At 41.2% G+C, this 46,345-nt stretch carries 46 protein-coding genes; 13 read left to right on the top strand and 33 right to left on the bottom strand.

Annotated elements, in window-relative coordinates; translation table 11 throughout:
- Positions 1–125: 125 nt before the first annotated feature.
- From RMY63_RS31630 to typA, 9 genes are all read right to left on the bottom strand, one after another.
- Entirely contained in the window at positions 126–1,958 is a 1,833-nt protein-coding gene (locus tag RMY63_RS31630; protein ID WP_322732482.1) for a glycoside hydrolase family 15 protein, read from the bottom strand.
- A gap of 43 nt (positions 1,959–2,001) precedes the next feature.
- On the bottom strand, positions 2,002–2,304 hold the full coding sequence (locus tag RMY63_RS31625) for a DUF2281 domain-containing protein (RefSeq protein WP_322732481.1): 303 nt from the start codon (positions 2,302–2,304) through the stop codon (positions 2,002–2,004).
- A gap of 168 nt (positions 2,305–2,472) precedes the next feature.
- The gene (locus RMY63_RS31620; RefSeq protein ID WP_322732485.1) at positions 2,473–2,721 is read right to left on the bottom strand and encodes a YgiT-type zinc finger protein; all 249 of its coding nucleotides are present in this window, start codon (positions 2,719–2,721) and stop codon (positions 2,473–2,475) included.
- 54 nt (positions 2,722–2,775) lie between these two features.
- Entirely contained in the window at positions 2,776–3,123 is a 348-nt protein-coding gene (locus RMY63_RS31615; RefSeq protein WP_322732480.1) for a type II toxin-antitoxin system RelE family toxin, read from the bottom strand.
- A complete protein-coding gene (locus tag RMY63_RS31610) occupies positions 3,095–3,358 on the bottom strand; it encodes a type II toxin-antitoxin system Phd/YefM family antitoxin (RefSeq protein ID WP_322732479.1) in 264 nt (87 codons plus the stop codon). The genes RMY63_RS31615 and RMY63_RS31610 overlap by 29 nt, the downstream gene beginning before the upstream one ends.
- Before the next feature lie 413 nt (positions 3,359–3,771).
- On the bottom strand, positions 3,772–4,014 hold the full coding sequence (locus RMY63_RS31605; RefSeq protein ID WP_229493312.1) for a YgiT-type zinc finger protein: 243 nt from the start codon (positions 4,012–4,014) through the stop codon (positions 3,772–3,774).
- A 4-nt stretch (positions 4,015–4,018) separates the two neighbouring features.
- Positions 4,019–4,315, bottom strand: coding sequence for a DUF4258 domain-containing protein (locus RMY63_RS31600; protein WP_322732478.1), 297 nt, complete (start codon positions 4,313–4,315; stop codon positions 4,019–4,021).
- Positions 4,316–4,414: 99 nt separating this feature from the next.
- Positions 4,415–5,188 (bottom strand): DUF6585 family protein, encoded by a 774-nt coding sequence (locus RMY63_RS31595; RefSeq protein ID WP_322732477.1) that lies wholly within the window; start codon positions 5,186–5,188, stop codon positions 4,415–4,417.
- Positions 5,189–5,317: 129 nt separating this feature from the next.
- Positions 5,318–7,108: a translational GTPase TypA gene (gene typA / locus RMY63_RS31590; protein ID WP_322732476.1), complete on the bottom strand. Its 1,791-nt coding sequence runs from the start codon at positions 7,106–7,108 to the stop codon at positions 5,318–5,320.
- Between the two features lie 573 nt (positions 7,109–7,681).
- On the opposite strand from typA, the gene RMY63_RS31585 reads away from it, so the two are divergent.
- The 3 genes from RMY63_RS31585 (at position 7,682) to RMY63_RS31575 (ending at position 11,900) form a co-directional block, all read left to right on the top strand.
- The gene (locus tag RMY63_RS31585) at positions 7,682–9,052 is read left to right on the top strand and encodes a serine/threonine-protein kinase (protein ID WP_322732475.1); all 1,371 of its coding nucleotides are present in this window, start codon (positions 7,682–7,684) and stop codon (positions 9,050–9,052) included.
- 68 nt (positions 9,053–9,120) lie between these two features.
- Entirely contained in the window at positions 9,121–10,584 is a 1,464-nt protein-coding gene (locus RMY63_RS31580) for an ABC transporter substrate-binding protein (RefSeq protein WP_322732474.1), read from the top strand.
- 263 nt (positions 10,585–10,847) lie between these two features.
- Positions 10,848–11,900 (top strand): hemerythrin domain-containing protein, encoded by a 1,053-nt coding sequence (locus RMY63_RS31575; RefSeq protein WP_322732473.1) that lies wholly within the window; start codon positions 10,848–10,850, stop codon positions 11,898–11,900.
- Between the two features lie 81 nt (positions 11,901–11,981).
- On the opposite strand, the gene RMY63_RS31570 is transcribed toward RMY63_RS31575, so the two are convergent.
- From RMY63_RS31570 to RMY63_RS31540, 7 genes are all read right to left on the bottom strand, one after another.
- Positions 11,982–13,166: a M20 family metallopeptidase gene (locus tag RMY63_RS31570; RefSeq protein WP_322732484.1), complete on the bottom strand. Its 1,185-nt coding sequence runs from the start codon at positions 13,164–13,166 to the stop codon at positions 11,982–11,984.
- A gap of 166 nt (positions 13,167–13,332) precedes the next feature.
- Complete coding sequence (locus RMY63_RS31565; RefSeq protein WP_322732472.1) at positions 13,333–13,896, bottom strand: pentapeptide repeat-containing protein; 564 nt, start codon at positions 13,894–13,896, stop codon at positions 13,333–13,335.
- A 394-nt stretch (positions 13,897–14,290) separates the two neighbouring features.
- Entirely contained in the window at positions 14,291–16,051 is a 1,761-nt protein-coding gene (locus RMY63_RS31560) for a serine/threonine protein kinase (RefSeq protein ID WP_322732471.1), read from the bottom strand.
- A gap of 236 nt (positions 16,052–16,287) precedes the next feature.
- Positions 16,288–16,476 (bottom strand): 30S ribosomal protein S21, encoded by a 189-nt coding sequence (rpsU, locus tag RMY63_RS31555; RefSeq protein ID WP_012407716.1) that lies wholly within the window; start codon positions 16,474–16,476, stop codon positions 16,288–16,290.
- Between the two features lie 118 nt (positions 16,477–16,594).
- Positions 16,595–16,918, bottom strand: coding sequence for an RNA-binding protein (locus RMY63_RS31550; RefSeq protein WP_322732470.1), 324 nt, complete (start codon positions 16,916–16,918; stop codon positions 16,595–16,597).
- A 732-nt stretch (positions 16,919–17,650) separates the two neighbouring features.
- Complete coding sequence (locus tag RMY63_RS31545) at positions 17,651–19,330, bottom strand: hypothetical protein (protein WP_322732469.1); 1,680 nt, start codon at positions 19,328–19,330, stop codon at positions 17,651–17,653.
- A 2-nt stretch (positions 19,331–19,332) separates the two neighbouring features.
- Positions 19,333–19,566, bottom strand: a complete 234-nt coding sequence (locus tag RMY63_RS31540; protein ID WP_322732468.1) for a hypothetical protein — start codon at positions 19,564–19,566, stop codon at positions 19,333–19,335.
- Between the two features lie 645 nt (positions 19,567–20,211).
- Between RMY63_RS31540 and RMY63_RS31535 the strand changes: the two genes are divergently transcribed.
- On the top strand, positions 20,212–20,394 hold the full coding sequence (locus RMY63_RS31535) for a CsbD family protein (protein WP_289796540.1): 183 nt from the start codon (positions 20,212–20,214) through the stop codon (positions 20,392–20,394).
- Positions 20,395–20,613: 219 nt separating this feature from the next.
- Here RMY63_RS31535 and RMY63_RS31530 read toward each other — a convergent pair whose 3' ends face one another.
- Complete coding sequence (locus tag RMY63_RS31530; RefSeq protein ID WP_322732467.1) at positions 20,614–21,708, bottom strand: hybrid sensor histidine kinase/response regulator; 1,095 nt, start codon at positions 21,706–21,708, stop codon at positions 20,614–20,616.
- A gap of 936 nt (positions 21,709–22,644) precedes the next feature.
- On the opposite strand from RMY63_RS31530, the gene RMY63_RS31525 reads away from it, so the two are divergent.
- Entirely contained in the window at positions 22,645–23,364 is a 720-nt protein-coding gene (locus RMY63_RS31525) for a response regulator transcription factor (protein ID WP_322732466.1), read from the top strand.
- Positions 23,365–23,609: 245 nt separating this feature from the next.
- Here RMY63_RS31525 and RMY63_RS31520 read toward each other — a convergent pair whose 3' ends face one another.
- Together RMY63_RS31520 and RMY63_RS31515 are read right to left on the bottom strand one after the other, a co-directional pair.
- On the bottom strand, positions 23,610–23,849 hold the full coding sequence (locus RMY63_RS31520) for a hypothetical protein (protein ID WP_322732465.1): 240 nt from the start codon (positions 23,847–23,849) through the stop codon (positions 23,610–23,612).
- A 60-nt stretch (positions 23,850–23,909) separates the two neighbouring features.
- Positions 23,910–24,281 carry a hypothetical protein gene (locus tag RMY63_RS31515; protein WP_322732464.1) on the bottom strand — a complete coding sequence of 124 codons (372 nt, stop codon included), beginning with the start codon at positions 24,279–24,281 and terminating at the stop codon, positions 23,910–23,912.
- 206 nt (positions 24,282–24,487) lie between these two features.
- Between RMY63_RS31515 and thrB the strand changes: the two genes are divergently transcribed.
- From thrB to RMY63_RS31490, 5 genes are all read left to right on the top strand, one after another.
- Positions 24,488–25,399 carry a homoserine kinase gene (gene thrB / locus RMY63_RS31510; RefSeq protein ID WP_322732463.1) on the top strand — a complete coding sequence of 304 codons (912 nt, stop codon included), beginning with the start codon at positions 24,488–24,490 and terminating at the stop codon, positions 25,397–25,399.
- A 29-nt stretch (positions 25,400–25,428) separates the two neighbouring features.
- Positions 25,429–25,938 (top strand): hypothetical protein, encoded by a 510-nt coding sequence (locus tag RMY63_RS31505; protein ID WP_322732462.1) that lies wholly within the window; start codon positions 25,429–25,431, stop codon positions 25,936–25,938.
- Between the two features lie 478 nt (positions 25,939–26,416).
- Complete coding sequence (locus RMY63_RS31500; protein WP_322732483.1) at positions 26,417–26,953, top strand: universal stress protein; 537 nt, start codon at positions 26,417–26,419, stop codon at positions 26,951–26,953.
- 97 nt (positions 26,954–27,050) lie between these two features.
- Entirely contained in the window at positions 27,051–27,416 is a 366-nt protein-coding gene (locus RMY63_RS31495) for a DOPA 4,5-dioxygenase family protein (protein WP_322732461.1), read from the top strand.
- 73 nt (positions 27,417–27,489) lie between these two features.
- Positions 27,490–27,834: a hypothetical protein gene (locus tag RMY63_RS31490; RefSeq protein WP_322732460.1), complete on the top strand. Its 345-nt coding sequence runs from the start codon at positions 27,490–27,492 to the stop codon at positions 27,832–27,834.
- A gap of 9 nt (positions 27,835–27,843) precedes the next feature.
- Here the strand turns inward: RMY63_RS31490 and RMY63_RS31485 are convergent, their stop codons facing one another.
- The 9 genes from RMY63_RS31485 to RMY63_RS31445 form a co-directional block, all read right to left on the bottom strand.
- Positions 27,844–28,149 carry a hypothetical protein gene (locus RMY63_RS31485; RefSeq protein WP_322732459.1) on the bottom strand — a complete coding sequence of 102 codons (306 nt, stop codon included), beginning with the start codon at positions 28,147–28,149 and terminating at the stop codon, positions 27,844–27,846.
- A 407-nt stretch (positions 28,150–28,556) separates the two neighbouring features.
- Entirely contained in the window at positions 28,557–29,153 is a 597-nt protein-coding gene (coaE, locus tag RMY63_RS31480) for a dephospho-CoA kinase (protein ID WP_322732458.1), read from the bottom strand.
- A 72-nt stretch (positions 29,154–29,225) separates the two neighbouring features.
- On the bottom strand, positions 29,226–30,821 hold the full coding sequence (cobA, locus tag RMY63_RS31475; protein ID WP_322732457.1) for a uroporphyrinogen-III C-methyltransferase: 1,596 nt from the start codon (positions 30,819–30,821) through the stop codon (positions 29,226–29,228).
- Positions 30,822–30,935: 114 nt separating this feature from the next.
- A complete protein-coding gene (locus tag RMY63_RS31470; protein ID WP_322732456.1) occupies positions 30,936–32,162 on the bottom strand; it encodes a tetratricopeptide repeat protein in 1,227 nt (408 codons plus the stop codon).
- Positions 32,163–32,564: 402 nt separating this feature from the next.
- A complete protein-coding gene (locus RMY63_RS31465; RefSeq protein WP_322732455.1) occupies positions 32,565–34,718 on the bottom strand; it encodes an ATP-binding protein in 2,154 nt (717 codons plus the stop codon).
- Between the two features lie 438 nt (positions 34,719–35,156).
- Positions 35,157–35,630, bottom strand: a complete 474-nt coding sequence (locus RMY63_RS31460; RefSeq protein ID WP_322732454.1) for a tetratricopeptide repeat protein — start codon at positions 35,628–35,630, stop codon at positions 35,157–35,159.
- A 3-nt stretch (positions 35,631–35,633) separates the two neighbouring features.
- On the bottom strand, positions 35,634–36,695 hold the full coding sequence (locus RMY63_RS31455; RefSeq protein ID WP_322732453.1) for a homogentisate phytyltransferase: 1,062 nt from the start codon (positions 36,693–36,695) through the stop codon (positions 35,634–35,636).
- A gap of 453 nt (positions 36,696–37,148) precedes the next feature.
- On the bottom strand, positions 37,149–37,760 hold the full coding sequence (locus RMY63_RS31450) for a hypothetical protein (RefSeq protein WP_322732452.1): 612 nt from the start codon (positions 37,758–37,760) through the stop codon (positions 37,149–37,151).
- 58 nt (positions 37,761–37,818) lie between these two features.
- Positions 37,819–38,472: a hypothetical protein gene (locus RMY63_RS31445; protein ID WP_322732451.1), complete on the bottom strand. Its 654-nt coding sequence runs from the start codon at positions 38,470–38,472 to the stop codon at positions 37,819–37,821.
- Positions 38,473–38,670: 198 nt separating this feature from the next.
- Between RMY63_RS31445 and RMY63_RS31440 the strand changes: the two genes are divergently transcribed.
- The 3 genes from RMY63_RS31440 (at position 38,671) to RMY63_RS31430 (ending at position 42,357) form a co-directional block, all read left to right on the top strand.
- Positions 38,671–38,961, top strand: a complete 291-nt coding sequence (locus tag RMY63_RS31440; protein ID WP_322732450.1) for a glutaredoxin family protein — start codon at positions 38,671–38,673, stop codon at positions 38,959–38,961.
- Positions 38,962–39,014: 53 nt separating this feature from the next.
- The gene (locus RMY63_RS31435; RefSeq protein WP_322732449.1) at positions 39,015–40,517 is read left to right on the top strand and encodes a UDP-N-acetylmuramoyl-L-alanyl-D-glutamate--2,6-diaminopimelate ligase; all 1,503 of its coding nucleotides are present in this window, start codon (positions 39,015–39,017) and stop codon (positions 40,515–40,517) included.
- Between the two features lie 187 nt (positions 40,518–40,704).
- Complete coding sequence (locus RMY63_RS31430; RefSeq protein WP_322732448.1) at positions 40,705–42,357, top strand: DICT sensory domain-containing protein; 1,653 nt, start codon at positions 40,705–40,707, stop codon at positions 42,355–42,357.
- Positions 42,358–42,432: 75 nt separating this feature from the next.
- On the opposite strand, the gene RMY63_RS31425 is transcribed toward RMY63_RS31430, so the two are convergent.
- The 5 genes from RMY63_RS31425 to cutA all read right to left on the bottom strand — a co-directional run bounded on the left by RMY63_RS31425 (position 42,433) and on the right by cutA (position 45,577).
- A complete protein-coding gene (locus RMY63_RS31425) occupies positions 42,433–42,762 on the bottom strand; it encodes a XisI protein (RefSeq protein ID WP_322732447.1) in 330 nt (109 codons plus the stop codon).
- Positions 42,763–43,100: 338 nt separating this feature from the next.
- Positions 43,101–43,736 carry a methylthioribulose 1-phosphate dehydratase gene (gene mtnB, locus RMY63_RS31420; protein WP_322732446.1) on the bottom strand — a complete coding sequence of 212 codons (636 nt, stop codon included), beginning with the start codon at positions 43,734–43,736 and terminating at the stop codon, positions 43,101–43,103.
- Positions 43,727–44,356 carry an HAD-IB family phosphatase gene (locus tag RMY63_RS31415; protein ID WP_322732445.1) on the bottom strand — a complete coding sequence of 210 codons (630 nt, stop codon included), beginning with the start codon at positions 44,354–44,356 and terminating at the stop codon, positions 43,727–43,729. Before RMY63_RS31415 ends, mtnB begins: the two co-directional genes overlap by 10 nt.
- Before the next feature lie 37 nt (positions 44,357–44,393).
- Positions 44,394–44,948, bottom strand: coding sequence for an acireductone dioxygenase (locus tag RMY63_RS31410; RefSeq protein WP_322732444.1), 555 nt, complete (start codon positions 44,946–44,948; stop codon positions 44,394–44,396).
- A gap of 320 nt (positions 44,949–45,268) precedes the next feature.
- Positions 45,269–45,577, bottom strand: coding sequence for a divalent-cation tolerance protein CutA (cutA, locus tag RMY63_RS31405; protein ID WP_322732443.1), 309 nt, complete (start codon positions 45,575–45,577; stop codon positions 45,269–45,271).
- Positions 45,578–46,345: the final 768 nt, after the last annotated feature.

The following is a 46,345-nucleotide window of genomic DNA, read 5'->3' as shown; positions in this document are numbered from 1 at the left end:
GGCGATGGAGTATGTCCTGAGCTTAGTGTCCTAACCAACCTGGCGGTTGCTATAATTTCAGCCAAACCTAAGTAAACAAAGAGACACAAGAGACACTTCCTACTACACACAACACTATGTTGATTTCAGGAAGTTTCAAGAACCCTATTCAAATTCCATGCAGCGCTAATCAGTGCCAGATGGGTAAACGCTTGCGGAAAGTTTCCCATCGCCTCACCGCTGGCACCTATCTCTTCGGCGTATAACCCCAGATGAGTCGCATAACTGAGCATCTCTTCAAACTTCAGTCGTGCTTCGATCAAGCGAGCCGGATCAATCCGTCCAGCGCGAGTCAATGCTTCCACCAGCCAGAAGGTGCAGAGATTAAACGTGCCTTCATCCCCTGTTAAACCATCAATGGCATCCGCGACGTTATAGCGATAGACCAGGCTGTTCGACACCAATCCCCCGGCTTCGGGCGAGCGATTGATGGCATCAAGCGTTTTCAGCATCCGCGGATCATTGGGTGCCATAAACAGCACCAGGGGCATCATCAAGCTACTGGCATCCAGAGAATTGCTGCCATAGAACTGGATAAAAGCCTGCCGGTCTTCACTCCACCCCTTGCTAAGGATCTCTTCGTATATCTGATCCCGGACTCGCAGCCAGCGCTGGCGATCTGCCGGGAACGATCGCTTGTCTGCCAGACGCAAGCCGCGATCAATGGCGACCCAACACATCAGTTTGGAATAGACAAATTGTTTGCGTCCGCCGCGTACCTCCCAGATCCCTTCATCCTGACGCTGCCAGTTGTCACACACCCAATTGATCAAATGGCGCAAATATGTCCACAGATCGTAAGATATGGGAGAGCCATATTTGTTGAAAAGATAGACTGCATCCATCAACTCACCGTAAATGTCGAGCTGTAGCTGAGTGTAGGCACCATTGCCAATTCGCACAGGCGCTGAGTCTTTGTAGCCCGCCAGATGCTCCAATATTTCTTCTTTGAGGTCATGCCGTCCGTCAATGCCGTAGACGATTTGCAGCGGCGTATCCGGCTTTAGCTCCTGGCAGCGGGCTTCGAGCCAATCCATAAACTGCGCCGCTTCAGCGGTAAACCCAATTCTCAGCAGACCATACAGCGTAAAAGCAGCATCCCGAATCCAAGTGTAGCGATAGTCCCAGTTGCGTGTGCCACCCAGAGTTTCGGGCAAACTGCATGTGGGAGCGGCAACGATCGCCCCGGTAGGTTCATAGGTTAGCAACTTCAGCACCAGTGCTGATCGCTCCACCATTTCGCGCCAACGCCCTTTATAGTTGCACTGTGACAGCCAGCGCTGCCAGTATTTAACGGTGTGTACAAATAGATTGTGCGCCTCTTTTGGGTCAACGGGTGCGCCACAGTCGGCTGCTTTTTCGAGTTCTCGCAAAACAAAGGTAGCTTCTTCACCTTCGTCGAGCGTGAACTTGGCAAATACACCGCGATCGTTCTGCTCTAGGGGGACATCGGTTACGAGGGTTAACCGTAAGTCGGGTGACTCAAAGATCGCTCCATCTGAAGTGACAGTCGTTTTGTGGCGATCGCGGGCATAGTTAAATGCCGGGTAGCATTCCATCTCAAACGCCATAGAACAGCGAACCATTCTCACCCGTCGGACTAACCAACGGTAGCCGCGATCGTCCTCACTCAAGCCAACAGGCATGAAGTCAATCACCTCGCTGACTCCACAGGGCGACAAAAAGCGAGTCACCAGAATGTTCGTTTGCAGCCAATACATCTGCTTATGCGTCGTCACCTTAGTCAGCGGATAAATCTGGAAATGTCCTCCTTTATTCCGATCCAGTAGAGAAGCAAAGAGGCTGGGTGAATCGTGCCGGGGAAAGCAGAACCAATCGATCGAGCCATTTAACCCCACTAATGCGGTGGTATGCATATTGCCAATAATGCCGTAGTTACCGATCTGTTGATAGTCCATGTTGTGATTTAATATTACTCTCTTCAACAGCACGCCCCAAAGCTTACCCCTTTATGACTAAACCCCGACAAGAATTACGTAAACAATTGCAGACTATCCCTTGTTGCCGATACTTGTTGAGTAGGAGTTGCTGATAGTTGCTGACTGGTTCAAATGGAGATACATCTAGGCAATCCACAGCCTCAAACCATTGTGACCATTTTCCCACAAGCGTTTCATCAGGCTGACTCTCAGCAATTTTAACTTGATGTTTGTGGATAACAAAATCAATGAAGTCGGTCACTTCTTGCAAGAGTGGTTCGGAAAGTTGCTGCAATTTTGCAATGGTAGTTTCACGAATAGTCATGAGAATAATCCTTTTTCAGTCCTCTTCATTTTTACTCAAGGATTTGACTAAATGCACGGCAAGGGCGTAGGCGTAGCCCGTCGTAGACATCGCTTTCTGTAAGAATGCCTGCTGGCTAGCGATCTGTCTTTACCAACAACTTGAGCAGCTAACGTTACGCGGCGTTGATTATGCTGATTCTAGATGAGTGACCGGAATTTGTTCGGTTCTTTCAGGGGGTTTTGCTCCAGTTGCAATAGCATGAACCGCATGAAGAATATCGACAGAATAGTATCGATTGCCACAGGTATCACAAACACCTATCGTTACATCTTCGAGGATGACAAATCCATCTCTATGTTTAAATACCTCGCGCTTTACAATTCGAGGTTGAACAGTTCCTTGGCAATACTCACATCTATATCCATATCCATACATACGGCTACCCTTGAGCTTCAGTGACTTCACAAACAGTGATAATCAGATAAATTTTTATATTAATTTCTGCAATAGATTATAAATATCCCCTTTATCACCTTCTTTTCGTAAGCCTACACCAACAACTAATACTACCACTTGATCAATTTCTACTTTATAAAGTATACGATAGCGCTGACCAACAGCCCTAACACTACGATAATTGATAAGCTGTCCAGTTAAAGGTTTTCCCTGTTTTTCTGGATCTGTTTTTAACTTATCAATACGTAAACTTAAAACTTTTTGGTGACGTTTATCTTTAATATTTTCTAACATCTCTAATGCTAGAGGTGTTAACTGAATTTCAAATTCAATATTATCAGACTGTGGTATGTCAGAGTCCGAGTTTGAGTTTGGCATCATTCCAACTAATAGTTTCTCCCCTCTCTCCTTGAGCTATACTTTCTTGTAATTCTTGGGTAAATTCTTTATCAGATAAAATTGCCAGAGTTTCTAGTAAAGATTCGTATTTCTCAAAACTAATTGCAGCTATTACTGGTTTACCATGTTTGGTAATAATTATTGGATCTTCTTTTAAATCGTCTGGTAAATCTAGAAGTTGCTCTTGTGCTTCTGTAATTGTTAGGTATCTTAGCATATTTTCGTTGATAAATAATAGTAATTAACTATCATTATATCACTTCTTTGAAAAACCAACTTAAACCCAGTCCGATTCTCTATAAAAATGTCCTTACACTCTTTCACAATTATTAGATGATAATTATTTACTTTAATTTTAACTTGATGTTTGTGGATAACAAAATCAATGAAATCGGTCACTTCTTGCAGGAGTGGTTCAGAAAGTTGCTGCAATTTTGCGATCGCAGTTTCACGAATAGTCATAGGAATAATCCTTTTTCAGTCCTCTTCATTTTTACTCAAGGATTTGACTAAATGCACGGCAAGGGCGTAGGCGTAGCCCGTCGTAGACATCGCTTTCTGTAAGAATGCCTGCTGGCTAGCGATCTGTCTTTACCAACAACTTGAGCAGCTAACGTTACGCGGCGTTGATTATGCTGATTCTAGATGAGTGACCGGAATTTGTTCGGTTCTTTCAGGGGGTTTTGCTCCAGTTGCAACAGCATGAACCGCATGAAGGATATCGGCAGAATAGTACCGATTGCCACAGGTATCACAAACACCAATCGTCACATCTTCGAGAATGACAAATCCATCTCTATGTTTGAATGCCTCGCGCTTTACAATTCGAGGTTGAACAGTTCCTTCGCAATACTCGCATCTATATCCATACATAAGGCTAGCCTTGAGCTTCAGTGACTTCATAAACAGTGATAATCAAATAACGTCCGTTGCTTGCGAAACGCCCAACAATCCCAACAGGCGTTTCTTGAGCTAATGCAGTTCCTACTACTATATATTTTGTTCCTCTTGGGTCATCTTTTTCAACTCGGATGACTTGACCTCTCAGAACTGCCTCTTCCACATCTAAAATCGTCAGCATATCCTCAGCCATTTCTTCCATTGCATAGGCTGACATATCGTATTGGCGGAGTCTAATCTTTTCTCTTATGCGGTCAATATCACTGCGAGGCACTTGTTTGTTCAGATAACATTCAGCTAATGATACCAAGTCTTAAGTACAAAAAATTATACCTTGGTTAAGAGATAAACTAAATCAATTTGATAATAAAGATTAAGGGATTCCACTGTTAAGAATTGCATTGGTCATTTCTATAAAAATATATAAATTGTAGATTGTCGATACTTCCGTAACATACCAATTCTTGTCCAGCCAACCGCTATTTTTTTTCTTAATGTAAAGTTTTCCTGCTGAAATATCTATACTTTTAATGTCTAACCAAGGTAGAGTAGCATTTTTAACTTTAATTCCCTTTTTGCTAATTGTTATTTCTCCAAAAACAACCTCTTTTCCTAAAGCATAATTAAACTTTAGGCTAGGCATCAGGTGTTTAAAAAGTTCATAATTTAAATATTTACCTAATTCTTCGTTAGCAATTATTTCATCAATAACTATTTTTTTACCATCTTTAGTTTCAATAGTATACTCATAAGTTGTTCTACCATTAGGAATTATAAAGTATAGATAATATCTAGCACTATACTGCCACAGTGCCATAATATCACTAAAATTTATAACTCTTGTTTTATTGCTGGACTGATACACTAATCCCTTGTCATATATGAATAAACGGTCTTTTAATATATTTACAATTCTATATGCCAAAACACCAGAAACTATAAGACATCCTAATACTAAAATGAGGCTGAAACTTCCTTGCTGCAACCCAACTATAAATAATGGAAAGACACCGAATACAAAACCAAAGTAAATAAAAACTAAGGTAATATTAATAGTCGTTATAAGTTTTCTAGAAATTTTTGGTCTAAATTCTTTGACCAACTTTCCTAATATAGGATGATTTAAGTGCTGCTTACTCTGGCTCATGTATAATATACGTAAAATATTATTAGACTTGTATTTATTGTTATACCCATTTTAAAAATGATTGTTACACACCTAGTAAACAAAAAAAGCCCGCTCGTGCGGGCTTTCTAAATTAAATTACTGCTTTACTTACCGTTTTGCCAACTTCTTCGACATCTTCCGTAGACGAATAGATTGGGGTGTAACTTCCACCAATTCATCGGGGCCGATGTATTCCAAAGCACGCTCTAGGCTCATGTCTATTGGTGCTTGCAATTGCACTAGTTCATCACCACCAGCAGCGCGGTGGTTTGTCAACTGCTTGGTCTTACAGATATTCAATTCCAAATCTTGCGGACGATTGTGTTCGCCTACAATCATACCTCTGTAAACCTTTGTACCGGGAACAATAAAGAATGCTCCTCTATCTTCAGCGTTTCTCATGGCGTAGAAGGTAGAAACGCCTTCTTCAAAGGAGATTAAAACGCCTTTGTTACGGGCTTCAATGTCACCACTCAGTTGACGGTAGTCTAAAAAGCTGTGGTTCATGATGCCTTCTCCACGAGTCATCCGCATGAATTCACCCCGGAAACCAATCAAACCACGGGCGGGTATGACAAACTCTAGTTGGGTGCGATCGCCACTACTTGGTTGCATATCTTGCATTTCGCCTTTGCGTTGTCCCAGGCGCTCAATACAGCTACCCACAGCATCAACAGGAATGTCTAATACCAAGAGTTCGTAAGGTTCGCAAGGTTGACCGTTGACTTCGCGGTAAATTACCTGTGGCTGAGATACCTGAAACTCGAAGCCTTCCCGGCGCATGGTTTCAATTAAAATACCCAGATGGAGTTCTCCACGACCGGAAACGAGGAATTTATCGGGAGAATCGGTTTCTTCAACGCGTAAAGCCACGTTGGTTTCAAGTTCGCGGAAGAGGCGATCGCGCACTTGTCTTGATGTCACCAACTTACCTTCTTGACCTGCAAAGGGCGAATCATTCACCCAGAAGGTCATTTGCAAAGTTGGTTCATCCACTTTAATTAGTGGTAAAGCTTGAGGTTCATTGGGGTCAGTAATCGTTTCCCCAATGTAAGCATCAGCGAAACCAGCCACCGCCACAATATAACCTGCGGTGGCTTCTTCCAGGTCTACCCGTTTCAACCCTTCAAAGCCCATCAACTTACTGATTTTTGACTTGACAATTGTGCCGTTTTCTGTAATTAAAGCTGCTTGTTGTCCAGCACGGATAGTGCCGTTGTGAATTCTGCCAATTACAATCCGTCCCAGATATTCAGAATAATCTAGGGTTGTGACTTGCAATTGCAGAGGCTTATTGCTGTCACCTACTGGTGGTGGAACGTGTTTCAGAATTGCGTTAAACAAAGGTTGCATGTCTACCGATTCTGCTTCCAAGGTTTCCTTAGCAAAACCTCCCATCCCGGAGGCAAACAGATAAGGAAAATCACACTGATCTTCATCTGCCCCTAATTCCAAGAACAGATCCAAGACTTTATCAACAGCAACGTGGGGATCAGCTTGTCCACGATCGATTTTGTTGATGACAACGATGGGGCGCAGCCCTTTTTCCAAAGCTTTTTTCAGAACAAAGCGTGTTTGGGGCATGGGGCCTTCATTGGCATCGACAATCAGAAGACATCCGTCAACCATGCCGAGTACCCGTTCAACTTCGCCACCAAAGTCAGCGTGTCCCGGAGTATCAACAATATTAATTAATGTTTCTTTGTAGCGAACCGCCGTATTTTTGGACAGGATAGTAATACCCCGTTCCCGTTCTAGGGCGTTGGAGTCCATAACGCAATCCGGAACGTCTTCGCCTTCGCGGAAAATGCCGGATTGTTTGAGGAGTGCGTCAACCAGCGTGGTTTTGCCGTGGTCAACGTGGGCGATAATGGCGACGTTGCGAATTGGGAGCGTCATAGAAGCTTTTGGTGAACTCTAGAGGGTGTTTATAAGATTTACATTTGAATGCTAGGCTGTTTTAACAGAATTCGGGATGATCGGCAAATTCTGTAAAGAACCTTTAATAATTCTAGCGTAATCGTCACAATTGCAGTGAGTTTTGTAAACCCCACAATGGAGATGTGTGGTAATTACGGCGTTGGTGGGATAAAAAAAGCTGTCTGTGGCAAACAGGTGTTATCTGAAGGGCAGTATTGCTTTTGAGAATTGCGGTTGATTCGCATAGAGGAATTTAGTCATTGAAATGCTTTGGTGAAAAGTGCGATCTTTGGCGAATAGAGATGAAGTTGCTGGCTGCTAAAAGTCAGGTTATTTCGTGTTTGGGATCGATAGACAAGCGATCGCCAAGCCTGGTTTTTTTTGACTAGAATGGGGTGGGTATCTCTACACAAATATTCAACGTAGAGCTAGGTCAATTGTTTAGAACAGCAAGAAGCGATCGTCATTATCTGTGTAGAGACTTTACAATGTAACGGCTCTAGGAAATTTAAGGTATATTCTAAAAACTAATAAAATGACAGCGATAATTATATGGTCTGCTGCCTAAATCCTAATTGCGAGAATCCCAAAAATCCTGACGGGGCAAATTTCTGCCTCAGTTGTGGCACAGAGTTGGTATCGCTATTGAGAAATCGTTACCGAATCATCACACCATTAGGGAGAGGAGGTTTTTCACGCACATATATTGCAGAAGATATAGATAAGCTCAATGAACGATGTGTTGTTAAACAGCTGGTTCTAAGTCAATTTTATGCCAGTCAGGGTAGTCAGGCACATAAAAAAGCGACTGAGTTGTTTGAACGAGAAGCCAAACGTCTTAAAGAACTAGGAGAACATGTCCAAATTCCTAATTTGTATGCATATTTTAAGGAAGCTGAGTATTTGTATTTAGTGCAGCAGTTTATCGAAGGGCAAAATCTGTTACAAGAGTTAAAACAACAAGGAGTTTTTGATGAAGCCAAAATTCGAGATTTTTTAAGTGATTTATTATCTGTGCTGGTAGATATACATAAACAGCAAGTAATTCATCGAGATATTAAACCAGAAAATATTATTCGCCGTCAAAATGATGGAAAATTAGTACTAATTGATTTTGGGGTAGCAAAGCAAAAGACGGAACCTACAAACACTACGATAGGGACAATTATTGGTTCATTAGGTTATGCACCGATTGAGCAAATGCAAACGGGTAAAGTTTTTCTGTCTAGTGATATTTACAGTTTAGGAATAACTTGCTTTCAACTGCTGACCAATATTTCTCCTTCGAGTTTGTGGATGAAACAAGGCTATGGTTGGACTTCTAATTGGCGGCAGTATTTAAGGCAACCCATAAGTCAAGAATTAGAGGTAATTCTTAATAAGTCACTACAAGAAAATCACCAACAGCGTTATCAATCTGCACAGGCTGTCTTACAAGACTTGAGTAAGTTGCCACCCCTAAAGTCTACATTAACTCCTACAGTTATTCCACCTACTCTGCCATCAAGAGTGCAACCACAAAATCAACATCAGTCAACTCGATATCTACCGCAATTCTCTAACAGGAGATTATTGTCTGGAGTAATAATAGCTGGATCGGGTAGTTCATTTTTAGCGATCGCACTGATAAGTTTCCTCGGAACTACTTGGATTAGCTCTGGATTGTGGTTGCTAATTTTAGGAGGATTAGTCTTTATTCAATCGCGCCCACTTCTAGAAAAAGCTTATTTAATTGTTATTGCTATCATCGCCAACTTACTCGTTGTCTTGATTTTCAGAAATCTTCTAACTAATAATCTTCTCAAAGCTGGTTTTAATGGACTATTACTTGTAGGACTACTAGTTATTTTGGCAGGTTTATTGACAGTTATTATTTTAGGTGCATCTGAAATAATCAATAAAATTATTGCTAAATATTTTTAACTTTTTTGTTTTGCTCAATCGTTATAAATCTCTTTCAGATAAATTTTGTAAAATTTTGGTAATTATTCATGACAAATAAGAAAGAAAACTTGAGACTGCTTATTTCTCTTGGTCTGGCTGGGGTAATGGTAGCAGCTATTTTATGGTTAATTAGCAAAGTTTCTTCTACTATCGTAACAACACCATCAAACCCCACACAAACTTCATCTTCATTGACAAATAAGCCGTCACTAATGAATTTGGGTACAAGGATTTTGGTGAAAGTGCAAACATCCCCGGAAAAAACAGATGGAGTTAAAGCCTTTGCTGAGAAAGATTTCGGTACTGCCGTTAAAAAATTTACTGATTCTTTGAAAAATAATCCCAATGACCCAGAAACTTTAATTTATTTAAATAATGCCAAAATAGCAAGAGATAATTCGGAAGCTTTAAAAGTTGCGATCGTCGCACCAATTAACTTTGATCCTAGTTTAGCAGAAGAGATTTTACGCGGTGTAGCTCAAGCTCAAAATGAAGTTAATAACCAAGGAGGAATTAATGGTAAAAAATTGCAAATTGTAATTGCAAGTGCTGATAATAGAGAAGATTCTGCACGGCTAGATAATGAATTAGTTCAAGATAAAAGCCTTGTAGCTGCCGTGGGTGTTAGACGTAAAGCAGAAATTTATAAAGAGAAAGGTTTGGTTTTAGTCTTGCCCGTCGAGCTACCAAATCAAGCAGAAAATCCAGCAAAATTAGATAATAATACAGTAAATAGTCAGTCTAATAGTTCTAGAAGTAACTATTTGTTTCATGTAAATCCTTTATATACTAATTTAGTAGATACTCATTCTCGCTACATTGCTCGACAAGCAAGAAATGTTGCTATTTGTGGCGATGTTCGTAGTTCAAGAGATAATTCAACTTCTTCATCAAATCAGATACTTGTAGAACAGTACACTCAAGCTATCAAAAATTATGGCAGCAACGTTATTACTACGCCTTGCAATTTAGCAGATAAGAATTTTGACCCTAAAGCTTTTGTGGATAAAGCCATAGAAACAGAAAATGCAAGTGGCTTTTTACTAATGCCTTCAATCAGAAATATATACTTTGCCACCAAGGTAGCACAAGAGGTTAAAGGTAGAAAACCACTGTTTGCTTCTGAAACTATGTACAGTGCTACAACTTTACAAAATGGCAAGGATCTCGAAGGAATGGTTTTACCTGTGTATTGGCATCGTAATGCTAATAAAGATAACCCCTTTGCAAAAAATGCCTTTCAGCTTTGGAATGCCCAAGTAAATCAGAGAACGGCGGGAGCTTATGATGCGCTCCAAGCAATTATTGCTGGCTTAAAACAAGACAGTACCCGCGAAGGATTACAAAGGGTATTATCTAATCCAAATTTTTCAACATCTGGAGCAACCGGAATGATTCAGTTTTCGCCTTCCGGGGAGCGTCAAGGAGAAGCTTTACTTGTCAAAATCGAGCGTTGTGAGTCTTGTTCTAGTGGAACTGGTTACGATTTTGCCCTCTTGAATAAGAAGTAGTTTTTTTGATGTTAATTTTCATTCTCAAGATATAGGTTGCTTTTAAATAGGTAATCTATTCAATTTGAATGTCATCCTAAACTGCTTGATTTGATTGCAACTAAAATTGAAGCGATCGCTTCAATTTTTCTCTAACGAAAAGTTTTGTTTATCTACCCAGAGTTGTGAGAGCGATCGCTCAAAAGAAAGATGGAATCTTCCTAACCTCTGTGTCAAGGTTATATCAGTAAGAATTACGAACACTTTGCCGACGGAGAACACAGATGGTAGCTACATTAGATGATACCAAACGCAACGCTATTGCTGTAAAACTTGCAAGTATTAAGGCACTGCAACAGTTAGTCATCGAAAATGAACAATTGCTTTTGACGCAAGGGCTTGATGCCGAAATTGCCGATCGCATCCGAAATTTCATCAATGATGACGAAAAAAATCTTGGCATTTTAGAAACTGTAATTGGTCAGTATGGCATTCAGGCTGAACCCAAAAAAAATGTAACAGAATTCATTGAAAAAGCTCGCGAATTGTTCAAAGGTTCTGAGTTGAGCCTGTATGAAAAAGTATCTCAGCATGAGCTGCTGAAACATCAACTAGTAACAAGTGGCTTGATAGTTCACAAGGCTGCTCAAAAAGTAGGTGCTGACGTTTTGCTAGCGATCGGGCCTTTGAATACCATTAACTTTGAGAACCGCGCTCACCAAGAGCAACTTAAAGGCATTCTGGAGGTTCTGGGTGTCCGCGAACTCACTGGACAAGATGCAGATCAAGGAATTTGGGCACGTGTTCAAGACGCTGTGGCCGCAGTCAGTGGTGTAGTAGGTAGCGCTGTCACCCAAAACAGCGACAAAAAGGATCTAAATATCCAAGACGTTATCCGCCTCGATCACAACAAGGTAAATACCCTGTTCACCGAACTACTGCAAAGCAACGATCCACAAAAGATCCAAGAGTACTTCGGTCAAATTTACAAGGATTTAACTGCCCACGCTGAAGCTGAAGAGGAAGTAGTTTATCCAAGAGTACGTGCTTTCTACGGTCAAGATAATACCCAAGAATTGTTTGACGAGCAAGCTCATGCGAAGCAAGCATTAGAGGAAATTAAGGCTATTAGCCCATCTTCACCTCAATTCAAAGAGAAAGCTAAACAGCTATTGGATGAACTTGGCGATCATATTCGTCAAGAAGAAAGCACACTATTCACAGCTATTCGCAATAACTTAAGCACTGAGCAAACTGAGCAATGGGCTACTGAATTCAAAGCCGCTAAGACCCGAATTCAAGAGAAATTGGGTGTTGTTAGCGAATCCAATGTGTAGAATGCTTTTGAGCTTTCTATATCCGCTAAAAAAAGTTAGTTAAACAAAAACTCCCAGCGTTGATGTGCTGGGAGTTTTTGTTTACAAATTTTGTTGACAATATTTATAAGCTGTGTATGCCATAGTTACAACTCCGGTAATAATGGCAGATTCATCGACTTCAAATTGGGGATGGTGTAATGGGTGGTTAATGATTCTTTCTTTATAGCCGACACCCAAGCGAAACATGGAACCGGGGGCGTGTTCCAAATACATAGAAAAATCTTCAGCACCAAGGGAAGGTTCGGGTAAGACTTGAACGCGATCGCTACTCCAAGCTTCCTCTGCGGCTGATTGTAACAATTGCGTCAAGGTGTAATCATTTTGGACACTGGGTACACCTTGGTGATAATTGACTTGATACTTTGCTCCGTAGGTATGGCAAACATTAGCTACAATGTTTTCAATCCAGTTTGGGAGATGGGCACGGGTTTCGGGATGGAGCGATCGCACGGTTCCAAATAACTGCACTTTATCCGCAATTACATTCGGCGCTTTGCCACCATTAATTTTCCCGATGCTCAATACTACAGGACGCAAGGCATTTTGTGTCCGGCTGATAGCTTGTTGCAATGCAGTAATCACTTGGCAAGCAATCCAAATCGCATCAATCGCCTCATGGGGACGCGCCCCGTGCCCAGATTCTCCCATAATCAGAATCTCTAAATTATCAGAGGCGGCTGTCAATGCTCCGTAACGCACACCAATAGATCCTGCGGGTATAGAAGGGAAAACATGAACCCCTAATACAGCCGAGACGTTTTCCATCGCCCCATCTTTCACCATCCAGTTTGCACCTTGAGCAATTTCCTCGGCGGGCTGAAATAAAAACCGCACTTTCCCACCCAACTCCTCTGCCACTTGAGACAGCACCATCGCTGTTCCTAATCCCACGGTGGTATGGACATCATGACCACAAGCGTGCATAATGCCCTCTGCACGAGAGGCATATTCCAAATTTGTGCCCTCTTGAATTGGCAAGGCATCCATATCAGTGCGAATTGCCAATAAACGGTCATTTTGGCCAGTGCCTTGAAGTTCTCCAATGACACCCGTTTTGCCAACTCCCTCTTGTACGTGCAGCCCACTGGAAGACAAAACACCAGCTACGAAAGCTGCTGTTTGGTACTCCTGACCACTGAGTTCTGGGTGAGAGTGGATGTGGCGGCGAATTTCAATTAAGCGGGGCGCTAGTTTTGCTGCTAAGTCTTTTATATGGGTAAGCATCGATTCAATTAATCTATAGGCTTTTTTCCCATGATAAAGAACTGTTAACAAACAAAATGCTTTTGCTATACAAGGATAGTTGATTTCTGCAAGCCGCACACTCCTGACCTCTATAGCACAAATGCCCAATGCCCCATGCCCCATGCCCCATACCCAATACCCCAGTTTATTTTGAGTAGCAGGTTGTGGCTAAAGTATTTTCGGGTTTGTACTCGTTACATTCTCTGGAATTTGGACGCTCTAACGACCAGCCATAAGATTTGTCGGAGGTGACAACACCATTATTTAAAGTTGTTAGTCGGTAGTTAGCCCCCCGAAAATTAGTAAATTGCAATTTGGCATCTTTTAAGTTTGCTGCTTCTAAATTGGCACTGATAAAGCCGGCAAAAGATAAATCGGCGTTTTCCAGGGATGCTGATTTTAAATTTGCTCCTGTTAAAGAAGCGCCACTGAGATTCACCGAATTCAGAATCGCACCTTCTAAATTTGCACCGGTGAGATCGGCATTCGTGAGATTAGCTTGAGATAATGTAGCGCCGCTCAAGTCAGCCCCTCGCAAATTTGCTCCAGTTAGATTCAGCTTAGTTAGGTCAGCGCCACTCAAATTACACCGAGGACAGGCACTTGTTGCCTTTAACTGATCCAAGTCTAGCTGATTTAATGCAAGAGCCTGCTCTGCAAACCCTAAACAAGCTAACAGAGAGACGGTGGCAACAATCTTAAGTTTCATATTTTTTACTGATATTTACAAAAATGACAAGTTACGAACATCACGTACTGTCATCCTTACATATACCGCTTCTCTAAGGAAGTACAGGGATGAAGCATTGATTAAGAAGCTGTAAAAATACTATAAATTATAATAGCAAGACTACTCAAACACAAATATAGGCTATAGAATCAAATCGTAAGGAACTATACCGAACCAATTATAGACTACCAAATATGTGATCCCCCTAGCTCGATAAAACGACTAGGGGGATCTTGTTTTTAGGCATTGGGGATTGGGGATTGGGGATTGGGGATTGGGGATTGGGTACAAGAGGCAGAGGTGCACAGGGGCAGAGGGGAAAGACTTACTCAACTTCTCCCCTGCTCCCCTGCCCCCTGCCCCCCTGCCTTCTTTATCGCCATCCTAAAAGGCGCAGTCCAGGGACAATTAGGTAATAACTCACTCCTAACCAGAAGCTGGTAAAGAAGCCTACAGAGCTAAAAAAAGTCAGAGGCAAGTATAACTCTGACCAAGCTGGTTGACTGGTAAATTGGAAAATTGGAGGTGCTAACTTTAAAAGAATTAAAACTGCATAGGCGATCGCACTGCCAAAGGCTGCGAACACCGCGTACACTACATGATGGCTGCGAAGTCCTAAACTCAGGGTGAGTAGGCAAACTGCCACTAAAATCACTGCCACTAAGCCCTCGCCGCTATCTTTTGGGGTGATTAATTGCAAAATCAACCAGCCGAAGCCATAGCTAATCATGCCCATCAGGGAAGCCACTAAAAACCGCCGCCGTTGACCAAAACACCCGGATACTGTCAGCCCCCATGCGGTTCCCCAGCCTGCGGCGACGAATACCAAAATATCTGCCCCGAAGACGGGTTGAGTATTTGGCACTAATTGGTTGAGCTGACTTCCAATAAATTCCACAACCTGACGCCCCAAGCTGGTGCGATAGGCCAAAATAAAACCAGCGATCGCACCAAAACCAGCGCCGATACTACTCAGGATCATCGCCCAAATTGTCGCCAAACAAGCTCGGAAAATTTTGATGATTGTCTGAGCGATAAAAATAACGGTTTTGGTAACAGCTTGGCTAAAGTTAGCTAAAACTTGTTCGATAGCTTGTGTTATGAGTGTAAATCTCTGGGAAACTTGCGTTGAGGCTTGCTTAAATTTGTCTTGCAGTTGGGTAAATAACTTTCGTGGCGGTAATGGTTGAGAAATCTTCGCCAAACGTTTTTGAATTATAGCTGCATTTGCTGGACGCGATCGCACATCTTCTTGCACCATCTCATCTAGCAAATCTGCTAGTTGCGGATTGACATTCACCGCAGTTCGCCAGCGTAATTTACCCGTTTGCTGATCTTCCAACTCTAGCGGGTATTTGCCTGTTAGTAGTTCAATCACCGTTCGACCAAGGGCATAAAAATCGGCACTTGGCCCAACAATACCTCCAGTCACTTGTTCTGGTGGACTATAGCCAGAAGAAAATAATCGCGTGGAACTAGACTGAGAACGGAGCTTAGAGGCGCTAAATTGTTTCGCCCCGCCAAAATCAATTAACACCAGGCGATCGCCCTCTGTTTGTCCTTGAGGAGGCATTACAGACGGCGAAGAAGTGCCCAGCATTAAATTAGAAGGTTTAATATCCCGGTGAAGAATCTGACGTTTGTGTAATTCCTGTAAAATTTGTACAGCTTGGGCAAACCAGTTTAAAACCAAACTCTCTGGACACCCTTGGGGAAAATCTTTTAATATCTCCTCTAAAGTCCGCCCATTAATTTTTTCCATTACCAGACAAGGCAGTTGGTGCGGTTTAGGATTAAACAGGTTTACGTTAAAACATCCATCGGCATCGACTGTGGGGACACCAGGATGCTGCAAGCTAGATAAAACTGCTGCCTCTTGGGTAAATAATTCCAGTGCTTTTGGCGAATCTTCTACCAATACTTTCAGTACTTTCTCTGTTTGAGTTTTTTCATCCCAAACCGTGTATATTTGGGCAAATCCTCCCGATCCCAAAGGCTGAAGTGGAACATAGCGGTCTAACAACTCTAGCGGTGCGCCACAGCTGTTGCAAAATTTGTTTCCCCAAGGCTGAGGATAAGGACGTTGACAATCAGGATTTATACAGTGAACCGCCCTCTGAGTGATGTGGGACACAACCGCTACAATACAAAGGCTGACTTGATTTTAACGTTTCTTTAGGTTTCCTGATTTGAAAATAGACAAAAGGAAAACCCTCATAAATTTTATGAGGGCATTCGTTTATATTTACAACAGAATTCAAAGAAGGTGAAGTACACAACTATTCCTGTCAAAACAAGATATAAAGCCTGTTTTACTTCTGAATTCTGACTCCTGAATTCTGACTCCTGAATTCTGCTGTATGTCAGCCCTTAATTCCGAAAACTTCTCTTACTTTGTCTGTGCTTGGCAACTTCTTTGCGCTTGCGTTTTTCTAAGGGTGTTTCAAAATGACGATGCTTTCTCATGTCTGGAAAAATTCCCGCCTTGGAAACTTCTCGTTTAAATCGTCGTAAGGCTGACTCAATGTGTTCATTGTCACCTACAATTACTTGGGTCATTATTTCTCCTAACTAAGTTGACTTCATCAATGGCTATGCAGGCGGTAACATTACAAAAAAAAGACAGACTTTTGTTTGTCTGACCTTAAGACTCTTGGTAAGTTTTTTGTTTCCAAGATTAGTAGCGTCCGCCGCGTCCACCGCCGCCGCCGCCGTATCCTCTGTTACCACCACCAAAGGAACCTCTATCACCTCTGTCTTCCTTGGGTTTAGCCTTATTCACTTTCAAGTCACGACCCATCCACTCAGCACCGTCGAGAGCTTCAATGGCAGCAGTTTCTTCAGCTTCAGTTCCCATTTCCACAAAGGCAAAGCCCCGTGGACGACCTGTTTCACGATCAGTAGGTACTTGAACGCGCTTTACAGTACCATATTCTGCAAAAATACCACTTAAATCTTCTTGTGTAACGTCATAAGAGAGGTTACCTACATAAATTGACATCGATTATCTCCAAAATCATCACTGTGTAGAGATTTTAATTTCTCTCAGAAGTCTGTAAATACTAAAAGGAAAAAGCCTTTCAATACTAAAACCAAAGACATCACTGAATTAACTCTCATAAATCTAGGATGACATACAAGCCAACTCTTTGCATCCAGTAGATAGTTAACCAGTGATGCGATCGCTTAGATGCGATCGCCCGCCCCCATATACCCTAAGTACAATCCACCGCAAAAAGGGGTTGGAAATGGAAGAAGATAAATACTGTAGGGTGATATAGAAAATCAGACATGCAGGGGCGCATCTTTAATATCCGAATTGAACGTTTGACTGTATTAACCATGAAGCATTACTTCAAAATTTTAATACGAAAGGCAAAGTCAGGCAACAAATATAAAACTATTGTGACTTGTACTCTTTTGGAAAACCTGCTATGAAAGTAACTGCGATGCTTACGGCGGCAAGCTACGCGAGTCTTTTTCTTTGGCGCTAGCCTCTTTTTTTGGAAAAGGGGAGTAATATCATGTCCGGTTAAAGACTTATCATTAAGACCGCAGGGGGCTTCAGGGGCTTCAGGTGCAGAGGGGAGGGGTTTTTGGGCTTTCTGCATAGACATAGATTTGAAAATTATAGCAAAAGCCTTGGTGGTTAGGACATCAAGAGATGATAAAACTTAGACACCAAAAGACTTTTCACCCAGTCCCCAGTCCCTTGCTATAAAATCATGTTCGGCTAATTAACCCAAGTTGCAATGTTAAATTGCCGAATATCACCTTTCCAAGCTGTCTCCAATTCAGCTTTGACAACTTGAGCGGCCTCATCTTTGCCTAGTGCTTGCAAACTTGCCTGCAAGCCAAATAGAGAACGTCCATTGTGGGGATATTTTTTTAAATCGGCACGAAAGACTTTCTCAGCTTCTCTATAGTCACCCTTAGCTAAAAGCACAGCACCCAAAGATTCCCGCGTCGGAAAATACCAGTCTGGTGGTTCCACGTAATTGAGGGCATCTTCTGCTAGTACTGCTTTTTCTAGCAATAAAATGGCAGATTGATAATCATCCTTTTCTGTAGCAATTTTGGCGTTTAGAACTTTTGAGGCAATGTCTAAAATGCAACTAGCGGGACTGAATCCAATGGTTGCTTTGGTGGAAATTCCCTCTTTAGCAGCCAGTAATGCCCGACTTTCACTTGCGGCATCTTCAAGTTTGCCTGTGGCTGCGTTTGCCATACCGCGAGCAAAATGCCAAAGTGCTGTGGTAGTGGGCAATTTAACTTCGGGAGCAGGAGTTTTTAAGATGGCATCCCAATCACTAAAGCGTGTCTGAATCAGCATTTTACTACCGAGGAATCCCTCAAGCATTGGTGCATACGGGTCAATTGCAGTAGCATTTGCAACTAATTTATCTGCGGATTTAAGAGCATCTTCATATCTTCCTGCCATGCTGCTGGCCACCATGAGAAAATGTACGTTGTGGTTGTAGTACATCATGGGGTAAGTGCCGTGGACTTGATATTTTTTGATGTAAATATCATCTTGAGCGATCGCCTGCTGATTTGCCTCCATTGCCCCTTCATAATCTCCTACACGAAAATAAATATGAGAAGGCATGTGTACCAAGTGTCCCGCCGCTGGCGCTAGAGTTCCGAGTCGTTTAGCACTGACAAGGGCCCGTTCTGGAGAAGGTGAGGCTTCCACTGCATGGATATAGTAATGGTTAGCTCCTGCATGATTCGGGTTACGTTTGAGAACTGATTCTAAAATAGCCACAATTTCTTCTGTATCTGGCTGTGGCTTACCATCTTTAGTCCAGTGCTGCCAAGGATGCAGATCCATCAGGCTTTCAGCGTAAAGTGTCGCTGCATCCAAATCATCAGGATAGCGCTTGACTAGGTTTCCCATTGCTTTGGCGTAGTAAAGTGCTAGTTGATACAAATCAGCATCGGCATCTTGAGAGTAACGTTTTGCTAAGGCGGTAATGTAGTCTCGTTCTTGGGTGGAAGCTTGGGTAGAAAGTGCCAAAGCTTGCTGTACTGCTTGGTAAGCAGCTAATTCCCGATTGGGGTCTATTGCCGAGTTAATGTTGGGCCCCAAGGCTAAAGCAACACCCCAATATGCGATCGCTAAATGCGGATCGAGTTTGGCAGCATATTGAAAAGAACGCACTGCCTCATCATGATTGAAAGCGTAAATTAAATTTAATCCCTGATCGAAAAACTCTTGAGCTTGGGGATTAGAAGTAGAAACTGGATGGTGGATTTTGCCAAGTCCAGATATTAAGTTGTATGGCTGTTTTACTTCAGCGTAGACGTGTTGATGTAAATTCTCGTCGAGAAGCGGCTTGTTGTCAGATATCGCCGCACTAGGAGCGACTAAAGAGAATATAAGCACCCAAACTAGAAATAAGTACTTCATGATTATTTTTCTTCAAGCTCTTTTTTAATATTCAAATGCCACAGTTTCTCTAAAGAAGCAACTTTTCGGCGAAAAACAGCAGCCCGGTGTTTTTTATAAATATTAAACCCTACAAACACAATCATTGGAATCAAGATAGAATATCCGATGAAAATGTTAACAGATGAATCAGTTTGCATCCTAGAGTCTATATATTGGGAGTTGAGAGTTGGTTGAGTACTAGAATTTGATTGCATAAATATCTTCATAAAGACTACAAGTAATAAGCTAGAAATAAATGTGAATAATTGTTCCTGCTGTTTTTGAACAGAAATTAGTCACAAGTTCTATTAGGTAGTTCAAAGCCGCTGCTGAGACTTCTCTATGCCTTCTTCCACTAGCTAAACTATTCTTCAGTTAAAACCTGAAAAATTATGTTGATTTCTGCTAAATTTTGTGACAAAATCCTTATTCTATAAGCTACTGTTCCTAAAGTATTTACTGAAAATTCAACTATTTTTAGTGCCAGTTATTTCTAATACTGGCTTAAGTAGTCAGAGTTGCAAAAGCGATATACAGAGGATTGCACGTTCGTAAGTGACTGTTAAGAAAGATGTGACTAATGTATAACCAATATCATGGCTGTCTACCTGAAGTTATAAATGATTTTGTCTGAAGATAGAACAATAAAATGATCCCTTTCCCTCTTTTGGATATTACTTGAATTTCCAAAGATGAATTTTAAGGTTAAATAACTATGTACAATGGACACAAATATTTGTTATAAAAACATCGTCAGATAGAAGAATTAAAAGTTTTCTAGAAGTAATCTATAAACATTGCAGCGCTTTTCAAGCAAGCAACAACTAATCAACACCTGACATACTTTAGGAACAAAAAATATGAGTATCGAAGATAAAGCAAAAGCTTTTGCTAAAAATGTCGAAGGAAAAGTACAAGAGGCAATTGGCGAAGTAACTGGTGATCCTAAAGATAAAGCTGAAGGTAAAGCTAAACAAGCTGAAGCCCAAGTCCGTCACACTGCTGAGAATATCAAAGATGAAGTTAAAAAGACTTTAGAATAGTACAGCGTGACAGAGGTTTTCCTCGCTGTAACAAGTTGCTCAAGTAACTAGATTTTGGCGGTAATGTAATAGGTGAAATTTTATTTAGGAAGAAGGTTTAAGTTAAATAATTATTTACTGAACCTTCTTTATTTATTAACTCCTGTAGGTTGGGAAGATAAACACCGTCCTGATATTGTTCCAGAAATCGATCGGGAATAATTTTTTGTCTGCCTACTTTTAGTTTTCGTCAGCTAAAGGTAGACGTATAGTAAATGTACTACCCTTGCCTGGTTCAGATGTCACATCGATTGTGCCTTGATGTGCTTCAATAATACAGCGAGATAAATATAGTCCCAAGCCACTACCAGAACGTTGGTGTTTCCCTTGACGAAATCGCTCGAATAGTATTGCCTGATCTGGTTTAGAAATTCCTGGCCCTGTATCTCGGATATCAATATTCACAGCTACCGGAGTCAGATAGCAGTGAATATCTACAGAACCTTTGTCTGTAAATTTGATGGCATTGCCGATGAGATTTGTCAAAACTCGCCGCAGTTCTAAGCGATCGCCCATAATAGTGCTTGCAGTTTCACCTCGATCAATGTTTACAGCTAATCCTTTTTCTTCAGCTAAAGGAGTTAATTCTTGGGAAACTTCACTAACTAATTCCTGAATATTGCAGGGAGAAATTTTTAAGGTTTTACAGCCCGCTTCATGACGATAAACTTCTAACAAGGTATTTACCATTTCCAGCAGGTCTTGATTGCTGCCAATCATGGTATCAATTATTTCTTGCAATTCTGGCGAAACATCGCAAAACCTGCCTTCCAGCAATAATTTTAATACACGGTTGGAGGCTACTAGTGGTATGCGTAAATCGTGAGTAAAACGCGAGACAAAATCTGCTCGGAGGTTCGCCATCTGATCTCGTTCGTCGATACTATGCTTGAGGCGCAGGAGCGATCGCACCCTTGCATGTAGTTCATCAGGATCGAATGGTTTGCGAATGAAGTCATCTGCACCAGCGTCAAGTCCTTCAACAACGCTAGACTCATAGTGAGCCGTAAGCAGCAGAATCGGGATAAATGGCAACGCCTGATTCTGTCGGATGCGCCGAGTAAATTCATAGCCATCTAGCTCCGGCATCATCACATCTAATAGAATTATGTCTGGCGGTGACTCTTCAACCATAGCCAGAGCAATTTTGCTATCTTCTACCAAGCTAATTTCATAGTCCTCATCTTCTAGGACTGCTTCTAAGACCAGTAGATTGTCAAAAACATCATCAACAACGAGAATTTTATCTTTTTTGACAGTTTTAGGTAAAGACATGGCTAAATAAAAAAAGAAGTGCTTGGCTATCCCTAGCAAATCTAGTAATAGCTTACTTCACTAGTGCTGAGATTATTAAGGATTAATATTTTCTTTTAGAATTTCCTGAATTAAATACCTATTTTCTAAGTAATAATACTTTTGTTTTATTAATCAGCGTATAAATTAACAGCTACAGCTATTTTTAGATGAAGAAGGGGAAGGGGTCTTGGGGTTCCCCATATTTAAAAATAGGGGTTTCAAGCATCGACGCGGCTTACTTATCGCACTACGGGGCAGGTATTTATTATCTTCTTTTAATATTCTCCATATTTAAAAATACTTGCTCTGTACCGTGTGGGGAAAAGTTTTAACTTTAATTCCTTTACCCCTTCCCCTTCCCCTTTTTGGTAAATAGACCACGCAGTAGGGGCACAGCAATGCTCAGTGGTGTCAACTTAACGTAAAAACCAGTCTAGACATAGCTTTGAGAGATTGTCTCGTTGTCTCGTTAAGAGTCTCCGACTGGGAATGCCGTCTTAGAGGCTCCGGCTCAAGACTTGCGGCAGCAGCCCAATGATGTGCATTTCCAGCAATAGGCTGGAAACGAGGTTTGAAAAGGGTTTCAGCTTAAGTTGACACCACTGAGCAATGTTGTGCCCCTACGACAGATGTGGTTCAAATAAATATTGAGATGGCAAATGAAAAATTCTCTACCATAAAACATCACTCATCAGGTTAATGTATAGAAATATTTTTTGATTATTGATTAAATTATATTGTCATATCGAAACTCTTGCCTTAGAAAGGCTTACGAGATAAGGTTATCTATGTCTAATGGTAGATGAAGTTCAGGGAATAATACCAAACGCATTGCTTTTTGTATAAGATCCCGAATAGAAGAACGAGATTATTTTAATCTGTACTTTAGATAAATAACAGTAAAGTTAAGCAACTATGAGTGAAATCAAGATCCTTGTAATTGAAGATCACAACCTGACAAGAATCGGCTTGCGGTCTGCTTTACAAACCCAGCCAGAGTTTAACATTGTTGGTGAAGCAGCCAATGCAACCGACGGTATCAAGCTTCTAAAAACTCTCAAGCCGGATGTTGCTACTATTGACATTGGTTTGCCTGACATGGATGGTATTGAGCTAACACGCACATTTAGGCAATATCAGGCAGAGAATGAGGACTATACAACAAAGCTGCTAATTTTAACGATGCAAAATAGCGAACAAGCAGTTTTAGCAGCATTTGCAGCAGGTGCAGATTCTTATTGCATGAAGGATATAGAAACAGAGAAACTAGTAGAGGCTGTGCAAACGACTTATGCAGGTAGCTCATGGATCGATCCAGCGATCGCAGACCTTGTATTACAACAAATACGTCAAGATTTCCCCGATGGCAACAAAGGCGCATCTGGAAAAAGAGTTTTGATTGAAGGTATTGACCCAGATGTTGAAAAAAGTATCGTCACCTATCCTTTAACTCATAGAGAGATGGATGTTTTAGAGTTGATTGTCGCTGGCTGTGACAATGCAGAAATTGCTAAAAGGCTCTATTTAACAGTCGGTACTGTCAAAACTCATGTTCGAGGTATTCTCAATAAACTCTGTGTTGCTGACCGGACACAAGCTGCTGTCCGTGCTTTGCGGGCGGGATTAGTACCGTGAGCAAGTAAGTAACCATCATCAACTGCGTACACAAGAACACTTAACAAATAAAAATATTTCTTTCCCAGTCTCCAGTGAATTGTTTTTTGGTCAAAGCAGTTAACTGGGACAAAGATTTATGAAGAAATTGTTACAAAGTTTAGTAGAATGACATAATTGACTAAATAAGTATTTTTATATACATACATGATAATAGAGCATTGATAGCCGCTCACTATGGGTAGGCTATCAATTCCAAATCATTCTCAGGATGCCCAAGATGTTTTTTCTGGAAAAGCTCCTTTTTTCCAATTTTGCCAAACCTTTACTGCTGCTCGTTGAAAAAATGCCTGCGAGTTCTGCTCTGGGGTTTCTTGAAGTTCCTTAATTTCTCCACTCAATTTATCTATCCATAAAGAGCCGAGACGATCTTCATGTGCGCCAAAGCGGTAAGTAACGCCGGTCTCATCCTCCTTTTCTTTTAGAATCAATACATAAAAAGCCATAACAAATTAATTTGGTCTTTAAAAGTTGGATACTTTAGTTTTAACTCATTTGAGTTCTGCTCATGTTACCAAGGGACTCCACAAATGACCAGAGCGTTCAGTAGCATAATGAGCTGTACGGTAGTTAGTATGGAAAATGCCTTCAAACCTCGATTCAAAGTATTCATGTTCCAGTAGTCTCAAATCTTCAGGGTCAAAATTACCTCGCTGTAACCTAATCCAGGCATCTGCTATATCTGGATCTGGACTAAAGCGGTTAAATCCGAGATCATAATCCAACTGGTGTTCATCATAAAATAAATGTTTTTTGATCCGACGAATGCGAAACTCTGCCCATCCAGTGTTACGTGCAATCGTTGCTATATCGTCAGCATCACGAATAGCATCATACGCTTCAGGAGCATACTCAAGAAAGCGCTTTAAATATTCCATTTTTTAAATTAATTAATATAAATAGTCAATATATAATCCGAGAATAACACTATTTTTCAATCATTAGGTAAAATAATATATTAATAAAAAATAAAATGTAAATATTTGAGATGGGTATGCAAACTACCACAACAGATAATTAGATCGCTAATAAACAAATCAACCCTTTACATGGGATGCTAGTTGATGATTAGTGAGTTTTACCAATGTCTGTTGTTTCTGCTATCACTGTTACCGTTCCTGCCACCACTGCGAATTTAGGGCCTGGTTTTGATTGCATCGGTGCAGCTTTAAAGTTGTACAACGAGTTCAAGTTCACTCGCCAAGAAGGTGGGCTAACTATTCATGTCACTGGTACAGAAGCCCAACGAGTCCAAACTAATGAGAGCAATCTCCTTTACCAAGCGTTTGTCAAGTTCTATCAACATATAGAGCAAACACCGCCGACTGTGAAAATAGAGATTAAGTTAGGTGTACCGTTGGCGCGGGGTTTGGGTAGTTCGGCGACAGCAATTGTTGGTGGGTTGGTTGCGGCTAATCAACTTGAGGGTGCGCCTATAAGTCAATCGCAGGTGATGGAGTTAGCGATCGCAATGGAAGGACATCCTGATAATGTAGTTCCAGCTTTGTTGGGAGGATGTCGTCTTGCTGCTACCAGTGGCGCAGGTTGGGAAATTTGTGATGTTCCCTGGCATAAAGATGTTGTACCAGTTGTGGCTATTCCTGATTTTGAACTTTCCACCCAGGAAGCGCGGGGCGTTCTGCCAACTGAGGTAAGTCGCACCGATGCGATTTTCAATACAGCCCATTTGGGGTTATTGTTGCGCGGCTTGGAAACTGGTAACGGACAATGGTTAAAGACGGCTTTACAAGATAGATTGCATCAGCCCTATCGCAAAGCTTTGATTCCTGGTTATGATGCTCTCAACATCGCAGCTGTTAGTGCTGGTGCTTATGGTATGGTAATTAGTGGTGCAGGGCCGACACTGTTAGCTTTGGCGGATAAGTTACACTCAAAGGCTGTGGAGGCGGCGATGTTAGCTGCTTGGCAAGAAGAAGGAATTACAGCCGAGGTGCGATCGCTTTCTCTAGATACCCAAGGTGCAAAAAGCTTTTAATATTTTACTCAGCACTTAAAACTCGATTTATGGAGCAAACTCAGGCTGAAATAGCGGCGCTTAAATCTCAAATTCAGGCTCTTTTAGAAGAACGCGCTGCACTCACTATTAATAATGTCATCTCTAGCGAGAATGATTCACCCCAAGCGATGGTGGAAGCTTACCGCCGTCAAGCCAGAGAAAATGCCCAATTATCAGTTGAACTCCAAGGCATAGATGCAGCGATCGCTGCCTTGGAAACCCAGATTAAACAAAAACAAACTAAATTAGTGCGTTGGCAAGGTGAATCCAAACAACTTATCCAACAGCAGCAGCTAGAGGAAGCGAAAGAAGTGGCTCAGTTTCATGCTCAACGCATTAATCAACTAGCAAGTGAACTGGCCGCAGAAGTCCGTTTTCTTAAAGCTTGTGCCAATCAACTGAGTCCAATGTATTGGCAGATTTATTACAAGCCCTTTATTACTGGCTTTAAGACAATCTCCGTTCCCTATGTCCGCTCTGATGGGGAAGTATGGACAATTGTCAACCGGATTGTTTAACAAAGTTTGGGGATTTAAGTCCCCTGCCTCTACAGGCAGAACGTTTTGTGTAGGGGTTTAAATCCCCGTCACAAAACGTAATTGCGAATTGCGTTAGCGAGTCTTCTCCCAAGGGGAGACGCCAAGGGCGAACGAGCGTCATTGCGAATTGCGAATTGGTTTAACGCACTGGCTCCTTTTGACTTCCGCCTTGCGGCACTAGTGCATATCAACTTTGAGAGAGGGATTTAGGCTCAGGGTTCAAAGATATTTCTTCCAAAATGAGATGCTCCCTGATGCTCAAAGATAAATGCTGGCTTTCTTCACAAGTTCCTCAAATTGTTTTGCTATAAATATAAATATAGGGCGAAAATCTTTAAGATATTTAAAATTCAAAAGTTGCTAAACATAGTTGAGGGATTAGTCATTTTTGACAATCTAATATCTGGAAACCCGAAACCGTAAAGACCAATTACCAATGAAATCGGAGGTCTATATGATGTTTAAAAAGATTCTAGTTGCATTAGATCGTTCGGAAATAGGGCAACAGGTTTTTGAGGAAGCATTGGATTTAGCAAAGTTAACACAATCTAGCTTAATGTTACTTCACGTCCTGTCTTCCGAAGAAGAGGGTAGTCCTTATGTACCTATGCTGTCTAATATGGACTACTATCCAGGATTGACCAGTCAAAGCTTTGAGTTATATCAACAACAGTGGGATACCTTTAAAAATCTAGGAATCCAGATGTTGCAATCTTTCTGTGCCCAAGCAAACACAGCAGGTGTAACTACGGAATTTACACAAAATGTTGGTAATCCTGGTCGTATTATTTGTGATTTAGCCCATAGTTGTGGCGCTGACCTAATTGTTATGGGGCGTCGGGGTCATTCTCGGTTGATGGAACTATTTCTCGGTAGTGTGAGTAACTACGTTCTTCACCATGCTCGTTGTTCAGTGCATGTTGTGCATCTTTCAATTACTCCTAAAATAGATAAAGTTGTCAAAGAAACTACAAGCGCTTTCAGGGTTAACTAACTACTAAGCTATTCGACATTTAACTGGCATAATTAAAATGGGTAATACTTCGGTGTGACGCTATGCAAAATTAAAGTTGAGAGCGAAAAGTGGATCTATGAAAGAAGATACTATCGAGATCGCTGGTTTTCATGCTCATGTTTACTTCGATCCTGCAAGTCGGGATGTAGCTGCGCGTGTACGCGAAGGATTAGGCGCTAGGTTTGACGTGCAACTCGGACGCTGGTTTGACAAGCCCATCGGGCCTCATCCAAAAGCGATGTATCAAGTTGCTTTCTTACCGAATCAGTTTGATAAAGTCGTTCCTTGGTTAATGCTCAATCGTGAGGGATTGGATATTCTCGTCCATCCTGAGACCGGGAATGCTGTGGCAGACCACGCAGTTCATTCCCTATGGTTAGGAGAAAAGCTAGATTTGAATATTGAGTTTCTTCAACAGCTTAGTCCGACTTTATCCAATTAAGGAAAGTAAACGACGTTGTTGGGTAAAAGTTTTGGTTTGAGGCGTGAAACTTTTTCTATTGTGACTAATTCTGGTGAAATTGAAAAAGTCCAATTTCTTAATCAATAAAGGTTTCAGCTTATACGTAGGCGCTAAAGCGCTTTGCTGCAAGTATCGCAATAAAGGAAAAATTTCATATTGGCAGCATTGGTGGAAATTAGAACATTGGCAAGATCCGAGCGGCACAATAGTCAAAATTAATCTTTTAAGAAATGTAATTGTTCAAAAAGAAGTTGCTACTCAGTTCCCCCTTGATGACAGGATAATTGTATCAGGAGAGCAAAATAGAAAAGTTAGAACTACGCTAGCGACCAACATCACCAAATGGAGAGATTTTTACGACGTTAAAAATGAAGTTAAATTTGTAAGTTTTCGATGACTTTAATATTTAGTCATTCGGTATTTGCTTGAGTAAAGCTATCCACATATCAGATGGAGCGGAATAGTAATCAATTTCTTCAACTTGATATTGATAAGATTCACAACCTTCTTGTAAAATAATGCGATCGCAGGCTTTAACGCTTTTCCCTACTCCAGTCATGTACCCGATTGTTCCTTCATTGAGACGCTCAAATATGTAGTCACCTCCCCAAAGTTGTTGTCTGTAATCATGGATTTTATTTTTTTGTTTTAATTCTGTTCCTAGAGAGATAACCAAAGCTAATTTATTTAAAAAACTAAAACTTAAGTTCATACCTGTTCTGATTGAAGAGAAGGCACTTAAAAACAATTAAAAAATAGAACTTATAATTTATTTAAAAGCCTATTCTTTTCAATCTACAGTACTATTAACCGCAGATTCAACTGTAAAATCACCGAACTGCTGGACAATATTTTGTGAGATATGAGTTTTTTGCTTAACTATCTAGTATTAATTAATCAGCTTTTTATGTCTTGAAAATGTCATATATGTATACATTTAATATCAATATAGGACTCATATTTGATTGCGTGAACAAAACTCAGTACACCTTTATTCCTTCTTCCCAATCCCCATTACCCCTTATCCCCAGAGGGGGCCCCACCTTCCCCAGTCCCCAAGTCCCCAGTCCCTAGTCTCTACGAGTAATTCACGCCCATCAAATCGGATTGCTATATAATCTAGTCAATACTTGTAGTTCCTAGAGCTACATCTACCTGTTTTAGTAGTATTTTTAGGGTAGAAGAGTTATCTAAAACGACATCTGCATGAGCCACTTTTTCTTCGATGGATAATTGGCTGTTAATCCTGGCTCGTGCCTGTTCCGTATTTAAATGGTTTCGTTGTATCAATCTTTGTAGTTGTTGCTCTTGGGAACAACGCACTACCCAGGTTTCTGTTACCAAATCAGTCATCCCAGCTTCAAATAATAGAGGCACTACTAACACCAGTATTTGTGACGAAGACTGAGCAATTGCTTTGAGGAAGCTCGCACGCACATCAGGATGAATCAAATTGTCTATCCAGTTGCGTTCATCTTGACGATTAAAGATAACTTCACCTAGCTTTTGACGGTTAAGGCTGCCATCTGGTAGTAAAATTTGTTCACCATAACGTTGAGCGATCGCACCCAAAATAGGCGAACCTAGAGATACTGCCTCTCTAGCATAAATATCTGCATCCAAAATCGGCAGGTTATAAGTGCTAGCTAAATAATTGGTGACAGTAGTTTTGCCTGTGGCAATACCGCCAGTTAAGCCGATTATACGTTTTGTCATTTGTCATTTGTCATTTGTCATTTGTAATTCTCCTCTGCTCCCCTGCTTCCCCTGCTCCCCCTGCTCCCTCATCTAAGAATTTGTCGCCCATGCGATCAGTGCTTGGGTTAAACCATCTAAAGTATATTCTTGGGCTTCTATATCCACACGTCCGAATAAATCATGGCAAGTTTTGGAGGTTTGGGGGCCGATAGAGGCAATACAAACTCCCTCTAAGACTTGGCTAGCATCAGAGTTGTTGGAAAATATATCATTAGTAAGTTGACAGAAAAATTGTACGGTTTTAGAACTGGCAAAGGTAATTGCATCTACCTTGCGGTTTTGGAGAGCTAACTTTGCCGCAGGTGGGATACTACTAGGACAACAAGATTGATATGCCGCAACTTCTATCACTTTTGCTCCCTTGAGAGTTAATTCCTTAACTAAAACTTCTCTACCGCCGCTTTCAACTCTGGGAAATAACACCTTTTTACCATCTAATTTATCTGGGAAATTTTCCACTAAAGAATCGGCAACAAAGTTGGGAGGAATAAAATCTGCTTGCAGAGAGCGTTGTTTGAGACTTTGGGCTGTTTTCTCACCAACGACGGCAATTTTGATGCCAGCTAAGGCACGGCTATCTTTACCTTGGGTAGTTAGCCTTTCAAAAAAGTAGTCTATGCCATTGGTAGAAGTGAGAATTAACCAGTCAAAGTCAGATAAATGAGCGATCGCACGATCCAAAGCTTCCCAACTGGAGGGCGGGCCGATTTCTAAGGTAGGCATTTCGATGACTGTTGCACCTGATGCAATGAGGCGATCGCTAAATTGACTCGATTGGCTAACTGAACGTGTCACCAAGACCATTTTACCAGTAAGGGGAAGGGGAGATAGGGGAAAATTGCTTGACATAACAGGGAGGCTAAAAGTTTTGGCTGTAGTCGAATCCTGACAATCTATTTTCTCAGGTTGTAAGTACTTGCGTAGCCCAACAACTTCGCCAATCACAATTACTGCCGGGGAAAGGGATAATCCGGTGGTTTGTTCTAAAATATTGCCCAGTTGCGCTGTCCAAATTTGTTGATCGGGAGTTCCTGCCCAACGGATGATGGCAATGGGTGTTAAGTGCGATCGCCCGTGTTTTACCAGTTGATCTACAATCTCTGGTAGATGTTGCCCTCCCATCAAAATTACCAGTGTCTCTAAGCGTGACAGTGCCTCCCAGTCTAAAACCTCTGGTTCATGAGCTGTAAGCACTGCAAAAGTGCGGCTTAACACCGGATCTGTTAAGGGAATTCCTGCGAATAAAGGTGCTGCAAGGGCTGAGGAAATTCCTGGTACTAGTTCAAAATCACAACCGGATGCTTTCAAAGCTTCAATTTCGGAAGTGCAACGCCCAAAAATCAACGGATCGCCTGATTTGAGCCGTATAACTTGTTTTCCTTGCAGACAGTGCTTTACCAGTAAATTGTTAATCTGTGCTTGGCTTGTACTGGGTTTGCCACCGCGTTTACCGACATCTAACTTTAAGCAATCATCTGGTACGCACTGCAATAATTGAGCATCTACTAAAGCATCGTAGACTAACACTTGAGCAGTAGCTAAGAGATTGTGAGCTTTTACTGTCAGGTATGCCGCATCTCCAGGCCCAGCACCTACGAGGTAGACTTTACCCCTTTCTTTTGTCATTTGTCATTTGTCATTTGTCATTTGTCATTTGTCATTTGTTAATAGTTCTTCTTCCCTGCTTCTTTCCTAGTCCCCAATCCCCAGTCCCCAATCCCCAGTCCCCAATCCCTTTATTCAATTTGTCTGGATATTAATTTTTTGGATTAGCTGATCGACTTGCTCAACCATCTCCTTGTTTTTCTCGGCTTGGAATAATTCTCTGGCTTTTTTAAGATTAACGATCGCTTCTTTTGGCTGTTGTTGTCTTCCCAAAGTGATTCCCAAATTATAGTAAGTGAATGCATCGTTAGGTACGAGGCTAATGGCTTTTTTGTAATGTGCGATCGCTTCTTGAGGTTTACCACGATCGTCCATCGCATTTCCCAAACCTGTGTAAGCTTGTGCGTGTTTGGGATCGAGACGAATCGCTTCGGTATAGCCAGCGATTGCTTCTGTTAGCTTGCCTTGAGCGTAAAAAGCACTTGCTAAATTATAGTGAGCGTCTGCATAGTTGGGAGCGAAGCTGATGGCTTTTTTGTAATGTGCGATCGCTTCTTCTAGTTTGCCTTGAGCGTATAGAGTATTTCCCAAGGCATTATAACCTGCTGGATTTTTCGGTTCGAGACGAATGGCTTGGGTATAGTTGGCGATTGCTTCTGTTGGCTTTCCTTGAGCGTACAAGGCGTTTCCTAAGTAATAGTGAGCGTCTGCATAGTTAGGATCGAAGCTAATGGATTTTTTATACTGAGTAACTGCTTCTGCTAGCTCACCTCGATCATACAGAGCATTTCCTAAACGAGTATAAGTCGGTGCATAATCTGGTTTGAGACGAATTGCTGCTGTATATTCAGTAACTGCTTCTTTGAGCTTGCCTTGAGCGTAGAGAGCATTTCCTAAGTTATAGTGAGCTTCAGGATACTTGGGTTCAAGGCTGATGGCTTTCTGATATTGTGCGATCGCAGGTTCTAACTGATTTAGTCTTGCTAAAGTCAAACCCAGATTAAAGTATGCTCTAGAGTCTTGAGGATCGAGACTAATGGCTTTATTGTATTGGGCGATCGCTTCTTGTGGTTTACCTCCATCGTCGAGAGTATTTCCCAAGGCAATATAAGCTTGTGCAAAATTGGGTTCGAGTTCAATTGCCTTCCGAAAAGCCGCCTCTGCTCCTTTTAAATCTCCCTGTTTATAGAGATTGCTTCCTTGCTGGAAGTTAGCAACTGCGTTTTTGTTCCGAATAACTGCGGACTGAGTATTTTGAATTTTTGCTAAAATAACGCCAACATCTTTACCAAAGGCAGTATTCCCATTACTCAAACACAAGCAGATAATAGCTGCTACCAGTAGATTCTTGTTTTTCAGCATTTTTATTACCTTACTTGCTTGGTTTACATATAATATCAAGTTCGGCTAATTGCGATCGTTAAAATACCCCAGTCTTTCTTTACTTGCTCTTAGGGGGATTTTAGCAGGAATTATAAGGGATTAAGCTAACTTGATACAAGTGTACTCTCATATAATTGTCTATATGTACACAAGATACATTTCAAAGTTCCTCTCCCAAGGGTGGGCTACGGTGTACACACAAGTATGACCAGTATAGGTTTCAACTCTTCTAGTCGTTTTGTAGGGTGCGTTATGGACACACCGAAACAACAAATGAGTTCGCCGAAATCACAAGGGTGGGAGAGGGATTTAGGGTGAAAGCTCATTAATTCATGCAAGAAGTCTAATAGATGGTAATTTCTTAAAAGTAAAAAGTTGTTTTTAGTTAATAGCTGACACTTTTGTTTCCATGAGTTTAACAATCGCTGCAATTAATTTTTCTGGGTTAAGAGGTTTGGATAAATGCATCTGAAACCCAGCTTTTAGGGCTTTTTCGTAGTCATTGTTTCTTGCAAAAGCAGTCAAGGCAATTGCTGGGATTTGTCCACCTTGTTCTGATGTCCGAGTTCTCACTTCATGTATTAACATATAGCCATCCATATCGGGCATACTAATATCGCTGACTAACACATCTGGCTTGACCTCTGCTAAAGTTTTTAATGCTTCATCAGCAGAAGATACTGCCATCACAAAAGCCCCATCTTGCTCTAATACAAAAGCAACAAAATCTCGTGAATCAGTATCATCATCAACAACTAAAATCCTAATGCCATTCAGAGGTAAGGAGTTAGTAGCTAAAAATGCAGGGTAGTTTTGTTTATCCGTCAACCTTGGACTTTCATCGGCCAGAAGCGGTAAGCTAACAGTAAATATTGCCCCTTTATCCTCGCCGTGGCTATCTGCTTTGACGATGCCACCATGCATTTCGATGATATTACGCACAATTGCTAATCCCAGTCCTAATCCACCAAAATTTCTCGTATAGGTGCTATCTGCTTGGCGAAAGTAATCAAACACGAATGGCAAAAAGTCAGCGCTAATTCCCTTACCTGTATCGCTAACAATTATTTGAGCATAGCCATCAGTTTCCTGGAGTCGCACTTCTACCTTTCCTCCTCTCGGTGTAAATTTGATTGCGTTAGAAAGGAGATTCCAGACGACTTGCTGCAAACGAGTCGAGTCGCCCATGATTTGCCCCACACCCGGTTCAAATACTGTATTCACCTCAATCAATTTTGTTTCTGCTGCTAATTGCATTGTCTGTAATGCCGACAATACCGTAGACTTTAGATTAATCTTGGTAATATTCAGCGTCAGTTTGCCTTGTAAAATTCTGGAAATATCCAGTAAATCCTCAATGAGTTGAACTTGTAAGATAGCATTCCGCTCGATTGTGGCTAGTGCTTCAGATGTCTTTGTTTCGTCTAACCTGCGGGTTTGCAACAACTTTGACCAGCCGAGAATTGCGTTGAGTGGAGTGCGTAGTTCGTGCGAGAGGATGGCTAAGAATTCATCTTTAATTCGATTGGCTGTTTCTGCTTTCGCTCGTGCTACTTGTTCTAATTCCAGCAAGTGCGCTCGTTTTTCAAGTATTTGTTTTTGTTCGTGGATATCTGTACAGGTTCCAAACCACTTGACTACAATACCTTGCTCATCTTTGAGTGGTAAACCTCGCGCTAGCTGCCAACGATAGGAGCCATCAGTTGCTCGTTTAAAGCGATATTCATTGTTATATATAGTGCTATTTTTTACAGCATCAGACCACACTTTATCAGCTCTTTGAACATCATCTGGATGCAATGCAGCTAACCAACCAGAACCCAAAGATTGCTCTAATGTTAGCCCTGTGTATTCGCACCAATTTTGATTAAAAAAATCACATTCACCGTTAGGTTTAGTTGTCCAGACAAGTTGAGGAATTGCCTCAGCTAAGTAACGGTAGCGTTCTTCGCTTTGTCGGAGAATTTCTAAGATGCGTTGGCGTTCAAGGATTTCTTGTTGTAATTGCTCGTTAGTCTTAGTAATTTCATTGGTGCGAACAGCAACCATTTCTTCGAGATGATTCTGGTATTTTCGCAGTTCCTCCTCTACCCATAAGCGTTCGGATATTTGTGTTTGAAGTTCTTGATTTGTTTGTTCTAATTGAGTAGGGCTAGGAAGTGCCAGTGCTTGGGGAACTAGAGGTATAAGCTCTACTGCTGTAATTACAGATATTGTTGCAGTTACTGCTTTGAGAAACCCTGACATCCAATAGGTTGGATGCCAAAGTGTCCAAATCTCCATTAAATGAGTAGTGCCGCAAGCTACGATAAATCCACTAAACAGCAAAAAAATCCAATCAAAAGGCAAATCTTGTCGCTTGCGGACAAAGTAGAAGAGTGTAGCTGGAATCGAGTAATAAGCTAGTGCAATGAATGCGTCAGATAATATGTGTAACCAAACTAAATTCGTTTGCCATAGATAGCAGTGTCCATGTGGAATAAATGATTCTGATGTCCAAAAGTTAGTCCACAATTCTGATATTATATTTGACATAAATACTTGATTGTTTAAGTTATAAAATCTACTACTAAATCTCTGCCATTGCTTAATATTATTCTAGTACAAAAATTTTACTGATACAGTGTGTCTAATTTTTTACCGCTTAAGAAGACTACAATATGAATATGTATTTACAAAACAAAAAGACTGTTAGTATCATCGCTGTTTTACAAAAATAAATTATTTAAAATTCCCAATATTTTATCTTCTAAAGGCTAAATCAATTAATTGCGGCTATGGAGCTTTTCGCGCATCCGATTGCAATTGTAATGGCTATAAAAAGAGTGGTCAAACCTGCGGAAATTGCAGACATAATTATGGTATACACTAGTAAGTTACTAAATAAAAACCATTCTCACCATAATGATGGGAATGGCAAAAAAAGTAGGAGACAGAACAGGAAAATTTAATCTCTTGCAATTCTCATTAAAGTTAAGATTCGCTTGACTTAGCACTCATTTTATCTAACAGTTGAGTGATTTTTTTAGCTTTTTCAGGTTGGCGCTGTTTTTGTAATAAATCTTTAGCTTGTAGTAGGTTAGTTTTAGCTTCTTCTTCTCGCTCTTGCTGCATGAGGATATTCGCCAGACGCAAGTAAGCATCAGGATTTTTCGGACTACGGCGAATTACTTCCCGAAATAATTCTGTTGCTTCCTCTACTTGTCCTTGCTGGTTTAAAACATCTCCCAAAAACAAGCGTACTACATCATTTGTAGAGTTGATGGAAATCACTTTGCGAAAAGCTGCTTCTGCACCTTGATAATCTTTTGCTTGGACAAAATTGATGCCTTTTTGAAACAAGTCTGAGGTGATCAAAGTTTTCCAAGCGAAATAGCCAAGGATTGACAGACTCAGAACAACTACAACAGCAGCGATAATCGAACTAGTGGGAAAGGTTTCTAGCATTGTCTAAGCCAAAAGACAGGCGATAGGAAAAATTAGATACTCTATAAAAAAGAGTTTCCAGATAAATTGGTAGAATTGAGCGATCGCACTTTTATCTCGTAAGTCTACCGTCAAACTCCGCAACCACAGCCAAGCCAAAAGACCCAAATGAGTAATTACCAGGAATATGGCGTTAACTGAGGCGACGTTTAGCACCCCAATTAGAATTATTCCCAGATAGCAGGCAGTTATTACCCAAAGAGACAGATTGAACACAGCTTGGGGCCCAAGTTTGATGGTGAAAGTAGTAATATTGTAGAGGCGATCGCCTTCCATATCGGGGATATCTTTAAAGATCGCGATCGCAAAGGTAAACACTAAAATAAATAATGTCAACACCCACACCACGAGCGGAATCGTTTGGCTTTGTTGCAATGCCCAACTGTAATGCAGATATAGCCCTAAGTTAACAATCGTACCGCGCACCGAAAAAATACACAGCGCCGCCCAAACAGGAAACTGTTTCAAGCGAATTGGTGGTAAAGAATAAGCAGTACCAATGGCCAAACTAATTGCTACCATACCCAATAAAAACGGGCCAGTTAGCCACGCCACAGCTAGCGCCAAAATCCCAGTCAAAGCGACAATTAATTGCCCAGTTTGCTGAGAAAACTCACCAGACGCTAAGGGTAAATGAGGCTTATTAATCTTGTCAATTTCCACATCTTCTAATTGATTCAGCCCCACAATGTAGACATTGCCACACAGACAACCAATCCATGCACCAAAGACAGGGAGTAGGGAATACGTAGAGACAAGATTCATAGCGTTTGTAGAGACGCGATTCATCGCGTTTGTAGAGACGCGATTCATCGCGTTTGTAGAGACGCGATTCATCGCGTCTGTAGAGATATGATTAATCGCGTCTCTACTTATGGCAATGGCAATTAAATATAAACCCAAAACACTCAGACTTGTACCGATAATCGTGTGAGGGCGAGAGAATTTCCAGAAGGCGTATAACCACTGGAAATATGATAAAACAGGTTTGCCTGGTAAAGGGCTGTTTTGAGAACTTTGGCTCATGAGTAGCTTAAATACAGTATTCTGGCTGGTTGTTAATCATTGTTACAGAATTTGGTCATTAGACTTCTTTGATGAATCAATCCTACCTTCCGCACCCCTAACTGTCACAAAGGGAAATTACGGAGAGAAAAAAATCAAGTGAGAATCAAAACAGACATTATTAGTCAAAAAAGAGATTTGAGCAACCATGAATCAGAAAAAATGGCATCAAAATCTTTTGTCAATAACGAGCAATAAGAACTGACACTAAAGAGATAAGTCTGAGATAAGTAAATGAAGATGTTAAAGACTTAGGGCAAACGCATCTAAAGTATAAGAATCGTTTAATAGCAAAGGTTTGAGCGTTTTAAAATTTAGGCTATTTTTTGATCAAGATCCTTATCCAGCAGAGGTTTCAGAACTGCTGTGCCTTAGCCCTGTGAGTCTTGTTGAGAATAAAAATTTAGCTTGACTTCAAAGCTGGGCTAAATGTAACTCCACAAACGGAGTTAATACTTCACCCATCCAAATCTCTTCTATTAAGTTCATATCTCTACTCACAGAACTGTACAGTGTCGCCTTTTCATTTTGATTCTTATAGATAAATCGGAACTGATAATTACCTGGCTTGACAGTATGAAAAATCCATTTACCACCATTTCCACTGAGGATGCTAATTCCAAATTGATTACCCCAAATCCAAAAGATTTCTATATTAGGAAAGAATGTCAAACTCTCTCCTGGCATGGCGAAAGGGTAATCAGATTCTAAGGGTGATGAAAGGCTAATCCAACCACCCTCCAATGGAATTTGGCCGTATGTATTAACTAATTCTGGAAATAAGGTGAAATAAAAGCTAAATCTAAGGGGAGTTGAGGTGTTATTAGTAATCCGTATACCAATCTGTACAGAATATTTAGGGGAAAAATATCCTGGCGGTACTGGTAATAAAAATTCCAAATTGCTCAGAAGTCTCTGTACTAGATTTTTTTTTGGTAAGTACAACATTTGCTCCGGTACTAGAGTTTCAAACCGGACACCATCCACTTCAACGGCATTAATTTCATTAGATTCACTTGATGTCATATTAGCTGCCGTGCCTTCGCCCTGTGAGTCTTGTTGAGAATAAAAATTTAGCTTTACTTCAAAGCTGGGCTAAATGTAACTCTACAAACGGAGTTAATACTTCACCCGTCCTAATCCCTTCTATTAAGTTCATATCTCTACTCACAGAACTGTACAATGTTGCCTTTTCATTTGGACTGTTATAGATAAATCGGAACTGATAATTACCTGGCTTGAGAGATTGAAAAAACCATGTACCACTATCTCCACTGGTGATGCTAAGTCCAAATCGATTACCCCAAGTTCCAAAAAATTTTATCTCAGGAAAGTATGTTACACTCTCTCCTGGCATAGCGAGAGGGTAATCAGATTCTAAAGATGCTGAAGCTCTAATCCAACCACCCTCCAATGGAATTGGACCGTATGCATTCACTAGTTCTGGAAGTATGGTGAAATAAAAGCTAAATCTAAGGGGGGTTGAGGTGTTATTAATAATCCGTATACCAATCTGTACAGAATATTTAGGGGAAAAATATCCTGGCGGTACTGGTAATAAAAATTCCAAATTGCTCAGAAGTCTCTGTACTAGATTTTTTTTTGGTAAGCACAACATTCGCTCCGGTACTAGAGTTTCAAACCGGACACCATCTACTTCAACAGCATTAATTTCATTCGATTCACTTGATGTCATATTAGCTACACACTCAAGAACGACATCTTCATGCGCTGTCATGACAGTTAGGGTGCGGAAGGTGGGATGAATGAGCTTTCACCCTAAATCCCTCTCCCAAGCTTGGGAGAGGGACTTTGAAATTGTCTACCCTTCTCTTCTCATCTCTCCTGCTCTGTGCCCTCCGCGCCTCTGCGGTAGCCTGCAAAAGCGTCTACGTTATTCTAAACTTATAACTTCTTGCACCAACTCAAATCAAGAATGCGATTAATTTTATACAGTAAACCCGGCTGTCATTTATGTGAAGGCTTGCAAGAAAAGCTAGAACAAATCCAAAATCTCAGTTTCAAGTTGGAAATTAGGGATATTACGACTCGTGAAGATTGGTTTGCTGCATATCAGTATGAAGTACCGGTACTTTATTTATCGAACCGCAGAGGCGCAGAGGGCGCTGAGGAAGAAGAGGAGAGTGAGAAACTATTGCCACGTCCTTCTCCTCGTGCTAGTGTGCAGCAGTTGGAGCAAATGTTGCGTAAATATTTAGCCAATTAGAAAAAAATAATGCAGAATAAGCGCAAGATCAAGAATGTGACGAGGTTCACAAAATGAAATTGCGGGAATTACTAACAGCGGTAGACAGTGTTGAGCAATTGCCTAGTTATCCAACTTTGGAGGATGTGGAAGTTAGGGGTTTAAAAACGAATTCCCATGCTTGTCGTGTGGGAGATTTGTTTATTGGGATGCCAGGAACGCGGGTTGATGGTGGGGAATTTTGGCAAAGTGCGATCGCATCGGGGGCGGTAGCTGCGATCGTTTCTCCCGAAGCTGCACAAAAAAATCCTCCCACAAATCAGGCTGTGGTCATTAGTGCAAGTAACATCACTCAAGCTTGTGCCCAGATAGCCAGTGCTTTTTATGGTTATCCAGGGCGAAAACTCAAGTTGGTAGGCGTAACTGGTACAAATGGCAAAACTACAACTACTCATCTAATTGAATTTCTACTAGGGCAAGCTAATTTAGCTACAGCTTTGATGGGAACTCTCTACACTCGTTGGGCAGGTTTTGAGCAAACTGCTGCCCACACTACGCCCTTTGCAGTGGAACTGCAACAGCAGCTAGCAGAGGCGGTAAAGGCTGGAAGTGAGTTTGGGGTGATGGAAGTCAGTTCTCACGCTTTGTCCCAAGGTAGAGTGTTGGGTTGTGAATTTGAGGTGGCGGTATTTAGTAATCTTACTCAAGACCATCTCGACTATCACAGCGATATGGAAGATTACTTTGCTGCCAAAGCATTGTTATTTAGTCCTAATTATCTCAAAGGACGGGCAATAATTAATGCTGATGATTCTTATGGAAAGCGGTTAATTGCCTCGTTGGATTCCGAACGGATTTGGAGTTACAGCGTCAACAACAACAGCGCTGATTTATGGATGAGTGACTTAAGTTACCAGCCAAATGGTGTTAGTGGGACATTACATACACCAAAAGGTGACGTGGCTTTTCGATCGCCCCTAGTCGGACAATATAATTTAGAAAATCTTCTCGCGGCTGTCGGAGCAGTTTTGCACTTAGGGCTAGATTTGCAGTTAGTGGCAAATGTAATACCTGAGTTTCCCGGAGTTCCCGGACGGATGGAACGAGTACAGATTAGTACTGAGCAAGATATTAGCGTGATTGTGGATTATGCTCACACACCCGACAGCTTGGAAAATTTATTGAAAGCTGCGCGTCCGTTTATACCTGGCAAAGTGATTTGTGTATTTGGTTGTGGAGGCGATCGCGATCGCACTAAGCGCCCAAAAATGGGTAAAATTGCTGCTGAGTTAGCTGATGTGGCAGTGGTGACATCAGACAATCCCCGAACTGAAGACCCAGAAAGGATTTTGCAAGATATTTTGGCGGGAATAGCTGACACAGTGCAGCCAACAGTAATTTGCGATCGGGCGATCGCAATTCGTACCGCTATTTTACAAGCACAACCCGGTGATGGAGTGCTGCTTGCTGGTAAAGGTCACGAAGACTACCAAATTCTTGGTACTGAAAAAATCCATTTTGACGACCGAGAACACGCACGCGACGCTTTACAGCAAAGACTGAAAATAGAACGTTAATTTGGGCATTGGGCATTGGGCATTGGACATTGGTAACTCTTCCCCACTCCCCATTCCCCATTCCCCTCTAGGTACAGTTTTTTATAGTTAATGTTTCTTTCCGTGGTGATTTTGTAAAAAATGCACATATAAAGGTGAAAATCGAAGACAGAATTATTTCTTGCTTCATCCAAGTTGTGCTTGACTCATGAATGTTTCTTTGGCTAAGGATCTGTCTGTTTATCAACTGGTTATGGGAGTGCAAGCGCCTCCTAAACCATTATCCCTCAGTCCTGCTACTCTGCTATCACTGGTAAGAGCGCAAATTGACTTACTCATTGAGCAGCAAATTGCAGCCACTCTCTGGGTGAAGCTACCACCAGATAAAATTTGGCAATCAGAATTAGCGCGTTATCAATCCTCGGTAGGTGCGTCTAGTCTCATTTATACTTGCCAGATTGAGGAGAGTAGGAAAGGGGGAGCAGGGGAAGCAGGGGGAGCAGGGGAAGCAGGGGAAGCAGGGGAAGCAGGGGAAGACAAGGGAGAGGGAAGATTAAATACCTCCTCATCTCCCTCATCTCCCTCATCCCCATCCTCTCATTATGTCCCCGTTCATCTACCACCAGATAGCCAAATGCGACGGGAAAACTTTCTGATCGTGTTATCGCCCCAGTTTTGCAGTTTAATTTTGGCTCATCGACCACTTAAAAAACGCAAAAATCAGACATCAGGGAAGGTAAATACTAATAAAAACCAGCCGTTGCTGATTATAACTACTGTTGAGGGGAGAGTAATTCAGCAAGTATTAAATGGTATCCAACAAGGGATGTCTAACGACAAGCCCTTCGGGTTCGGGGGTGACGCGCCTAACGTCGCTAACGCTGCGCTATCGCAATCGACGGGAACCGCCTTCGCGGAGCGTCTCGCAGAGAAGACTGCGACCCCCTCACCGCTAGGCGTCAACGCACCAGAATCATCCTCAATTTTACCTGCTAGTTTTATTTGCCCACCCGTGCCCCAACCGGTACTGATGAATCAATTGTTGGCAAAACAACTCCTCCGACAAGATGAAATTAATCGTCAAATCATCACAGTACGCACTAATAAGTTGGAGCAGCAAAATCAAGAACTGCACAACAAAGAAAAACTCAAAGATGAATACCTGAAAAATGTCTGTCAGGAACTGCGTATACCCTTGACGCACATGAAGACAGCACTTTCGTTATTAAATTCTCCTAATCTTAAACCCCCACAACGACAACGTTATTTACAGATGTTAAATACCCAGTGCGATCAGCAAAACTCTCTGATTACTGGTTTTTTGGAACTGGTGGAACTAGAACAGAATTTGGAGGGGACGACTTTGGAGTTGGTGCGTCTCTCAGATATAGTACCTGGAGTAGTCAGTACCTACCAACCTGTAGCCCAAGAAAAAGGAATTATGCTAGCCTACACCGTACCGACTGAACTCCCGTCTGTTTGGTGCGTGACTGGTAAGCTAAGACAAATTGTGATTAATCTGCTGCACAACAGTCTTAAGTTTACCCCTAATGGAGGTCAAGTATGGGTACGTGCCCGTAATCAAGGCGATTATGTCCAATTAGAATTCCGCGACACAGGTATCGGTATTGCCGAAAACGAAATTCCCAAAATCTTCGATCGGTTTTATCGTGTGCGTACAGCAGCAACCGAAGATTTTGGTGGTGCTGGGTTGGGGTTAACAATTGTACAGCAATTGCTGCTACGCTGTGGTGGATCTATTTCTGTAAAAAGTAAATTATCTGAAGGTTCTACCTTTACAGTGCTACTGGCAGCTGTTGGTAATATCCCAAGAGCGATCGCTACAGAAAATGAGTTATGAATTATGAGTTATAAGTGATGAGTTAAAAATTTATAACTCATCACTCATAACTGATAACTCCTACAGTTATTTTGCCTAACCTGCTGCAAACTCAGTAAACTTCCGCTTGTAGGGAGCATGAAAACCCAAAATAATATCTTGTTTTGGCACTCCAGCAGTTACTAACTCATTTGCTACTCCGCTCTCAGTTCCATCACGCTGAATCCAAATTTTGCCGTTCTTAATATCAATATGCATGATGCAACCATAAACTCGTCTCAGTTCTTCCCATCCCAAATGAATAACTTGATAATGGTCACGCTCTGTATCAAAAATTAACTGTACTTCTGTATCATCATTCGAGTGATGAATTGAATGACGTTTCAGGATTGTCTGCACTAATTCACCGTAGTTTATTCTTTCCATAGCAAAACCTCTTCTTTAATGGGTTCAAAAATCAGAAGCTTCAGCCGATGTTCAGCGATTATTTCTTGAATAAATATAAAATTAGTTCAAGGTACTTTTTTCGTAATGCTGAACGGTAGGTGAGCGTCTGACCTATAGGACTACTATTTGATTTTTGAAAAGATACGTAGGGTGCGTTAGCGCAGAAAGTACGGCACCGAATCCTTAAGAATGGTGCGTTACGCAAAATGCTAACGCACCCTACAAAAACCTAATTTTGTTCAAAAATCAAATCGGTTGCTATACATTATTAGCCATTAGTTTATAATCAAGAGTCAATAGTCAATAGTTAGTCTGATTCACATATTTATGCCTAACCGAATGGCGGCAACCATGTAGCGAAAGATGTAGTCTAATAACTCAATATAATTACGAGCAGCTTCAGCAGAACAAGCCCAAACTGTCAAACCATGATCTCGAATTAGTAATGCGGATATTTGCGGTGGAATGACGGCAAAGCGTTGTTCAATATCACCAGCAATCTGGGCAACTTGGAGATGATTAGCAAAAATTGGTATTACACAATAGGGATTTTCTTGCCAAACTCCCAAACCTTTGAGCATTTCTAGCGGTGGTAAAGGTAAAGTATCACCTTTAACTAAGCGAGAAACCAAATTGCTCTCAATAGAATGTATATGATAACAAGCAAGTGATTCTGGAAACAGGCGGTAAAGTAGTTGATGAATAGCTGTTTCAGCTGAAGGTAGCTTCTGGGTAGCTGATGCTTCTATTTTGCCATCTGGAGCAATAAGAACAAAATCGTTGAGTAATAACTCACCCTTAGATTTACCACTAGCTGTAATCCAAAAACTACCATCGGCTAATCGAGCAGAGAGATTGCCGGCAGTTCCTAGCATCCAACCTTGTTGGTAAAAACACTGAGCAGTGGCAATTAGTTGCAAACGAGGATCTGCTATTGTTGGGTTTAACTCCATGATTTTGCTAAATAATCACGAATTTGGAAAAAATCATTCCAGGGAATATAGGGTTTTTGGCGTTCATCTAAATATTGTGTTAAGGGAGTGCGTGCAAAGACAACAGAAGCTTGCAATCCCATATTTAAGTCGGTGATGGAGTCACCAATAGCGATCTTTTCATCGGCTGGGTACTGATCCATAACCTGCACCTTAGCAATCAGTTCTGTATCTCCTTCGTATTGAGAAATTACTTTTAAATAAGTACTGCTAATATCGACATCTACAGCATAAATTTTCTCTACTCTATCTACTATCCGATCCAAAACAACCTCTACCATTCCCCGTAGTCCTCCAGAAATTACTATTAATGAAACTCCCTGAAACTCTAGAAAATCTAACAATTCTATAAACCCAGGACGCATTAATTGAGGTTTAGTAAATTCTAGAATTTCTGGATAACTTGCAGATGGAATTGATTGCAGAATTTCCTTGACTCCCTCTCGCAGTGTCAGCCTTTTTGCATACATTTCAGGCAGTAGTTTTGCAGAAAGTACTGGTGCAAACTTTTTCAGAACCGCAACAAAAGTTTCGTCAACTGTAATAGTGCCATCAAAGTCACAAAAAACAATCCGCTTCATACTAATTTGTAATTTGTAATGTTTGATAATTTATAATTTACCTCACCAGGGGTTGGCGGATGCGAATTTCTCTGCCTGTATATTGGGGTATCCAACCTTCTGTGGTGATGAAATAGCGTACTGCTTTCACCCGCCTTGCTGGGGTGAGATAAAACCAATGTTCGGTTCCAGCTGGGATGTTGATACATTCTTCTGGTTGTACTGTCAGTTCTACTTGACTACCATCAGAAAGTACAAAACCAAAAATCGCTTCTCCATCAATGATGTAGCGTATTTCATCATCTGCATGGGTATGAATTTTGTCAAACTTTGCCATTAACTCATCAAGGTTAGAAATCCCTTGATGAAGGACAACCAAATCACGAGATTTATAGCCGGCTGTCTGTTGTAGTTGCTCAAAGTAACTATCTATTGCTTTGAGTACTTGTTCTTTTTCGTCTTCGTTGAGACTATCCTGTGCCAATAAATGTTGGAGTTTAGGGTTATCTGCTACAGTCAGGCGATTAATTTGAATATTCAGGGGGGCTAATTCCTGGGAAATATTAATTAAATCGGTGTGGAAAGTTCCATTTTCTAGTTTGAGAACTGCCATTTTTGACCTCCATTAAAATAGTTAAAATAAGGCTTTCGAGGCATAACTTGTAGGGGCAAATACACTATTTAAAAAGTATTCTATTCTTTCATATTTTGCAGGAGCGTTAATCACACCCGTGGCAGGTTCATATTTTGCCCCAAGCAATTTTCTCTGCCTTTATACCTTGTATATCTCTATTTGCGTTGTCTTCTTAGGTAATTTCTATTGTTAGGGATTTCCAGAGAATAAATTAACCAATTTATTTAAATGATAGTTTTATTTCTCCCCCTGCCCCCCTGCCTACACAACGATTGATTATTTTTTTAATTGGAAGTCCCTTAGCGCGGTGAAACTTCTGCATTCAACCAATTGACAAAACCCTGATTAACTGCTGTCGGAGAAATTTCGGCGATAAAATTAGTATAAGTAATATGCTCTTGAATAAGCTTTTCTATTTCTAAAGCATAACCATCTTGAGTTTTGATAATTAAAACAACTTCTGGTTCTTCAGTAATTTCTCCTTGCCAACTATAAACACAAGTAATCGGGAACCAATTGACACAAACTGCTAACTTACATTCCAGTAATGCCCGACCAATTTGGCGTGCTTCATCTGGATTATTTAAAGTTACATAGTAGAGTTTCATAAAAGTTTCTGACTTACAATTAGAGACTTTGGATATTGATCGCAGTTGTGTTGTGCCAAATGACAAAAATCCTGGTTTGGCTTAATACACGTGACGTCGCTTCTCTACGAGACGCTGCGCGTAGCTTGCTTCCCCAAAGGGGTACGCTCCGAATTCAAAATTCAAAATTCAAAATTCAAAATTAATAATCCCCATAAATAAATTTAGCGCAAAGTCTGAGCAGAGGTTTCCTCCGTTGGCGTAGCCCGCCGAACGCGAGTGCGTCTCCAAGAGTTGGCATCAGAACTTTGTAAGAGAGGGGCTTGTATCATAAGTCTTTGTCGGTCATTGAAAAACCAAATTGAGCAAAAGCTACCGTCGCATTTCCTGAGCCACAACCAACCTCAAGAATCGATGCATCTGAGTCAAGTTGGGCTAAAGCGACAGACCGATCGATTAGTTCCTTTGGATAGTGCGGTCTTGCATTGTAATAAACATCAGCAACGGGAGAATACCAAGTTCTTCACTGTTCCAAATCTATAGAAGCTTTGGCATTTATTTCTTGTCTAAAGTCTTGCATAAGCTAGGGTGTGTCAGCAATGAAATCCAATTTCATTTTAGAACCAACAGCTCCCGCACTTGCTGATATGGCTCCCGCACTTGCTGATATAGCTCCCGCACTTGCTGATATGGCTCCCGCACTTGCTGATATGGCTCCCGCACTTGTTGATATGGCTCCCGCACTTGTTGATATAGCTCCCGCACTTGTTGATATAGCTCCCGCACTTG

The sequence above is a fragment of the Nostoc sp. ChiQUE01b genome, assembly GCF_034531255.1.
Taxonomy (GTDB): Bacteria; Cyanobacteriota; Cyanobacteriia; order Cyanobacteriales; family Nostocaceae; genus Nostoc.
The sequence above is the reverse complement of the archived record's forward strand: the minus strand, read 5'-3'. Positions and strand labels throughout refer to the sequence as shown.

Coding starts and splice junctions, on each gene's coding strand:
- RMY63_RS31445 (WP_322732451.1), bottom strand. CDS start 38,472: ATGACAGCGCATGAAGATGTCGTTCTTGAGTGTGTAGCTAATATGACA.
- cutA (WP_322732443.1), bottom strand. CDS start 45,577: ATGAAACTCTACTATGTAACTTTAAATAATCCAGATGAAGCACGCCAA.
- RMY63_RS31595 (WP_322732477.1), bottom strand. CDS start 5,188: ATGAGCCAGAGTAAGCAGCACTTAAATCATCCTATATTAGGAAAGTTG.
- RMY63_RS31585 (WP_322732475.1), top strand. CDS start 7,682: ATGGTCTGCTGCCTAAATCCTAATTGCGAGAATCCCAAAAATCCTGAC.
- RMY63_RS31625 (WP_322732481.1), bottom strand. CDS start 2,304: ATGACTATTCGTGAAACTACCATTGCAAAATTGCAGCAACTTTCCGAA.
- RMY63_RS31520 (WP_322732465.1), bottom strand. CDS start 23,849: ATGGCTTTTTATGTATTGATTCTAAAAGAAAAGGAGGATGAGACCGGC.
- mtnB (WP_322732446.1), bottom strand. CDS start 43,736: ATGGAGTTAAACCCAACAATAGCAGATCCTCGTTTGCAACTAATTGCC.
- coaE (WP_322732458.1), bottom strand. CDS start 29,153: ATGACAAAACGTATAATCGGCTTAACTGGCGGTATTGCCACAGGCAAA.
- RMY63_RS31505 (WP_322732462.1), top strand. CDS start 25,429: ATGGAGCAAACTCAGGCTGAAATAGCGGCGCTTAAATCTCAAATTCAG.
- RMY63_RS31500 (WP_322732483.1), top strand. CDS start 26,417: ATGTTTAAAAAGATTCTAGTTGCATTAGATCGTTCGGAAATAGGGCAA.
- RMY63_RS31450 (WP_322732452.1), bottom strand. CDS start 37,760: ATGACATCAAGTGAATCTAATGAAATTAATGCCGTTGAAGTGGATGGT.
- RMY63_RS31470 (WP_322732456.1), bottom strand. CDS start 32,162: ATGCTGAAAAACAAGAATCTACTGGTAGCAGCTATTATCTGCTTGTGT.
- cobA (WP_322732457.1), bottom strand. CDS start 30,821: ATGACAAAAGAAAGGGGTAAAGTCTACCTCGTAGGTGCTGGGCCTGGA.
- thrB (WP_322732463.1), top strand. CDS start 24,488: ATGTCTGTTGTTTCTGCTATCACTGTTACCGTTCCTGCCACCACTGCG.
- RMY63_RS31460 (WP_322732454.1), bottom strand. CDS start 35,630: ATGCTAGAAACCTTTCCCACTAGTTCGATTATCGCTGCTGTTGTAGTT.
- RMY63_RS31575 (WP_322732473.1), top strand. CDS start 10,848: ATGGTAGCTACATTAGATGATACCAAACGCAACGCTATTGCTGTAAAA.
- RMY63_RS31410 (WP_322732444.1), bottom strand. CDS start 44,948: ATGGCAGTTCTCAAACTAGAAAATGGAACTTTCCACACCGATTTAATT.
- RMY63_RS31540 (WP_322732468.1), bottom strand. CDS start 19,566: ATGCAATCAAATTCTAGTACTCAACCAACTCTCAACTCCCAATATATA.
- RMY63_RS31435 (WP_322732449.1), top strand. CDS start 39,015: ATGAAATTGCGGGAATTACTAACAGCGGTAGACAGTGTTGAGCAATTG.
- RMY63_RS31580 (WP_322732474.1), top strand. CDS start 9,121: ATGACAAATAAGAAAGAAAACTTGAGACTGCTTATTTCTCTTGGTCTG.
- RMY63_RS31495 (WP_322732461.1), top strand. CDS start 27,051: ATGAAAGAAGATACTATCGAGATCGCTGGTTTTCATGCTCATGTTTAC.
- RMY63_RS31515 (WP_322732464.1), bottom strand. CDS start 24,281: ATGGAATATTTAAAGCGCTTTCTTGAGTATGCTCCTGAAGCGTATGAT.
- RMY63_RS31455 (WP_322732453.1), bottom strand. CDS start 36,695: ATGAGCCAAAGTTCTCAAAACAGCCCTTTACCAGGCAAACCTGTTTTA.
- RMY63_RS31425 (WP_322732447.1), bottom strand. CDS start 42,762: ATGGAAAGAATAAACTACGGTGAATTAGTGCAGACAATCCTGAAACGT.
- RMY63_RS31440 (WP_322732450.1), top strand. CDS start 38,671: ATGCGATTAATTTTATACAGTAAACCCGGCTGTCATTTATGTGAAGGC.
- RMY63_RS31415 (WP_322732445.1), bottom strand. CDS start 44,356: ATGAAGCGGATTGTTTTTTGTGACTTTGATGGCACTATTACAGTTGAC.
- RMY63_RS31615 (WP_322732480.1), bottom strand. CDS start 3,123: ATGATGCCAAACTCAAACTCGGACTCTGACATACCACAGTCTGATAAT.
- RMY63_RS31550 (WP_322732470.1), bottom strand. CDS start 16,918: ATGTCAATTTATGTAGGTAACCTCTCTTATGACGTTACACAAGAAGAT.
- RMY63_RS31485 (WP_322732459.1), bottom strand. CDS start 28,149: ATGAACTTAAGTTTTAGTTTTTTAAATAAATTAGCTTTGGTTATCTCT.
- RMY63_RS31545 (WP_322732469.1), bottom strand. CDS start 19,330: ATGAAGTACTTATTTCTAGTTTGGGTGCTTATATTCTCTTTAGTCGCT.
- RMY63_RS31620 (WP_322732485.1), bottom strand. CDS start 2,721: ATGTATGGATATGGATATAGATGTGAGTATTGCCAAGGAACTGTTCAA.
- RMY63_RS31570 (WP_322732484.1), bottom strand. CDS start 13,166: ATGCTTACCCATATAAAAGACTTAGCAGCAAAACTAGCGCCCCGCTTA.
- RMY63_RS31430 (WP_322732448.1), top strand. CDS start 40,705: ATGAATGTTTCTTTGGCTAAGGATCTGTCTGTTTATCAACTGGTTATG.
- typA (WP_322732476.1), bottom strand. CDS start 7,108: ATGACGCTCCCAATTCGCAACGTCGCCATTATCGCCCACGTTGACCAC.
- RMY63_RS31610 (WP_322732479.1), bottom strand. CDS start 3,358: ATGCTAAGATACCTAACAATTACAGAAGCACAAGAGCAACTTCTAGAT.
- RMY63_RS31605 (WP_229493312.1), bottom strand. CDS start 4,014: ATGTATGGATATAGATGCGAGTATTGCGAAGGAACTGTTCAACCTCGA.
- RMY63_RS31530 (WP_322732467.1), bottom strand. CDS start 21,708: ATGTCTTTACCTAAAACTGTCAAAAAAGATAAAATTCTCGTTGTTGAT.
- RMY63_RS31465 (WP_322732455.1), bottom strand. CDS start 34,718: ATGTCAAATATAATATCAGAATTGTGGACTAACTTTTGGACATCAGAA.
- RMY63_RS31565 (WP_322732472.1), bottom strand. CDS start 13,896: ATGAAACTTAAGATTGTTGCCACCGTCTCTCTGTTAGCTTGTTTAGGG.
- RMY63_RS31525 (WP_322732466.1), top strand. CDS start 22,645: ATGAGTGAAATCAAGATCCTTGTAATTGAAGATCACAACCTGACAAGA.
- rpsU (WP_012407716.1), bottom strand. CDS start 16,476: ATGACCCAAGTAATTGTAGGTGACAATGAACACATTGAGTCAGCCTTA.
- RMY63_RS31630 (WP_322732482.1), bottom strand. CDS start 1,958: ATGGACTATCAACAGATCGGTAACTACGGCATTATTGGCAATATGCAT.
- RMY63_RS31535 (WP_289796540.1), top strand. CDS start 20,212: ATGAGTATCGAAGATAAAGCAAAAGCTTTTGCTAAAAATGTCGAAGGA.